Here is a 54,992-nt window from a genome sequence, read left to right on the forward strand (position 1 = left end):
CTGCGGAGACTGCGAGGACTGCGAGGGCTGCGGGGACTGCGGGGACTGCGGGGTGTGCGAGGCTGCCATGGGCGGACGCTAGCTCGACTCGGCCCCGCTGAACAGGGGTGTCCCGGCGGCCGAGCCTCCGGCGGGGACCCCCGTACCCCGCCCTCGGCCCGGCCGCCGCGCTCCCCCGGCCGGTCGGCCACCCGGGTCACCTGGGTGTGATCAGCCTCGCCTCGTACGCGAACACCGCCGCCTGTGTGCGGTCCCGCAGGCCCAGCTTCACCAGGATCCGGCTCACATGGGTCTTGATCGTGGACTCGGCGACGAACAGGTGCGAGGCGATCTCCGCGTTCGACAGACCCTGGGCGATCAGGACCAGCACCTCCGTCTCCCGCTCGGTCAGCTCGCCGTAGGCCGCCTGGGCCGTGGCCGAGAGCCTCGGAGCGTCCGAGAGCTTGGAGAACTCGGTGATCAGCCGCTTGGTCACGGACGGGGCGAGCAACGCCTCCCCGGCCGCCACCACCCGCACCCCGTCGGCGAGTTGTCGCGCCGAGGCGTCCTTGAGCAGAAAGCCCGAGGCTCCCGCGCGCAGCGCCTGGTACACGTACTCGTCGAGGTCGAAGGTGGTCAGCACCAGCACCTTCGCGGCGCTGTCCGCGGCGACGATCTCCCGGGTCGCCTCGATGCCGTTCATCTCCGGCATGCGGATGTCCATCAGGACGACGTCCGGCCCGAGCTCTCGGACCCGCTCGACCGCGTCCCGGCCGTTGACCGCCTCGCCGACCACCTCGATGTCCGGCATCGCGCCGAGCAGCACCGAGAAGCCCTCGCGGACCATCACCTGGTCGTCGGCTATCAGGACGCGGATGGTGCCGTTCGTCATCCGGACTCCTCCGCCGCCCGCAGCGGCACCGGCAGGAAGACCGTCACCTCGTAGCCCCCGTCGTCCGTCTCGCCCGTCGTCATCTCACCGTCCAGCATCGTGACCCGCTCGCGCATCCCGGTGATGCCGTGCCCCGCGCCGTGGGTCGACTTCACGAGGGTCGTGGTCTGCGCGGGGCCGTTGACTATGCGCAGGCCGAGCCCGCCGAGAACGTAGCCGATCTCGACGCGGGCCGTCGCGCCCGGCGCGTGCCGCAGGGTGTTGCTCAGCGCCTCCTGGACTATGCGGTACGCCGACAGCTCCACGCCCTGCGGGAGTTCGCGCACCGCGCCCGTGACCGTCTTCTCCACGCTCAGACCCGCCTCCCGCACATTGGCGAGGAGCCCGCCGAGGTCGGCGAGGGTGGGCTGCGGGGCGTCCGGGGCCTCGTAGTCCGCGGCCCGTACGACACCGAGGACACGGCGCAACTCGGTGAGCGCCGCCACCGCGTTCTCCCGGATCGTGACGAAGGCCTGCTCCAGCTCGGGCGGTGGGTTCTCCACCCGGTAGGGCGCGGCCTCCGCCTGGATGGCGACCACCGACATGTGGTGGGCCACCACGTCGTGCAGCTCGCGGGCGATCGTGGTGCGCTCCTCCAGGAGGGTGCGCCTGGAGCGCTCCTGCGCCGTCTCCGTCTGGTGGGCGGTGACCTCCTGCTCGGCCGCGCGGCGTACATGCAGGACGGTGACGACCAGGAGGGCGAGGGCGGAGAGGAACAGCAGCGGAGCCGCGTTGCTCCCCATGTGCCCGGCGCCGAAGAGGGACTCGGACATGAATCCGTACCACGCGGTCACCCCCCACATCCAGGCGGCGGTGCGCGGCCGCGTCCGCAGCGCCACGACCGTCAGCACCACCAGGTGGGTGATGAAGGCACCCGGCGGCCAGGGCCAGTCGCCCCAGCTGCCGCTGAACACGGCCGCGAACGGCGTCGCCGCCATGGAGAACCAGAAGGCTCCGACCGGCCGGACGAGCGTCAGCAGGACCGGGAGCAGCGCGAGGAGGCTGGGCACCAGGCTCTCGATGCCGGGGCCGCCCTGGTTCGTGGTGCTCGCGACGGCCATCGCGAGCAGTCCGCACGCCGTGACCACGGCGTGCGGAGTCCAGGCCGCGTACTCCCTGACGCGCTCGGGGAGGTGCCGGGCGAGCGGACCGTCCACCCGCATCCGCGGCAGCGGGCGGTAGGCGAAGGCGTCGTGGAACAGGTCCTGCCGCAGCCCGCGCAGGGCGTCCGCGGCCAGCCGGAACTCCGGGCTGCGGGGCTTGGCCCCGCCCGGCGGCTTCATCTGCGTCTGGGTCGTCTCGGTCACGTTCAAAACGGTAGGCCGCCTGCGGGGTCGCGGTCGTCACCAGTGAGAAGGGTCCTGCGGGATCCGTCTCAGGTACTACGGGTATCCCCCGGGCTCAGTAGCCGGACGGGCGCACCAGGCCCGACTCGTAGGCGAAGACCGCGGCCTGGGTGCGGTCGCGCAGGCCCAGCTTCACCAGGATGCGGCCCACATGGGTCTTCACGGTCTGCTCGGCGACGACCAGGCGCTCGGCGATCTCCGCGTTCGACAGGCCCTGCGCGATGAGGGCCAGCACCTCCGTCTCCCGCTCGGTCAGCTCGCCCACGCGCTGCTTGAGCGGGGCGCGGGGTGTGGAGTCCAGGCGGGAGAACTCGGCGATGAGACGGCGGGTGATCCCGGGGGCGAGCAGCGCGTCGCCCGCCGCGACCACCCGTACCGCCTCGGCCAGCTGGTCGGCGGACGCGTCCTTGAGCAGGAACCCGGAGGCGCCGGCCCGCAGCGCCTCATACACGTACTCGTCGAGGTCGAAGGTGGTGAGCACCAGCACCTTGATGTGCGGGGTCTCGCCGGTGATGCGTCTGGTCGCGTCGATGCCGCCGAGCTCGGGCATGCGGATGTCCATCAGCACGATGTCCGGGGCGAGTTCGGCGACCTTGGCGATCGCGTCCAGGCCGTCGACCGCCTGGCCGACCACCTCGATGTCGGGCTGGGTGTTGAGCAGCACGGTGAAACCCTGGCGGACCATCTGCTGGTCATCGGCGATCAGTACGCGGATGGTGCTGCTCGTCATGGGCTCTCGTCTCCTGTGCGGCCTGAACGATCGACGTCGGTGGAAGGGGGAGGGGAAAGATCGGTGGAAGGGGCGTCGCCCGTGACCGCGCCGTCGCGGGGCAGGAAGGCCGCCACCACGAATCCGCCGTGCGAGGTCTCGGAGGTCACGAGGGTGCCGCCCAGCATCGCGGCGCGCTCCCGCATGCCGAGCAGCCCGTGCCCCGCGCCCGGGGACGGCGGGGCGGGACGCTCGGGTCTGGAGTTGATCACCCGGACCTGAAGCCCGCGCGGGAAGTGCCACAGCTCGACGCGGACCGCCGAACCGGGCGCGTGCCGCAGGGCGTTGCTCAGCGCCTCCTGGATGATCCGGTACGCCGACAGCTCCACGCCGGGCGGCAGTGGGAGCTGCTCGCCGGTGATCTCCGTGGTGACCTGGAGACCGGCGGCGCGGGTGTTCTCGACGAGGGCGTCGAGGCGGTCGAGCGTGGGCTGCGGGGAGTTGGGGGCGGCACCGGTGCCCGCACCGAGGCCGTACGGGTCCTCGGGGTTCTCGGAGCGCAGCACGCCGAGGACGCGGCGCAGTTCGGTGAGCGCCTCCAGGGCGTTCTGCCGGATGCCCTCGAGGTTCTCCTTCAGTTCGTCGGAGGGGTTCTCGACCAGGTGCGGGGCGACCTGGGCCTGGATGGAGATCACCGACATGTGGTGAGCGACCACGTCGTGCAGCTCGCGCGCGATCCGGCTGCGCTCCTCGAGGAGGGTGCGGCGGGCGCGCTCCTCCTCGGTCTGCGAGGCCTGTGCGACGAGTTGGGTGCGGGCCTCGCGGCGGCCACGCAGGGCGATGCCCAGGAGGACCACCGCGGCGAAGACGACGACCGCCAGGAACCCCGTCGAGTGGTACAGCTGTCCGCCGACCAGGCCCTGCATGACGTACGTCAGCAGGGCGGTCACGGACAGCGCGCCGATGGCCACCCGTGCGGGCAGCCGCAGCGCCAGCAGGAAGAGCACCAAGGCCTGCGCGACCAGCGCGGGTGTACTCCACGGCCAGTCGGGGCGCGACGCCGGGATGTCCGCCATCATGTGCGACCTGGCTCCGGCGGCGGCCAGGAGCGTGGCGCCCAGCGACAGCCACCATGCCGGCACGGGCCGCCGCAGGGCGAGGGCGAGCGCCACGCCCTGTGCGGCCCCGGTCGCCTCACCCAGCGGGACCCCGAGTCGATAGGTTTCGTCGAGCTCGGCCACGCCCTCGAGTGCGAGCCCGAGCGCGATCAGGCACAGCACCACGTGCGGCAGCCAGCGCAGCCAACGGGGCCGGGACAGCGGGGGCAGCGGGGCCGGCGACGGTGACGCGAGGTCGGTGAGGACCTCGCGCAGGAGGACGCGGATCGGCTCGCTGTCCGGGGGTCTCGGCTCGGCGCTGGTCACGTGATCACCCTAGGCACGGCGGGCCGCTCGCGATCCCGCCGGACCACCACGACGGTGGACGCGGACGACCCGGGAGGGACGGCCGGACCGGCGGCGCGGACCCTGCTCGTAGGACCGAAAGGCGACCCAGCAGACGCCGAGCGCGAAGGCGAAGACCGGGAGCCAGGCGAGGCGGGCCACCACCCAGCCCAGACCGTCGGGAACCATGTGCAGACCGGGCAGCCTTCCCACCAGCAGGCCCACGGCGGTGACCGCCATCATGGACGTCTGGTGCCAGAGGAATATCGTCATCGCCGACAGATTGACCAGGGCCACCGCAGCCCATGCCAGGGGGCGCCGCAACCACCGGCGCAACGACTCGCGCAGCAGAAGAGCGAGGCCGCACTGGGCCATGCCGAAGGTGACCGCGGCCAGCGTCGGCGGGTTCAGGTTCGAGACCGCCGCACCCGGGACGCCGACCATCGACGCCGGGTAGCCGGCCCACGTCACCAGCACCGCGGTCGCCGCCGCGCCGCACAGGAGCAGCACCCAGCCCGCACGCCGCCGGTCCAGCTCGCCGCGCGTCCAGGCCGCGCCCAGCGTGTACGGGACCATCCAGCCCGCCGCCACGTTCACCCAGCCGAGCCAGGCCGGGCCGCCCAGTCCGAAGCGCATCAGGTCCACGTGGAGAACGACGGCCAGCGGCCACAGCGGGTTGAGCCGGGTGAGCAGGGGCGTCGCGGCGGTCAGTCCCGCGAAGACCAGGAGGAACCACAGGGGGGACAGGGCGAGTTTGACGAGGGTGTGGACCGTGCCGACTCCCGTGCCCGACGCGAGGAGGCCGACGGTGGCCACCGTCCAGAGGGTCAGTACCGCGGCCACGGGTTTGAAGAGCCGCGTGAGGCGGGCGCGCAGCCACTGTCCGTACGTCGTGCCGCGCGCCCGCGCCGACGCGTAGCTCTTCGTCGCCACATGGCCGCCGACCAGGAAGAACACCGCGAGCGTCTGGAAGGCCCAGGAGATGGGGGCCAGCCACGGCATGTGCTGCAACGGGCTGGCCGTGTGCAGCGCGCCGCCGTCCGCGACCAGGGCCGTCACCAGCCAGTGGCCCAGGACCACGCCGAGGATCGCGAAGGCGCGCAGGGCGTCGACCGCGCGGTCCCGCTCCGCGGGGGTGGCGGCGTCGATACGGCGGGCGCCGTCCCCGATGGCGTGGGTGGCGGTGCGCAGGGCGGCGGCCGTGGGGGTGGAGGGGGGTGTGCGTCGCTTCGGTGCGGTCTGTGGGGGCGCCTCTGGATGGGTCGTTCGGCGGGTGGCTGCCTCTTCATGAAGCGTCGACTTACGCACGGGTTACCTCCGAGGTGTCTCCGAGGACGATCCGGGCGAGGTTGTCCAAGGACACGGAGCCCGGTTTGAAGTAGTCGCTGTGGCCGCCGGTGCCCGCCGCGAAGACGCGGGCGCCGAAGGCCGGGGACACCGGGTCGGCGCCGAAGCCGACGGTGGTGCCGAAGAGATCGGCGTGGACGTGCGGCACGTTCACGATCCAGTCGTCGGCGCCTCGGGCCGCCCAGATCCGGGCGGAGGTGCGCAGTGCCGGCACGGAGTCCGCGCCCGTGCCCGGGCTGCCGATGAGGGCGATGTCGTCCACGTCCAGCCCGCGTGCCGCGCGGCCGCAGACGACCGTGCCGTACGAGTGGCACAGCAGGGAGACGTGCGCCTTCTCGCCGACGACGCCCCGCAGTTCGCGCATGAACCGCTTCAGCGGCGGGGCCGCGTCCTCGGCGCGGCCGGTCGTCAGGACCGTGGTGCTGACCGTGCCCGGTGTCTCGTAGCCGAGCCAGGCGATGACCGCCGTATGCGGACGTGAGGTGGATCCGTGGGTTCCGAGGGCTCCGTGGCGACCGTCGAGGCTGTTGGGGCTGTTGAGGCGGTCTTGGAGGGCTGCCGCTCCTGCTCGGAAGCGGCCGTAGGTCTCCAAGGTCGTGTCGGAACCCGGGACCAGGACCGCGACGCGGTCGGCGTGGGCGAGGTCGCCGAGGACCTCGACGGCCAGTCCCTGGCCGCGGCCGTCGAAGGTGAGGAAGCGGCGGGAGGGGGCGGCCAGGGCGCGGTCCGCGGCGGCGCGGGTGCGGTCGCCGTGGGCGGCGGCCATGCGGGACGCCTCCGCGGCGTTCGCCCGGTTCGCCGTGTACGCCTTGTCCAGCGTCGCTCTCGTCGGCGGGGCGAGGGTGGCGGGGGCCGGGGCGGGGATCCGGGGGCGGGCCGCGGCGGAGACGGGGACGACCACGGCGGCCGTGACCAGGGCGGCGAGCAGGGCGCGGCTCAGACGTCGGAGGAATCTGGTGCGGGAGGTGGGAGGCGGGGGTGCCTTGGATGGCTGAGATGCCTTGGGTGGCTGAGGTGGGCCGGGCCGCTCAAGAGCCGGATCAGATGGTGTTGTTCGGGTGGCTTTCGCCCTTCCCGCCGCGGTCGGCTTCCCCCGGAGCTCCATGGCGTCCTTCCCATCCGGTCCGCCCGCTCATCGGGCGCCTCTGGATGGGAAGTTACGGATCGTGACGTGTCGTTCGCGTCCCGCCAGGGAGCTCATCTTGGAGGTAGCTCTCAGGTACTACGGGTATGACCGGGGCGCGCTACCAAGCCAGTTGGGCGATCTCCTCGGCCACCACCGCGCACGCGTCCGCCGCCGGGTCGATCAGCGGGAAGTGCCCCACGTCCTCCAGGAGCGTCAGGCCGACCACCTCGCCCGCCCTCGCCGCCGCCTCCGCGTACGACTCGGCGACCGCCTCCGGAACGACGACGTCGGTGCGACCCTGCACGAGGGTCGTGGCGATGCCGGTGGGGAGCAGGAACGCCGGGTCGGCGTACGGCAGCCGCTCCGCGAACCTGGCCTCGCCGCCGAGGAGTTGGCGGGAGGCGCCGGAGCAGACGTTCAGCTTCTCGGCGACCGTGAAGTCCGCGATCGGAGCGAGGGCCACGACACCGCGCAGCGGGGCGGGACGGTCGGTGCGCCAAGGAGCGTCGGCCGGCAGGACGTGACGCGCGGCGGCCCATAGGGCCAGGTGGCCGCCGGCCGAGTGGCCGGTGATCACCGTGCGGCGGAGGTCCGCCCCCGGCAGGTGCTCGCGGGCGAGCGCCGGCAGCGCGTCGAGTGCGGCCGCGATGTCGTCGAAGGTGTCCGGCCAGCGGCCCGCGACCGGGCCCTCGCCGCCCTGCGCGGGGATCGCGGCGCCCCGGCGGTACTCCACGTTGGCCACGGCGAAGCCCCGGCGGGCCAGGAAGTCCGCGAACGGGGTGATGTGGCGACGGTCGTACGGGGCGCGCCAGGCGCCGCCGTGCAGGACGATCACCAGCGGGGCGGGGACCTCGGGGTCGGGTTCGCGCGGGGTGTAGAAGTCGATCACCTGGTCGGGATGGTCGCCGTATGTGGCGGTGCCGTCGGGGTCGACCGGCGGGTGGGAGAAGGCCGAGGCCTCCTCGGCGGCGTCCCGTGCTGCGGCGTCGTCCGGCATGCTCCAACCTCTCAGCGGTGAAACGGATTTGGCGGACCAGGAGTGAATTCGGCCGTTGGCGGGGACGGTATCAGGCCCGTGACGTGCGTCTACACCCGGATGTCACGCTCGGTGAGGGGTAAACGGATCTGGTGTTTCGTTACGCTGGGTGGGTTACTTGAACGGCATCGCTAAGGAGTCCGTCATGTCCGCCGAGTCCGGCACCGTGGGTCGTGGCGAGCCTGGCACCGTGGGTTCTGGTGTACCTGGCACCGTAGGTCCTGGTGTACCCGGCACCGTACGTCCTGGTGGGCGTACCGCCCGGGTTCGTGCGGCCGTGTTGCGTGCCGCCGGGGATGTACTCGCCGAGGAGGGGTTCGCGCATCTCGATCTCGCCGATGTGGCACGGCGGGCGGAGGTCGGGAAGACGACGGTGTACCGGCGGTGGGGGTCGGTGACGGGGCTCGTCGCCGATCTGCTGAGTGACATGGCGGAGCAGTCGTCGCCGCGTACGGAGACCGGGTCCGTACTCGGTGATCTGCGGGCCAACGCCGCGTTGGTGCGGCGGACGCTGGCCGATCCTCGGCAGGGGGCGTTGTTTCGGGCCGTGATCGCGGCGGCGACGTGTGATGTGCGTACGGCGGAGGCGTTGCGGCGGTTCTATGACGTACGGGTGAGTGAGTGGGTGCCGTGTGTCGAGGAGGGGGTGGCTCGGGGGGAGTTGCCCGTGGGGACCGATGCGGCGATGGTCGTACGGGCGGTGTCGGCGCCGTTGTACTACTCGTTGCTGACTGTTGGGGTGGTGCCGGACGAGGGGGGTGCTGAGCGGGCGGCGGAGGGGGCGTTTGCTGCGGCGGTGGCGGGGGTGTATGTCGTTGGGGGTTGATCGCCCCCGCCGCCCCTACCCGTCCCATCCCCAGGGGCTCCGCCCCTTCAACCCCACCGGGGGCTACGCCCCCGAGCCCCCACGGGGCTGCCGCCCCTGCACCCCACCAGAGGCACGCCCCCACACCCCCAGCGGGGCTCCGCCCCCACACCCCACCAGAGGCACGCCCCCCAAACTCCCCCCGCGGGGCTCCGCCCCCGCACCCCCAGCGGGGCTCCGCCCTCGCACCCCACCGGGGGCTGCCGCCCCCTGGACCCCCGCAGAGTTCCACCCCGGACCCCCACGGGACTACGGCCCCCCAACCCCCTTGGGGCTCCACCCCGGACCCCCACGGGACTACAGCCCCCCAACCCCCTTGGGGCTCCACCCCGGACCCCCACGGGACTACAGCCCCCCAACCTCCGTGGGGCTCCGCCCCGGACCCCCACGGGGCTGCGGCCCCGAACCCCGCATCGGCCTGAACGGGCTCGTCCTCGGGCCCCCGGGCGGGCTGGAGGGGCGGGTGGGGTGCGGTCTCTGGCCTCGTCCCTCGAACACGGGCGACCGAGGATTTTAGGGGCGCGGGGAACTGCGCGATCGGCCCCCACCGGCCCGCACCCGGGCGACTACGGCCGCCCAGGGATACGGGGCGCAGCCCCGGACCCAGGGGCGCGGGGAACTGCGCGAACGGCCCCCACCGGCCCGCACCCGAACCGCGCGGCGAACCGGTCGGCCTCAGGTCACCGTTTCGCCCAGCACCCGTGCCGCCCGTTCCGCGTCCCCGAAGCCCACGTAGAGGGGGGTGAAGCCGAAGCGGAGGACGTCGGGGTGGCGGAAGTCGCCCACGACGCCCCGTTCGATCAGGCGCTTCATCACCTCGCCCGCGTCCGCGCAGCGCAGGGCGACCTGGCTGCCGCGTTCGGCGTGGTGGAACGGGGTCAGGGACTCGACGCGCCCCCGGGGGACGTACGCCTCGACGCATTCCAGGAAGAAGTCGGTCAGGGCGAGGGACTTGGTGCGGACGGAGTCGATCGAGACGCCCTCCCACACCTCCAGCGCGGCCTCCAGGGCCAGCATGGAGAGGATGTCCGGGGTGCCGACGCGGCCCCGCAGGGCGCCCGGGGCCGGCTCGTAGGCGGGGCTCATGCCGAAGGGGTCGGCGTGGGAGTTCCAGCCGGGGAGCGGAGAGTCGAAACGGGGCTGGAGGTCGGCGCGGACGTAGAGGTACGCCGGGGAGCCCGGGCCTCCGTTCAGGTACTTGTATGTGCAGCCGACGGCCAGGTCGACCCCGTGGGTGTCGAGGTCCACCGGCAGTGCCCCGGCACTGTGGCACAGGTCCCAGACCGCCAGGGCGCCCGCGTCGTGGATCGCGGACGTGAGAGCCGGGAGGTCGTACAGACGGCCGGTGCGGTAGTCGACGTGGTTCAGGAGGACCGCCGCCGTGCGGGGGCCCAGCGCGGAGGGGACGTCCGCCGGATCCAGGGGGCGCAGTTCACAGCCCGTCAGGCGGGCCGCGGACGCCGCGATGTAGCCGTCCGTCGGGAACGTCGTCGCGTCGACGATGATCTCGTCACGCCCGTCGGAGGTCAGGGCGGCCAGGCGGACCGCTCCCACCAGGGCCTTGAAGACGTTCACGCTCGTGGAGTCGCCCACCACGATCTGGCCGGGGGCCGCTCCGACCAGCGGCGCGATCCGGTCGCCGATCCGTTCCGGTGCCGTCCACCAGCCGCTCTCCTCCCAGGAGCGGATGCGCATCTCGCCCCACTGGCGGCGTACGACGTCGTCGACCCGGCCGGGGACCGACGCCGGGAGCGCGCCGAGCGAGTTCCCGTCGAGGTACACCACGTCGTCCAGGACGAACTGCGCGCGCAGTTTGGCGAGTTCGTCGGAGGCGTCCAGCTCGGCGGCCCTGACACCCAGGCCGGACCGCTCGGAGACACCCGGTTCAGACCGCAGTTCAGACCGCTCAGACATGAGACCTCGCCGTCCACAGCTCGGGGAACACGTTCTTCTGCGCCCGCTTCTCCAGCCACGCCACCCCGGCGGAGCCACCCGTGCCCGTCTTCGCGCCCATCGCGCGGCGCGTCGCGACGAGATGGTCGTTGCGCCATCGCCACACCAGTTCGGCGACGTCCGTCAACGCCTCGCCGAGGCGGGCGAGTTCGTCGTGCTCGTCGCCCGCGTACAGGGCCGTCCACACCGCCTCCACCTCCGCCGAGGACTCGTAACGCCGGGACACGTCCCGGCCGAGCACGGACTTGGGGACCGCGTGCCCGCGGCGCGCCAGCAGCCTCAGGACCTCGTCGTAGAGGCTCGGTTCGTGCAGTGCCTTCTCCAGTTCCGCGTGCACGCGCGGCGCGCCCCGGTGCGGGACCAGCATGGACGCGGACTTCTCGCCGAGCAGGAACTCCATCCGGCGGTACATCGCGGACTGGAAGCCGGACCCCTCGCCGAGGGCCGAGCGGTAGGAGTTGAACTGGGCGGGGGTGAGCTGGGCGAGGGGCCGCCAGGAGGCGTTCAGCGCCTCCAGCTCCCGTACGGACCGCTTCAGCGCGGCCACCGCGACCGGCACCCGGTCCTCGCGGAGCGCGTTCGCCGCGGTCTCCCACTCGTGGACGATGACCGTGAACCACAGCTCCATGACCTGGGTGGTGACCAGGAAGACCATCTCTCCGGGGTCGTCGGAGAGGGTGTGCTGGAGGTGGGTCAGAACGTCCGCCTGGACGTAGTCCTCGTACGGGGTCGTTCCTTGGAAGTCGAGATGCGGGGTCTCGGGCTCCTGAGCCTCGACGGGCCGAGCCTGCTGGGACGACATCGCTGTCTCCTGATGCGTACTCCGGGTAGCGGTCCGCCCCTGCCGTTTTCGACACGGGGGCCCCGGTCCCCACCGGGCATCCTCCACAATCGTCACCCGAAACCGCAAGGTCCGCCCGGTCACATCGACCAGGCGGACCCATATGACCTGCGAGTACATCCAGGGAGGACTCAGCCCAGCGTCTGCGCCGCCGTCGGCGAGGAGTCCTTCAGGAACTGGCTGCAGCGCTCGTACTCCTCCTGCTCGCCGATCGTCTGCGCGGCGCGGGCGAGGGCGTGCAGGGCGCGCAGGAAGCCGCGGTTCGGCTCGTGCTCCCAGGGCACCGGGCCATGGCCCTTCCAGCCGTTGCGGCGCAGGGAGTCCAAACCGCGGTGATAGCCCGTACGGGCGTAGGCGTACGACTCGACGACACTGCCTCGCTCGAACGCGTCGTCGGCCAGCTGGGCCCAGGCGAGCGAGGAGGTGGGGTACTTGGCGGCGACATCCGCGGGCGCCGTGCCGTTCGCGAGGAGCTCGCGCGGCTGCGGGTCGTCGGGGAGGTGAGTCGGGGGCGGGCCCCCGAGGAGGTTCTCGTGAATCGTCATACGTTCCAGTCTGCGGCACCCTCCGGGGGTTGTGCCGTACGGGGTACCCGGTGCACGAGCAGCCGCCCCGGAGCCACGGCGGGCGGCCCCGCCTCCCGGTCTCACCCGGGCTGGGGCGGGCGCGGGCGCGAAGGCTCCAAGGGCGGGGACGTCACACAGCCGTGCGTACGGCACTGGGGGCGCCGGCAGTCGGGGGCCGGACGGCGCACGGTCGCGAAGGCCACCACCGCCCCGACGACCAGCACCCCGGCGCACAGGGGCATCGCACGCCGGAAGGCGGCGTTGAAGGCGTCCGCCGAGCGGTACGCCTCCGGGCCCATCCCGGCCAGCAGGGGCAGCGCGGCCACCGCGATCAGTCCGGCCGCGCGGGCCGCCGCGTTGTTGATCCCGCTGGCCAGGCCCGCCCGCCCGGCGTCCACGGAGGCGAGCACGGTCGCGGTCAGGGGCGCGACCAGGGTCACCATGCCCGCGCCCATCACCACCAGCGCGGGAAGCACATCGCCGAGGTACGAGGCGTGCGGGCCCACCCGCAGCATGAGCAGCATGCCCGTCGCACACAGCAGCGGGCCGACGGTGAGCGGGATGCGCGGGCCGATGCGCTGGGCGAGCTCGCCGGAGCGGGCGGAGAAGAGCAGCATCAGGACGGTCGTCGGCAGCATGGCCGTACCGGCGCCCAGGGCCGAGTAGCCCGCCACGACCTGGAGCTGGAGCGCGGTCAGGAAGAAGAAGCCGCCGAAGGCCGCGTACACGCACAGCGTGACGAGGTTGACGGCCGTGAACTGCCGCGACGAGAAGATGTCCGGCGGCATCATCGGGTCGGGGCGGCGCCGCTCGACGTACACGAAGGCCACGCCGGCCGCCACGCCCCCGACCGCCGACACCCAGACCAGTACGGAACCGCTCGTGGCCTCGATCAGGGCGTACGTCACCAGGGCGAGCGCCAGGGCGCCGAGGACGGCGCCGAGGACGTCGAAGCCCCGGCCGTGCGCACGGCCGTCGGACGACTCGGGGACGTGGCGCACGGCGATGGGGGCGCAGATCAGCGCCACCGGAACGTTGAGCAGGAAGACCCAGCGCCAGCCGGGACCGTCCACCAGCCAGCCGCCCAGGAACGGGCCGACCGCCGCGCCGACGCCACCGAAGCCCGACCACAGGCCGACGGCCCTGGCGCGGTCGTCCGGGTGGAAGGAGGCCTGGATGATCGCGAGCGAACCGGGGGTGAGCAGGGCTCCGCCGATGCCCTGCAGGGCGCGGGCCGCGATCAGTACGCCGCCGGTGGGCGCAAGGCCACACAGCAGCGAGGCGGCGGCGAACCACACCACGCCGAGGACGAAGATCTTGCGCCGTCCGAAGCGGTCGCCGAGTGACCCGCCGAGCAGGATCAGGCCCGCGAGGGTCAGCATGTACGCGTTCACGGTCCACTGGAGTGCCGCGAGGCCCGTGCCCAGGTCACGGCCGATCGTGGGCAGCGCGACGTTGACGACCGTCGAGTCCAGCAGTGCCATGCTGGAGCCGAGGACGGTGGTCAGCAGGATCCACTTGCCGGTGGGACTGGAGATCCGCACACCGGGCCCCGGTCCCGCTCCCTCGCCCGATGTCTTCCGCAGAGGCACAGCCATACCTCGGAGCATACGGAAGGGCCCGGCACCGCGGGGGTGCCGAGCCCTTACTCGTACGGTCCTGACCGGGGGAACCCGGCGGTCCTGACCGGGGAAACCCGGGTGACTACTTGAGCTTGTTGCCCGCGGAGCGCAGCATCTCGCACGCCTCGGTGACACGCGCCGCCATGCCCGCCTCGGCGAGCTTGCCCCAGGTGCGCGGGTCGTAGGTCTTCTTGGAGCCGACCTCGCCGTCGACCTTCAGGACACCGTCGTAGTTCTTGAACATGTGGTCCGCGACGGGGCGCGTGAACGCGTACTGGGTGTCGGTGTCGAGGTTCATCTTCACGACGCCGTTCTCCAGGGCGGTGGCGATCTCCTCGGCCGTGGAGCCGGAGCCGCCGTGGAAGACGAAGTCGAACGGGGACGGCTTGCCGTACTTGGCGGCGACGCCGTCGTTCAGCTCCTTCAGGAGGTCGGGGCGCAGGACGACGTTGCCCGGCTTGTAGACGCCGTGCACGTTGCCGAAGGACGCGGCCAGCAGGTAGCGGCCCTTCTCACCCAGGCCGAGCGCCTCGGCGGTGCGCAGCGCGTCGTCGACGGTGGTGTAGAGGGAGTCGTTGATCTCGTGGCTGACGCCGTCCTCCTCACCGCCGGTCGGGGTGATCTCGACCTCGAGGATGATCTTCGCGGCGGCGGCCTTGGCGAGCAGCTCCTGGGCGATGGCCAGGTTGTCGGCGAGGGTCTCGGCGGAGCCGTCCCACATGTGCGACTGGAACAGCGGGTTCTCGCCCTTGGCGACGCGCTCGGCGGAGATGTCGAGCAGCGGACGTACGTACGTGTCCAGCTTGTCCTTGGGGCAGTGGTCCGTGTGCAGCGCGACGGTGATGTCGTACTTGGCGGCGACGATGTGCGCGAACTCGGCGAGCGCGACGGCGCCGGTCACCATGTCCTTCTTGTGCTGGCCGCCGAGGAACTCCGCACCACCGGTGGACATCTGGATGATGCCGTCGCTCTCCGCCTCCGCGAAGCCGCGCAGCGCAGCGTGCAGGGTCTGGGAGGAGGTCACGTTGATGGCCGGGTAGGCGAACTTGCCTGCCTTCGCCCGGTCGAGCATCTCGTTGTAGACCTCGGGGGTTGCGATGGGCATCTGTCCGCTCCTTGTATGTGCGGGTCTGCGTACCGCTGCTGCGGCACGACGGGACTGGTGCTTACGGCCCTGACCTAGGGGGGCGACGTCATCGTCGGCCCCATCTTTCCAGACTTGGCCGGATGCTCCAGACACCCTGTCCGGGATACGGGACCCCGATTTCCGCGGGGTCCCGTGCCGGGTGTCCTAGTCCAGGCCCAACTCGTCCTTGGAGTAGGCGAAGAGGTACGGCACTCCGGCCTTCTCGGCGACGGCCTCGGCGGCACCGGTGTCCCGGTCCACGATCGTGGCCACGGCGACGACCTCGGCACCGGCCTCGCGCAGCGCCTCCACCGCGGTCAGCACCGAGCCGCCGGTGGTGGAGGTGTCCTCGACCGCCAGAACACGGCGTCCCCTGACCTCGGCACCCTCGATGCGACGCTGGAGGCCGTGGGCCTTGCCGGCCTTGCGCACGACAAAGGCGTCCAGCGTCTTCCCGCGCGCTGCGGAGGCATGCAGCATCGAGGTCGCGACCGGGTCCGCTCCGAGGGTCAGACCGCCGACGGCCTCGTAGTCGAGTTCGGCGGCCAGGTCGAGCATGACCTGACCGACCAGCGGAGCGGCCACACCGTCGAGCGTGATCCGCCGAAGGTCGACGTAGTAGTCGGCTTCCTTGCCCGACGAAAGGGTCACCTTGCCGTGCACCACGGCCTTGTCCTTGATCTGCTGCAGCAGCGCGCCGCGTACGTCACTCATGTCCGCCAGCTTAGAGGCGCCGCCAGCTCCAGGTCATGGTCGCCTCGAGCGGGTCGATGGGGGTGACCAGGCGCGGGTGGGTGTTCAGCCCGTTGGGCGGGCCGGTCTGCGGTTCGACGCAGACGGCGGCCTCCTGCTCGTCGTACACCACCACCCACTCCTCCCTGCCGGCGACCTTCAGCTCCAGCTGCCCCGGCCAGGTGAGCGTGACGTCGACGCCGCCGGGCATGCCGAAGCAGTCGTCCCAGGGGCTGGGCTTCGGCTCGATGCGGTGGCCGGTGGGCAGGTGGTCCTCGCCGCGTTCCTCCTGCCAGGCCGGGGCGAAGTCGACCTGGACGTCTTCTCGCCCGAGGTTCCTGTTGAACCACGGGTGCCAGCCGACCTGGGCGGGGAACGAGTCCTCGTACGTCTCCACGGACATGGTGACCGTGAAGGCGTCCTCGGTCAGGGTGAAGAGCTGGGTGACGCGGCCGGGGTGGGGCCAGGGGGCCACGAGGTCGTACGTGATCACGGCCTCGGACCTGCCGGTGCGGGCGGTGCGCCAGGCGCCGTCCCGGGCGGTGCCGTGGATGGCGTGCGGTGGGGCGTTGAGCGGCATCTGCTGGATGGTGGCGCCGTCCAGGAAGCGGCCGTCGCGGATTCTTCCGCACCACGGGACCATCGGGAAGCAGCCGAACTTCTGGCCCTGCCGCAGTAGTTCGGCGTCGCCGATTCGTAGACTGCCGATCCGTCCGCCGTTGCCGGGTGTGACGGTCACTTCCGCGTCGCCCGCGGTCAGCGTGATGTCTTCGTTACTCACGGAGTTGACCCTACTGGGCCGGATTCTTCGTTCGCCCCCGCCGCCCCTGCCCGTCCCCTTCCGAACCCCGGGCTCCGCACCCGGGTCGCCCCCGGGAGTGGAACTTCAGCGGCGTTTGCGCAGGGCTCGGGAGATGGCGATGGCCGAGGCCAGGGCGACGGCCGCGGCGGGGGCCGCCCAGCGGAGCGTGGCGCGGGCGTCGGCGGTCTCCGGCGCCGGGACGGGGGCGTAGCGGCCACGCGGCGGGGCGTGGTCCACCTCCTCCGCGCTGCGGCCGATCATCGTCCGCCGTGCATGCGCCGCCTCGGCCACGGCATCCTCCCTGTTCACACGGCTCGGGGCGGGCGGGGCCGGTTCCTCCTCCTCGAAGAGGGCGGAGGGCTCGGCCTCCGGGACGGGTTCGGCCTCTGCCTCCGGCTCGGCCTCCGGCTCCCGTTCCGGCTGGGGTTCCGCCGCGCCCTGTGGCGTCTCCGTCACTTCCGCCAGGTTTTCGACGAACCGGTTCAGCAGGCGGCCCGTGGCCGCGGAGACCGCGTCCGGGGGGAGATCCGCCACGCGGCCGTCCGCGGTGGTGGTCCCGGTGATGGTGACGGTCGTACCGCCGTCGGAGGGGGTGAGGGTGAGAGTGAGGGCGAGTTTCACGGTGCCGGGGCCGCGCGCCTCGGTGGCGTCGCCCTCGACGGCGTACGAACCGTCGTCCCTGGCGGTGACCCGGACGGCCCCCCGGTAGGTGATGGTGTGGCCGCCGACGCGGACTTTCAGGCGCCCGGAGACGGGCGGCGTCCCGGCGTCCTGCTGGAGTCCGGGGACCGCCCGGGCCACCCGTACGGGATCGGCCAGCGCCTCCCTCAGCCGCTCGGCCTGAACCGGAACGAACACCTCATGCTCCATGTCGGCCGAGCCTACCCAGGACGGCCCGCGCCGCACCCTCGTATCCGGGGATTCGTCCGTCCGCCGTCTCAGTCGGCGTAGCGCGGATGGACCAGTGTGGAGGGCGCCAGGCCGGGTACGCGGGTACGCCACGCGGCGTAAGCGTCGGCGGTGAGGGACGGCTGCGCGAGCGTACGCAGGCGTGGGCCGTGCGGGTCGAGGCGCAGGGGCGTGCCCGTGACGGAGGCCAGGATGAAGCCCCAGTCGCGGGGGGCGCGCGACGCGCCCGCCGTGCGGTCGGGGCCGGCCGCGAAACTGGAGTCCCGGCCGCCGACGCGGTAGGGGTCGGTGCGCAGGCCGGCCGCCCGGAGTGTGGACTCGACCGTCCAGAAGACGCGGGGGCGGGAGGAGACGGGGCCCGCGTGCACGGCCAGGCGGCCACCGGGGGCGAGGACGCGGCGCGCCAGGCCGTAGAACTCCTGCGAGTACAGCTTGGTGCTCGCCGTGATCCCGGGGTCGGGCAGATCCGAGATGACCACGTCGTACGTCGACACGGCCCCGCGCAGCCAGCCGAAGGCGTCGGCGGTGAACACGTGCACGCGCCGGTCGCCGAACGCGTGCGCGTTGAGCGCCGACAGGGCGGGGTCGGTGCGCGCCAGCCTCACCACTCCCGGGTCGAGTTCGACCACGTCGACGCGGCGCACGCCCGGGTCGCGCAGTACCTCGCGGGTGGCGAGTCCGTCGCCGCCGCCGAGGACGAGCACGCGCGCGTGGGGGCCGTTCATCGCGGGGTGGACCAGCGCCTCGTGGTAGCGGTGCTCGTCGCGGCCGCTGACCCGCAGGCGTCCGTCGAGGAAGAGGTCGAGGGGGCGGCCGTGCGTGCCGCCGGTGAGCACGACCTCCTGGACGCCGGTCTGGAGGGCGACCCGTACGTCCTTGCCGTAGACGGCGCGCCGGGCCGCGCGTTCGAAGTCGCCGACATGGGCGGCGGCCGCGGCGAGCAGCGCGAGGACCAGGACGTTGGCGATGAACAGGAACCAGCGTCCGCGCCGGCTCAAGTCCCCGCGGAACAGGCCCAGTACGAGGGCTCCGCCGGCCAGCGCGTTCACGGTTCCGGTGAGCAGCGCGCCCTCCAGTTGCCCGAGGAGGGGGAGCAGGAGGAAGGGGAAGGCGAGGCCGCCGACGAGGGCGCCGACGTAGTCCGCCGCGAAGAGGTCCGCCACCGCACCGCCCGGGTCCTGGCGGCGGATGCGCTGTATCAGCTCCATGAGGAGGGGGACTTCGGCGCCGATGAGGAGGCCGATGGCGAGGGAGAAGGCCGCCAGGAGATAGCGCGAACCGTTCGTCCACACGCCGCCCCAGTCGCCGGTCCACGCGAACGCCGCGTACAGGGCCATCGCGCTGCAGCCGCCGACCAGGGCGAGCGCCGCCTCGACGGCGCCGAAGCCGGCCGCCGCGCGGGGGCGCAGGCGTTTCGCGGCGAGCGAGCCGATGCCCATGGCGAAGACCATCACGGAGAGGACCACGGAGGCCTGGGTGACCGAGTCGCCGATCAGGTACGAGGCGAGGGCGACGAGTTCGAGTTCGTACACGAGTCCACAGGCCGCGCAGACGAACACGCCCGCGAGGACCAGGAACCGTCCGACGCCCGGGCGGACGGGCAGCCGCGCCTCGCCCTGGACGCGCCAGGGCGGCGGCGCGCCGGGGGGAGCAGGCGCGTGCGGTTCGATCACGCGTGGAACGCTACGTCACGCCACCACGACGCTTCGTCACCCACACGTGTGGAAGTGTCGTCCCGATGTGTGGCGTCCGGCGCCGATGACGAGTTCGTCGGCAGCCGGAGCGGCGGGCGAAACAGCAGGCAGAACAGCGGGCGAAACAGCAGGCGAAACGGCGGGCGAAGCATCACCCCCCTCACAGCGCCGCCGCCGTCACCCGTACCCCCACCCTGGTGCGTGTCGCCACCAGTTGGCCGTCCTGCGGGTAGGCGTGCCATGTACGCCAGTGGACCTGCCCCTCGTGGCGCTGGGCGAGCAGCGCGGTGAAGGCGTGCGGACTGCCGGGGAAGACGCCGGCGAGTCCGTTGGGGTGGTCGGAGACGAGGGCCAGTAACTCCTGCGCCCGCCCCGCGAAGGACCCGCAGGAGAGTGTCTCGACGCGCGCCGCGAACTCGTACTCCCAGTCGCCGACGCGCTTGGCCACCCCGAGCGGAAGCGGCGTGCTGCTGCCGGCGATGCACGCGACGGTTTCCGAACAGCTGCCCCGCTCCTCCTCCAGGAGGACCTGGTGGGACGCGCCAAGAAGCCGCAACTGCAGTCTCGCCCCGTCGAGTTCGAGGTCGAGGGTGGCGAGCGCGGGGAGCGGTTCGCGCCCCAGGGCCCACGCCAGGTCGGCCGCGCGCGTGTCGGTGTACGAGGTGTTCAGGGTCGTGAGCATGGGTCGGCTCCGCTAGCACGCAAAAAGGGAGGTGGGGATCCGGCGCACCCGGTCGGTACCTCAGTACCGGGGGATCGGCCCGGTCAGCCCGGTCTGCCCTGTGGGGAAGGGACGATCCGAGGGCTGCTTTGGTGGTTTAGAGGGAATCATGAACTGTGGCGCCGTCACAGCGTTTTTACCCAACTTCGTAGGGTTTCCATCCCCCCGAGGGCTCCACAGTTCAACTGTTCAACCACAACGTGCGCCCGGCGCGCGCCGTAAGGGCGCGGGACGGTGACATCCGCGGCTCCGCCGCGCGGGCGCGACCAGCCCCACCGGCTCACAGCAGAAGCCCCTCCGCGCCCCCCGCGCCCCACACCCCGGCGAGGCTCAGCTGCCCCCGCCGCACCCCCCGCCGCACGACGACCCGCCTCCGCAGGACGAGCCGCCGCCGCACGACGAGTGCCCGCCGCACGAATGACCCCCGTGGTGCCCGCCGGACGAACCGCTGCCGCAGGACGACACGGCTCCCCCGGCCCCGCCGGCCCACCAGCTGCCGGAGCTGTCCGAGGACCCGCCCCGCGAGCGGCGGCCCCGCGCCGAACCCGACGAGCTCTTCGAGAGCCCGACCTTCTTCCGGCCGCGGGCGGCGGCACGCAACGACACGACGAACAGGATGAAGACGACCGCCAGGATGAAGCCGATGAGCATGGCGTCACCCTCCTTTCGTTCCCCCGAAGCGACCCCCCGTGGGCGCCTCGCTTCTTGCGTGCCTGGGGGATGCCCTCGCGTCTCACCGGCCAAAGCAGAGTTGAGGAACTCCAGAGCTTCGGCGCAGGATGACCGGCATGACCTCCAACGGCCGCCGCCCCCTCCTCAACCGCCGACTCGCCGAGTTCGGCACGACGATCTTCGCCGAGATGTCGGCCCTGGCCCTGAGCACCGGTTCGATCAACCTGGGCCAGGGCTTCCCCGACACGGACGGGCCCGAGGAGATCAGGGAGGCGGCCGTACGGGCGCTGCGCGACGGGCGCGGCAACCAGTACCCGCCGGGCCCCGGCGTGCCCGAGCTGCGTACGGCGATCGCCGCGCACCAGAAGCACCGGTACGGACTGGCGTACGACCCGGACCGCGAGGTGCTCGTCACGGCCGGCGCCACGGAGGCCATCGCGGCGTCGCTGCTCGCGCTGGTCGAGCCCGGTGACGAGGTCATCGCCCTGGAGCCGTACTACGACTCGTACGCGGCCAGCATCGCGATGGCGGGCGGGACCAGGATCCCGGTCACGCTGCGCCCGCACGAGGAGACCCGCGACGGAGTCACCCACCGGCGCTTCCGGCTCGACCTCGACGAGCTGCGCGACGCGGTCACCGACAACACCCGGCTGCTGCTCGTCAACACCCCGCACAACCCGACCGGCACCGTCCTGACCCGCGAGGAGCTCGGGGAGATCGCGAAGCTCGCCGTCGAGCGGGATCTTCTCGTCATCACGGACGAGGTGTACGAGCACCTGGTGTTCGACGAGGCCGAGCACCTGCCGCTGGCGTCCTTCCCGGGGATGCGGGAGCGGACGGTCACCATCGGCAGCGCGGGAAAGACCTTTTCCTTCACGGGGTGGAAGGTGGGCTGGGTGACGGGCACGCCGGACCTCGTCGCCGCCGTACGGTCGGCCAAGCAGTTCCTGACGTACGTGGCGTCGGGGCCGTTCCAGTACGCCGTGGCCGAGGCGCTGGCGCTGCCGGACACGTACTTCGCGGCGTTCCGCGCGGACATGCGGGCCAAGCGGGACGTGCTGGCGGCCGGGCTCACGGAGGCGGGGTTCAAGGTCTTCCAGCCGGCGGGCACGTACTTCATCACCACCGACATCCGGCCGCTCGGCGAGTCCGACGGCTTCGCCTTCTGCCGCGCGCTCCCGGAGCGCGCCGGGGTCGTCGCCATCCCGAACGCGGTCTTCTACGATCACCGGGAGGCGGGCGCGCCCTTCGTGCGGTTCGCGTTCTGCAAGCGGACCGAGGTGCTGGTGGACGCGGCGGAACGGCTCCGCAAGGCATTCGCGCACTGACCGCCGCCCTACGGGGAGCTATCGCGCCGGAGGCCGCCCGGTCACGGCCGTCATTCCGGCGCTCGCCGCGCTACACGGACAGACGTACAACTTCTTGCACGTGTCGGCGTTCCGCCCCGGACAGCCGACCACGAGCAGCAGGGGAAGCCGTCGCGGAGGCCCCTTTCGCGCAGGCTCAGAAGCTTGTCAGCGTCCCCGGCAGGCTGAACGTCCGGGACGTCCCCTCGTCCAGGTTCACCACGGTCGCGGTGTTGTCCGAGACCATCACCCAGCCATCCCGCGTGTGCCGCAGCAGATACGAGTTGTCCATGCCCTTGACCGCCACGCGCCGCAGTTCACGCCCGCTCGTCCGGTCCAGCTCGATGAGGTCGCTGTCCTCCCCGCGGTTCACCGCGACCACGACGGCGTTCTTCGACGCCTGCACGGCGTCGACCCGTCCGCCGTACACACTCACCACCGTTGCCTCGCCCGCGCGCTTGAGGGTCACTTTCACCGTGGTTCCCCGGTTGTTCCCGGCGGGGGTACCGGCCAGGACCGGGATGCCTGCCCGACATGCCAGTTGCTGTACCTGCACACCGCCGGCCCCGCCGGCCTGCCTGGTCCTGCCGGTGGTGAGGTCGAGCACACTCACCTTCGTGTCGGATCCCTGTCCGGTAGCCAGGCACACCGTGTCGCTGGACGGATCGGACGCCGCCAGCGTGACCGATCCCGGCACCCGCACGTCCCGGACCTTCTTCCACGTCTTCGCGTCGCGTACCAGCACACTGGTGGATTCGCTGTCCGCCGTGGCAGCGCCCTGATCGCTTGCGGCGCTTTCGGAGGAGCCGTGAACGGCCGCGACCAGGCTCTTGCCCGGCACGAGTTCACGCAGCCGCTCCGTGGTGTCATCGTCCTTCTCAGCCAGGGCGTGCCCGGCGGTGTCCAACGTGAAGAGCCGGTCCGGACGCTTTCCCTTGCGGGGCGTCGACAGCCGCCATGTCCCGTCGGCCAACTGCACGAGCTGAGGAGCCTGCACGTCGTCGTCGCCGTCCTTCTGCGGCACAACAGCCAGCGCCTGCGCGTGGTGGGCCTCGGGATCGATGCCGACCAGCACTGTGTGTCCGGCGACGCTCGCCGTCACAAAGGTCTGCGATCCCTTCCAGTCCGTTCCCAACTCCACATCGTCGGAACCGGAACAGGAGGCCAACAGGGCAGCGGACACCGCGAGCGCGGCGTACGGCATCTTGCGCCGCATCACAGGGATCACCAATCCTTCATGGCTTCGGTGGGGGACATGCGCGCGGCACGACGTGCCGGGAGCACGGCGCCGGCGGCCACGACGACAACTGTGGCGACCGACAGGGAGATCAGCGTCGACGTCCCCGGCAGCGGCACCGCGTCGCGCACATACGGGGCGATGTCCCCGATACGCCGAAGACCGGCGGCCGCCGCGCTGGAGGCGCCCACCGCCAGCACCACACCGGCCGCGGCCGCCACCGCCCCGGCGATCGCCATCTCCGCCACGAGCATGCCCATCACCGAGCGGCCACGGAAACCGACTGCCTTGAGAATGCCCACTTCCTGGGCCCGCTGCCGCCCCAGTGCACCCGTCACCGTGACCGCGCCGGCGAAGGCGAGCACGCCCAGGACGCCGAGCAGTACATTCCCGGTCAGCCTGACCAACCGCAGCACTCCGGGAAGCGCCTGAAGCTGCTGCTGCAAGGTGACGGCCGGGTAGTTCATCCCCTGCACGGCCTTGAGCACGCCCGGTACCCGAGAGGCACTGTCAGCCACCACCGTCAGCTGATCCCAGCCCGACGTGCGCAGATAGTCGTCGGTCGTCTTGCCGGCCGCGGCCGCCGCCCACTTCACCACGGTGGCGTCGTCCGCATACGCGACGTCCAGGCCGTCGAACTGCCAGCTCGGGTCGTACAGGCCCACCACCTTCACCCGGTCACTCACCGTGTCCCCCACGCCGGGCCGCACATATCGGTGCGCGTCCACCGTCACCGTCCTGCCCACCATCGAAGACAGGTCCACCCCGTGTGTGGAGGCGGGGAAGACCACCTCTCCACGGTGCAGCGGGAACAACTGCTCGCGTACCGACGTGACCACGGGGGGCGTCAGCGCCTCGCGGTAGGTCGTCGCGTACAGCAGATCGGCCCCCTCGGGGTTGTCCCGTACCGGCATGGACACCTGAAGCCTGTGCTGGACCGACTCCACGTGAGCGATCCCCGCCAGACGCTTCTCCGTCGCCTCCGTCAGCCGAGCCGTATCAGGACCCCCGTCCGGCGAGTCGACCGTGACCGACCGGTTCGCCGTCGACTCCCCGACCTTGCTGGTCGTCGTCCCCTGCGCGTTCGAGGCGATCCCGATCGCGCTCAGGCACACCGCGCCGACAACCGCGACCATCGCCACCAGCCCCAACAGCCGCCTGCGCAGCGCCTGTACGTTCCACCACGCCACCTGGAACAGGTTCACAGCTCACCCTCCCGCGAACCCCGGGAGTGCGCCCAGGAGCGGCCGTCGGTCTCGTCCTGTGCCGAAAGAGCCGCGTCCCGGCCCAGTCGGTGAACGATGTCGGCCGCATCCGCGACCGCCTGGTTGTGCGTGACGACCAGCACTCCCCGCCCGCCTTCCGCCAACTCCCGGAACAAGCCCAGCAACAGGGCCTCGCTCTCGGTGTCCAGGTTTCCGGTGGGTTCGTCGGCCAGCAGCAGCGGTGGATCGTTCACCAGCGCCCGGGCCAGCGCCACGCGCTGCTGTTCGCCCCCGGACAGCTCGCCGGGCCGGTGCTCGCACCGGTCTCCCAGCCCCACGCGCTCCAGCAGACCGCGCGCCCGGGCCTCTGCCTCCCGGCGCCTGCCGGTGTACGGAAGCAGGACATTGCGCAGGGCGCTGTGCTGCGGCAGCAGGTTGTAGGACTGGAAGACGAACCCCAGACGTCGGCGCCGCAGGTCCGCGAGCGCGCCGTCCGGCAGGCCGCGGGTATCGCGGCCCTCCAGATCCACCCGGCCGGTGTCGGGTTTCGTCAGCAGCCCGAGAATGTGCATGAGGGTGGATTTACCCGATCCGGAATGTCCGACGAGCGCGGTGACACAGCCCGGCGCGACAGCAAGATCGATGTCTTGGAGGACGTCGACCCGCTGGCCGCGCAGCGTATAGGACTTGCCCACCCCACTCGCCGTCAGCAGCGTGCTCAAGGAGGTTCCACTCACTTTCTGTATCGAGGAGTCGTACGAGTTCTGTCTCAAGGAGTCCTGAGGAGCCCTACGAGGGCAGAGCCCCGAGCCTTCCGTCCAGTGCCTTGTCCAGGTCCCACACCGCCAACGTCGTCTTGAGGTCACAGCCCGGCTCGTCATCGGGTCGGTACAGGCCGGGCAGCCCCGGACAGCCCCTGTGCGCCCTGAACTGACCGGTGAGGTGTGCGACGAGGGACTCGTCGGCATGGCCGCCGAGCAGCAGGTAGGCGCGGACGATCACCGCACGGTCATAGACGCTTGCGCGAGGCCCCGGGTCGTCCGCCCACCGCCTGAGCGCGTCCGCGGTCAGCCAGCCGGGTATCCGGTCCCCCCGGCCGTCCTGGTGCAGGCCGACCACCAGCGTGGCGGCCGCCTGCGCACCTTCCAGACCGTCGACACTCCAGCGCGTGACGGAGGGAACCGGTACCGGTACGCCGGACTCCGCGCAGTTCCACACCGCACGCTGCCAGTCCGCCACGTTGTCCGCGGTGACCGTGGCCGGCACCGTCGACGGATCCTGGCACAGCGCGGCCTCCTGACGGGAAAGCGGCTCACCGCCGGCGCTGTGATCGAGCGCGGCCATGGTCAGCCGTGCGGCGCCGTCGCGGGGTGCGTCCTGGGAGCCGGCCTGTTTCTCGGCCGCGGCCAGCAGCCGTTTGTCCCGCACGGTCCATCCGGCCACGCTCCGCAGCCGCTGCACGAACAGCGACGCGTCGGGCGTGCCGAGGTAGGAGAACGGGTCACGCACCGTTCCGTCCGGCATGCGCTCCCGCTCCAGGCGGCGGGTGACCGCCGGGAACGCCCTCTGGGGGCTGCCGGTGGCGCGCAGGATGTGCACCAGGCTGTAGAGCTGCTCGTAGTCGAGGCTTTCGACGTTGTGGGACAGGGCCTGCTGCCATGTCTTCCGGTTCACCTGCGGCTTCTCGCCGGCCGACTCCTGGAGCAGTACGTAGTTGTACGTGTCCTCCAGCAGGCCGGCGCGTTCCTGGTCCGGCCGCTCGGTGAACCCGCTCGCGTCCGGAGCCCGCATGGACGTCAGGGAGGCGGGGACGGGCTTGCCGAGCAGACGAAGGCAGCGTGCCAGGACCGCGGCATCGGCCAACGCAGGCTTGCTGCCTGCCAGTTGGGCAAGCCAGCGGGCCGTGGCCACCTTGTCGGCAGCAGGAAGCTCCCCGAGGGATCCAGTGGCCGCCTCCACCTCCAGCGCGGCCCAGGTGGCACCGAGGCGCCCTTCGTCGCTCTTCTCCTCGAGCGCGGGATCCTCGTACCACCCCGTGCCGGTCCGCAGTTTCTCCACGCTCTGCGCGTCGCCCGGCCCCAGTACCCCCGACACCCCGGCGTCGCGCAGAGGGACAAGCCAGTACCTCCCCCACAGCGCAGAGGTCGTGACCGCGTCGGAGCGCAGCGCCGCGGCCGTCTTGGCGTCCACGGTGACCTTCGGCTTCGCGCCGGTCTCCGCCAGGATGCGCAGCGCGTAGGACTGGGCTTCGGGGCTGCCGCGCTCTTCCCTCAGGAAGGGGTGGTAGTACAGACCGTTGGCCTGGCTGACGAGGGTCTGGAAGTAGGCCGGTTCCGTGCTTTCACGGTGGCTGCCCTGCGAGGTGCAGGACGCGGCCAGCATCATGACGCAGGCCGAGGCAGCCGCCCACGTCGCCCTCCTCGCACCTTTCCTGGCGTGAGACATGCTTGTTCTCCCCCGTAAGCGAACTCTGCCCCCGCCAGGAGGCGGGGGCAGAGACGGTCAGCTGGTGTGCGGCGTCAAGCGCGGATCAGGAGGCGCCGGCGTAGACGCACTTCTCCGTGAACTTGATGCGGCTGGTGATCTGGGCCGAGCCGCAGGACTTCGTCGACACGTACACGGTCAGCCTGCTGGGCTTCATCTGGCCGTAGGTGTCCGAGATCCACTTGTGCCCGCCGTAGTTCTTCCAGCGGACCGTGCCCTGCGACCTGCTGTTCATCGTCAGCGTCGCCTCAGGGTTCTTCGAGATCGTGAGGGAGACGCTGATCCCGTGAGCGGCCAGGATGGCCCGGTTCTGCACCCACTGGGCACTGTCGTGGGACCTGCCCTTGTACAGCTTGGTCGACGCCTTCCAGTCGCAGGCGGTCACGTACGCGCCACAGTGCCAGGCGTTCACCTGCATCTTGTGGCCGCCCGGGATGCTCCAGCTGCTGGAGGCCGACGTGGCGTGCGCGGGCGCGGCCGAGAACAGCAGCGCGCCGGCGGCCACCGCGGCGGCGCCGCCAGAGGCCAGACGCGAGAGGTTACGCATGATTTCTCCCCGTAGAAGTGGAAATACTTCCTTGACCATGCGCCCGGCACCGCAGTCGGCACCCGCACGCATGTTCAACAGATTTCTACGGCCTCGCCACGCCCGTCACCATCGCACCTTCGGGCACCCTGCCCTCCAGGGCTACCAGCCCAACTCAGCTCCGCTTCGCGCACGCCTTCTGCTTCGTCAGACCCGACACGATCCCGGACACCTTCCCGATGACGGCGTCCTGGTCCTTGATCTGCTGCGACACCGTGACCTCGGCCGCAGGACTACGCCCGTACGACAGAACCGTCTTCACCCCGTCGTGGGTCTTCCTCGCGTTCACGACCCAGTCGACGCCCTTCACGGACGTGCACGAAGCCGACTCCGGAACGTCCGAGATGTTCCCGCACCGGAGAACCACATCACCGTCTCCCCACACCGCCGTCCCCTTCTGGTCGGAATCACTGCGCTTGTAACCCCCCAGCTTCTGTGGCGCCTTGCCCACCAGACCGGAGCACGCGGCACTGTCACCCCCCGGAGCCCCCGACACGTTGTAAGAACGTGACGAGGTCCCGCAGGCCGCAAGAGCGGCGGCACACACGGCGATCACACCGGCCTGTGCCAGGCGCCGGGCAGAGGTCATCTCCATGAGTCATCCCTTGTCCAGGTAACGCGGCTATGGGTTCTCTTCGGCGAAGGCCGCCCGGGGTCAGTCCTCGCGGACGCTGAGCAGGTCGCCGGGTTGGCAGTTCAGTTCGCGGCAGATGGCGGTGAGGGTGGAGAAGCGGATCGCCTTCGCCCGGTCGTTCTTCAGGACGGAGAGGTTGACCACGGTCACCCCGACCCTGGCCGCCAGTTCGGAAAGGGTCATGCCGCGCTCGGCGAGCAGCCGGTCCAGGTGGACCTGAACCCGGTGTTCGTCCTCTGGCGGCATCAGACCAACCCCTCGGTGTCGGCGCGTAGCTTCGTGCCGCGCCGGAAGACCTCACCCAGGGCCAGGATGAGGAAGGCGAGCAGGACGTACTCGCCGGTGAAGGTGACCGAGAAGGGGATCTGTTCGGCCATGGGGGTGCCGCTCACCAGCGCCTGCGTGGTGAGCGCCGGCAGCACCGGGGAGAGGACGGCCTGCACCAGCACCGTGAGCCCTATGACGCTCAGACGGCGGGCGTTCTTCGGCACGAAGACGTCGCCGTCGCGCAGGGTCCTGGCCATCTGGACGAGGAGGGCCAGGACGAGGAGCAGCAGCAGGCTGCCGATGACGTCCGGCAGCGCGAGCAACAGGCGCCGGCCCAGGTCGGGATGGGCGAAGACGAGGTCGGCCCGGTGGGTGCCGGTGAGGGTCATGCCGTGGCCCGCCACCGCGTCGGTCACGGTGCCCGGTACCTGGGTCGTGGTCGCGGTCTTGACCTCGCGGCTGTCCACCGGGTCGATGAGGCCGACCACCCCGAGGACCGGGACCAGCACCCCGAAGACGCCGACGAACAGAGTGGCCAGGCCCAGAGCCACCTCGAGCAGTCGGTTGTCGGTCCGGCTCCACCAGGACTTCGTACCCATGGTTCCCCCTGTCGTCCGCAGCGCGCATATCGCTTATCGATAGTATCGATAAGCGATATGCGCACTGTCAAGCTCAGGGTGTGACGGCGGGCCGGACGGGCCTCACGGGAGGAAGGCGAACGAGATCCTCAGGGCCCGTCGGTGAGGCTGCCGTGATGGGCGTAGGCATAGAGGGCCGCTTCAGTGCGGCTGGATACTTTGATCTTGGTCATGAGGTTGGTCAGGTGTGCTTTGACGGTGCGTTCGGCGATGCCGAGCCGACGGCCGATCTCGCGATTGTCGGCGGCGTGGCCGAGCAGGGTGAGGACTTGGCGTTCCCGGGGGGTGAGGGAGGGGATGGCGTGGAGGTCCCCGGGAGTGGGAGGAGCGGCTGGGATCGAGCTGAAGTCCTCTTGTGGTCCCGTTCTCTGGTTGTCCGTCGTGCGGTAAGTCACAGCGGTGGTCTCCCCGTTCGTTTCTGTCTGACCGCTCTAGCCGGTTGTCCCCTTGCTTTTGTCGGGCTGCTTGCCTGCCGGGGTTTCGGCGCCGGGCGGCCGTTGTGGCGGCACCGCGGCCTGGTCGATCGGGCCGCGGTGCCGCACGATAGCGCCCCCTGCACGGCGCGCCTCCATGCCGATACGGCTGGCAAATACCTTGTAGGCAGCGGCCGTTGGGGGCGCTCCCCGCGCCCGGAGACGCCCCATCATGGGGCAGGGTGGTTAGTAAACGATCGATAAGGGCCCAAGTAAAGGGAGTTGAGGCAGTGTTGAGGTTGCCTCACGGGCAGATGCCCTTCAGTGCGATGCCCGATCGTCCAGTACCGCACGACGGAGCCACCGCCCCCGAACTGCGGATTCCGGTGCCTTGATTCCCTGCACCACCTGGCGGGACGCCGTCCCGGTTCGCCTCACCGTGGGGCGGCCCCAGCTGGGGCGCTTGCGCCTGTGCACGAGAGAGGCGTCACCTGGGTGACGGGCACGCCGGACCTCGTCACCGCCGTCCGGTCGGCCAGGCAGTTCCTGACCTACGTCAGCGCGGGCCCTTCCAGTACGCGACCGCCGAGGCGCCGCGCCTGCCGGACTCCTGCTTCGCCGGATTCCGCGCCGCCCTCCGCCGCAAGCGCGACCTGCCCGGCGACGGCCTGGGCGCGGCCGGGTTCCAGGGTGACCCCGGCCGGACCGCTGCCGCTTGCGGTGGGGCCTGGTAGCACGGGGGCCCGGGACGGTGGGGAAGGCGCGCCGAAGTGGGGGAAACCGTACCCGCCCAGGCGTGTAAAGCTCGCAAATACCCCGTAAGGCACGCACAGTTCGGGTGTGACCCACGCCAGTACCCTTCCGGCCCCCGCCACCCCGAAGCCCGGTGACGGGGGGCACGGCCGTCCGGCGCGCCCCGCGCACGGCCTGCCCCCTCTCGCGCAGGCGCTGGCGCTGTTCGCGACGGCGCGACTCGTCGGCGTTCTCGTGCTCGCCGGAACCGCCTGGGCGGGCGGCAAGCGCCCCCTCGCCCTGCTCGGGCGGTCCTGGGACTCGCTCTGGTATCTGGGGATCGCGGCGCACGGCTACGGACGCACCCAGTACTTCAGGCCCACCGTCGTCCACAGCGACCTGGCCTTCTTCCCGCTGTATCCGGGGCTGATCCGCGCCGTCACCACGCTGACCGCGCTGAGCGGCGGCGCGGCGGGGCTGCTGGTCGCCTGGACCGCCGCCGCGGTCGCCGCCTGCGGGATCTACGCGATCGGGGCCCGGCTGCACGGCCGCGCCGTCGCCACCGTGCTGGTCCTGCTGTGGGGCCTGCTCCCGCACTCGATCGTGCTGTCCCTGGCGTACACCGAGCCGGTCCTCACCGCCTTCGCCGCCTGGTCGCTGTATGCGGTGCTGACCGGGCGCTGGCTGTGGGCGGGCACGCTGGCCGCGCTCGCGGGCATGTCACGGCCGAACGGGCTCGCGGTGGCCGCGGCGGTGCTGGCCTCGGCGGCGTGCGAGGTCTGGCGGCGGCGCGGCCGGGTTTCCCACAGGCTGTGGACGGGCGCCGCGCTCGCGCCGGTCGGCTGGGGCGGCTATGTGCTGTGGGTGGGCCGGCGCGAGGGAGATCCGCTCGGCGGCTATTTCGAGGTGCAGCGGCTGTGGGGCTCGCGCTTCGACTTCGGCGCCGGTTCGCTGCGCTTCGTCCAGCATCTGCTGACGCACGGCGACCGTTTCGTGTTTCCGATGACGATGGTGGTCGTCGCGGCGGCCGTGCTGCTGTACGGACTGCTGATCGCTGACCGTGCCCCGCTGCCCCTGCTCGTGCACAGCGGGGTACTGCTGCTGATCGCGCTCGGCGGCTCCGGGTTCTTCGAGTGCAAGCCGCGCTTCCTGCTGCCCGCGTTCCCGCTGCTGCTGCCGCTCGCCCGGGCGCTGGTCCGCACGGCAAGAGCCCGGCCCTGGCACGCCGTCCTGGTGGTCGGCGCCCTGGCCGGGCTCTCGTTCGCCTACGGCGCGTATCTGGTCGTCATCGCTCACACGCCGCTGTAAAACCTGGTGGGAGGACTACTCCTCGTCGTCGCCGTCGTCCTCGGGCTTCTCCGCCTCGTTGACTTCCTGCTCGAGGCCGAGCTGCTCGACGAGCCACTTGTCGAACTCGATGGCGGCCCGCACCCAGCTGACCGTCGACGACACGAAGTGCTCGAGGGCGACGCCGGTGCCGATCAGCATCTGTGCCTCGCCGATCAGGCGGACAGTGCCGTCGTCATGCGTGTGGCTGTAGACCTTCGGCCACAGCGTGCGGCGGTTCCAGTCGTCGATGGACTCCAGCAGAGTCGGCTTCTCGTCGATCTGGTGCGGCCGGTCGTAGAACGTCCGCACCGAGAAGACCTGCTGGTCCCCCTCGCCGCGGAACATGAAGTACGTACGGAACTCCTCCCACGGCGCCGCGAGGTCACCCTCGTCGTCGACGACGTACTTCAGCTCCATCTGGTCGAGGAGCTGCTTCACGAGGTCCTGATCCGGGACGACGGGGCCCGCCGGTCCGCCGGGCTGCGGCTCGGGCTGGCCCCCGAAATTCGGAATCGAGGACGGGTCGATGCTCACCGTGTATTTCCCTTCGTACGGATGCTGCCATCCTCCCCCATCACGGGCGGTCAGTGGCAACCCCCACAGGCAAAGGCACGGACACCACCACCACGAGTGTGTATCCGCTGCGGCCAGTGACGACGGCGCCGCCGGGACCGGCGCCGTCGACCGCTGAGAATCAGCCCGTCCGGGCTACTGCGCGGCGCCCACGATCAGGCCGTCCCCGAAGGCGTCCACCCGGACCGTGTCGCCGTCCTTGACCTCGCCCGCCAGGATCTCCTTGGCGAGCCGGTCGCCGATCGCGGTCTGGACGAGGCGGCGCAACGGCCGGGCCCCGTAGGCCGGATCGTTGCCCTCGTCCGCGAGCCAGGCCAGCGCCGCGTCGGTGACCTCCAGGGAGATCCGGCGCTCGGCCAGCCGCTTGGCGAGGCGGCCGATCTGGAGCCCGGCGATGCGCTCCAGCTCCTCCTTGTTCAGCGCCGAGAAGACCACGAGGTCGTCGAGCCGGTTGAGGAACTCCGGCTTGAAAGAGGCCCTCACGACCTCCAGGACCTGCTGCTTCTTCTCCTCCTCGGAGGTCAGCGGCTCGACGAGGAACTGGCTGCCCAGGTTCGAGGTCAGGACGAGGATGGTGTTGCGGAAGTCGACCGTGCGGCCCTGTCCGTCGGTGAGCCGTCCGTCGTCCAGCACCTGGAGGAGGATGTCGAAGACCTCCGGGTGCGCCTTCTCGACCTCGTCCAGCAGGACGACGCTGTACGGGCGCCGGCGCACGGCCTCCGTGAGCTGCCCGCCCTCCTCGTAGCCGATGTACCCGGGAGGGGCGCCGACCAGCCGGGCGACGCTGTGCTTCTCGCCGTACTCACTCATGTCGATGCGGATCATGGCCCGCTCGTCGTCGAAGAGGAAGTCCGCGAGGGCCTTGGCCAGTTCGGTCTTGCCGACGCCGGTCGGGCCGAGGAAGAGGAAGGATCCGGTGGGCCGGTCCGGGTCGGCGATGCCGGCGCGGGTACGGCGTACGGCGTCGGACACGGCCCGGACGGCCTCGCTCTGGCCGATGAGACGGCGGCCCAGCTCCTCCTCCATGCGCAGGAGCTTCTGGGTCTCGCCCTCCAGGAGGCGCCCGGCCGGGATGCCCGTCCAGGAGCCGACCACGTCCGCGATGTCGTCGGGGCCGACCTCCTCCTTGACCATGGTGTCCCTGGCGGCTTCCTCCTCCGCCTCGGATGCCTCCTCCAGGTCCCGCTCCAGGGTGGGGATCTCGCCGTAGAGCAGCTTGGAGGCGGTGTCGAAGTCGCCGTCGCGCTGGGCGCGCTCGGCCTGGCCGCGCAGCTCGTCGAGCTTCTCCTTCAGCTCACCGACGCGGTTGAGGGACTGCTTCTCCTTCTCCCAGCGGGCGGTCAGGCCCCGCAGCTCCTCCTCCTTGTCGGCGAGGTCGCGGCGCAGCTTCTCCAGACGCTGCCGGGAGGCGGGGTCGGTCTCCTTGTCGAGGGCCAGCTCCTCCATGCGCAGCCGGTCCACCGCGCGCTGGAGTTCGTCGATCTCGACGGGGGACGAGTCGATCTCCATGCGCAGCCGGGAGGCGGCCTCGTCGACGAGGTCGATGGCCTTGTCGGGCAGGAAGCGGGAGGTGATGTACCGGTCGGAGAGGGTGGCCGCGGCGACCAGCGCGCTGTCCGCGATCACGACCTTGTGGTGGGCCTCGTAGCGGCCCTTGAGTCCGCGCAGGATCGCGATGGTGTCCTCGACGGACGGCTCGGCGACCAGGACCTGCTGGAAGCGGCGCTCCAGGGCGGGGTCCTTCTCGATCCGCTCGCGGTACTCGTCGAGGGTGGTGGCACCGACCATCCGCAGCTCACCGCGGGCGAGCATCGGCTTGAGCATGTTGCCGGCGTCCATGGCGGAGTCGCCGCCCGCGCCCGCGCCGACGACCGTGTGCAGCTCGTCGATGAAGGTGATGATCTGCCCGTCGGAGTCCTTGATCTCGGCGAGGACGGTCTTCAGGCGCTCCTCGAACTCACCCCGGTACTTCGCCCCGGCCACCATGGCGCCGAGGTCGAGCGAGACGAGCCGCTTGTTCTTGAGGGACTCGGGTACGTCGCCCTTCACGATCCGCTGGGCGAGCCCCTCCACGACGGCGGTCTTGCCGACGCCGGGCTCACCGATGAGGACGGGGTTGTTCTTGGTGCGCCGGGACAGCACCTGCACGACCCGGCGGATCTCCTGGTCCCGGCCGATGACCGGGTCGAGCTTCCCCTCGCGCGCGGCGGCGGTGAAGTCCGTACCGAACTTTTCGAGCGCCTTGTACTGGCCCTCGGGATCCGGGGTCGTCACCCGGCGGCCTCCCCTGCTCTTCTGGAACGCCTCAAGCAGCTTCTTCGCACTGGCGCCCTGCTGGGAGAGTACGTCGCCGCTCGGGCCGCCCTTCGCGGCGATCCCGATGAGGAGGTGCTCGGTGGAGAGGTACTCGTCCCCGAGCTCCTTGGCCTTGTCGGCCGCCTCGGCGATGACGGCGAGCAGTTCGCGGTTGGGCTGCGGGGGCGCGACGGTGGATCCGGTCACGCTGGGCAGGCCGGCGAGGACGCGCTCGGCCGCGGCGCGTACGGCGGCCTGGTCGGCGTCGACCGCGGCCAGCAGGTCGGTGATGTTCTCGTTCTCCTGACCACCGAGCAGCGCGAGCAGCAGGTGGGCAGGGGTGAGGTCGGGGTGCCCCTCGGACACGGCCCGGCTGGTGGCCGCGTTGATCGCGTCCCGGCTCCTGTTGGTCAGCTCGGCGTCCACGTTCGCGTTCTCCTCCTCAATACGACCCTGATGTACGGACTGACTCGCCCAACGTACACAAAGTTGAGTCTATTCCACTCAAGGACGGCCGGGGAAGCCATGGCGCTCACGGGTGGGGATACATTTCCGACCATGAGCGCATACCCGGTGGACCCCCAGGATCCCGACCCCGCGTACCTCACCTTCTGGCGGGAACGCCATCTGTGCACCCTCACCACCCTCCGGGCGGACGGCAGCCCGCACGTCGTGCCCGTCGGGGTTACATACGACCCCGAGGCGGGCCTGGCTCGAGTGATCACCAACAAGTCCAGCGCGAAGGTGGGGCACGTACTGGCCGCGGGGGCGCAGGGGGCGCGCGTCTCGGTCTGCCAGGTGGACGGGCGCCGGTGGGCGACGCTGGAGGGGCGCGCGAGGATCGCCGCGGATCCCGCGCGTGTCGCGGAGGCGGAGCGGCGGTACGCGGAGCGGTACGGGAGGGTGCCCTCACCGAACCCCGACCGGGTGTCGATCGAGATCACACTGACCTCAGCGATGGGGCGCGGCTGACGGACCGGGCACGGCCGGTCGACCCCGGCACGGGACACGACTCACGGTCCCCGGCACCGGAACGCGGCCGACCGGCCCCGGCGCAGCGCACGACACACCGGTCCCGGCACGGGACACGGCCGACCGGCCCCACACGGCCCACGCACCCGGACACGGAGCACGGCCGACCGGCCCCGGCGCGGGACACAGCCGACCGGCCCCGGCGCCTGAAAACGGCCGACCGAGCCTGGCGCCTAACGCGGCCGACCAACCCCGGCGCGGGACACGACTCTCCGGTCCCCGCGCGGGACACAGCCGACGGACGCGGGCACGGGGCACGACCGATCGGCCCCGGCGCCGGAAACGCGGCCGACCGGCCCTCGCGTGGGACGCGACCGGCCGACCCCGGGCACGGAACGCGACCGGTCGGCCGACCCCGGCCACAGGACGCGACCAGCCGACCCCGGCCACGGAACGCGGCGACCGGCCTCGATGACGGGACGCGGCCGACCGGCCCTCGCGTGGGACGCGACCGGCCGACCCCGGGCACGGAGCGCGGCCGATCGACCCGGCGATGGCTCGCGGCGGACCGACCCCGGGCACGGAACGCGACCGGTCGGCCGACCCCGGCCACAGGACGCGACCAGCCGACCCCGGGGACGGAACGCGGCGACACCGGCCTCGGTGACGGGACGCGGCCGATCAGACCCCCGTCGCGTCACCCGACCGGGCCTGCGGCGCGGTTGGCCGGCCCCGGGCGCGGGATGCGAGCGGTCGGCCGATCCTGGCCGCGGAGCGCGGCGAGCGGCCCCGCCCACGGGACGTGGGCGGTCGGTCTCGGGCATGTGGAACGGCTGATTTCAGCCGTTGTGGAGATGGCATGGAGATGGGCGGATACCGGGATCTTTCACCCAAAACTGCAGCGGCGTCACCGTGTTCAGGTCACGGTGACGCCGCTGCGGGGGGAAGTACCTGCGCGATCTACTACGACGGGGGAATCGCGTCAGGCACTGCGGGGGGTGGCTGAGATGGTCCTTACGTCAGGAACTTCCGGCTCGGCCAACTGGTGGTCACGCTGGTCGAGGTTCACAAAGATCATTCCGTATCGAATGGCACATCGCACGGGCTGCGGCGCGCCGCGCGGGCGCCGCAGACACCGGTACGCCCGGACGTCCTCGTCGTCATCCCGGGTGACGACGACCGGCTCTCCGAACACCGTCACCATCAGCGAGTCGCCACTGTGGGGAATGGCGGTGGCCAGATCGATGAAGTGCCAGCCGGAGCGGTACGCGGTGGCCATTTCTCGTCGGAAGGATCGGTCGTCGGGGGGTGTTGTCACGTCAGCTCCCGGAGCCGTCGTCCGCCGTACTCACCGTCTGGGTGGTCTGGATGTCCGCTGCTGCCGCCGGCCAATGACTGTCCGCCCGGACATCACCCTTCGCGCCGGAGAGGCCGCCCAGAGCTCCGAATGCCACCACGGCGGAGAAGGCGGCGACAAGCACCGAGCGAAGCATTTTGTTACGCATAGTCGGCTTCGTCCTCACTTGAAAGTCCCGTCTTCCCCCGTCGAGTAAGACGATGGCTCATTCGGGCACGTCGTGGCCACATAATCGATGCATCATGTTCCTGCACGTTCAGGACCCTGGGGGGTGGAGTTTTGGCAACAAATCAGACTAACGCGACACATCCCCACGGGGTGACCGATCTGTGCGAGGCGGGTGGACGCCTCTACGCGAACGCCCTGCGCACCGGACGAATCGCACGCGCGGACGTGACGCCCGCCCCCTGCTTGATGGAACTCGCGCTCCTTCACCCCGATCCCGACGACGCGAGCTGGCTCCGTCCGGTGCCCCCGTTCGTCGCCCTGGCGCAGCGACTCAACCCCATCGAGCGCGAGATCTCCGAGCGCAGACGGCTGTCGATCGAACTGAGCGATGCTTTTGAGCCGTTCATGGCTCTCAGCGCACAAGAGGCCACGTCCACGCACTCCATCACGGTGCTGGAGGGCGGGGACCGGATCAACGCGGCGCTCAACCTGGCCACGGCCCAGTGCCAGACCGAGATGCTCACCATCCAGCCGAGCGACCGCGGCTCCGAGCGCAGCCTTCTCCTCGGTCTGGAGCGCGACCGGCCCCTTATCGAACGTGGCGTGCGCATCCGGACGCTGTATCAACACACGGCCCGCCACAGTCCCGAGAAGCTGGCGTACGTGGCCCAGCTCTCGGACGGCAAGGTCGAATACCGCACCGTCGACGAGCTGGTGGAGCGCCTCATCGTCTGCGACGAGAGCGTCGCCTTCATCCCCACCCGCGACGACCAGCAGGTCGCCCTGGAGCTTCGCCACCCGGGCCTGGTCCGCTATCTGATCAAAGTCTTCGAGTTCATGTGGGACCGCGCCGTCCCGCTCAGCGCCGGCGCCCCCTACGAACCCGCCCTGGGCGGCATCACCACCATCCAGCACTCCATCGCCAAGCTCCTCGTGGAGGGCCACGTCGACGAGGCCATCGCCCGCCGCCTGGGCATGAACGTGCGAACCTGCCGCGCCCACATAGCCAAGCTGGCCACCGCCCTGGGCAGCGGCAGCCGCGCCCAACTCGGCTATCTCATCGCGGAATCGGGAATCCTCAAGCAGGAGGGAACGGCGGGGTGACCGACCTGCCGCACCTGGCCCACGGCGTGGAAGAACTGTGCGCGGCGGAATCGAAGCCGTACGAACGGGCCCTGCACGAAGGGCGCGTACGCAGCGCATGAACGTCCGCACCGCCCGCGTCCACATCGCCGAACTCGCCGCGACCCCGGGCAGCGAGAGCCGGGCCCGGCTCGGCTACCTCATCGGGCGGTCGGGGATTCTCGACCAGGATCACTGAGCGGCAGCAGTTCCGCGGCGCGCGGAGGTCCGTCCAGGCCCGCCTGGGCGATCCGCACGCCCAACTGCGTACGGCTCGCGGCGCCCAAGGTCTCCGAGAGGCGCGCGATGTGCGCCCGGCAGGTACGGACGCTGATCCCCAGCCGCTCCGCGACCACCGCGTCCTGGTGTCCCTCCGCGAGCAGCGCGGCGATGGACCGCTCGCGATGGGTGATGCCGTCGATGCCGGTGTCCGGGAGCGGCGCGGCGAGCGGGATCGCGAGGCGCCACAGCCGCTCGAAGACCGTGACGAGGTAGTCGACCAGTGCCGGGTGCCGCAGCTCCAGCGCGATCGTGCGGTCGGAGTTGGCCGGGATGAACGCCACCTTGCGGTCGAAGAGGATGAGCCTCTCCACGACCTCGTCGAGGGTACGGGCCTCCGCGGTTCCCCCCATCAGCTCCATGTAGTTGTGCAGGCCCTGGCCGTGCCGGGCCACGTGCGTGTACAGGTCGCGCATCCGCACGCCCCGCCGGCGCATCTCCAGCGCCCGGTGCAGCCCCTCGGAGAGTTCGTCCTCGCGCCGGATCCCGCCGGGCTGCACGGTCAGCACCTCGGTCGTACAGGCCTCGGTCGCCTCGTCCATCGCGGCCCGGATCCGGGGCAGCCCGTCCAGGACGCGGATCGCCACGCCCTCGCCCGGTGCCTGGACGCGTCCGCCGAGCCCGGCATACCACTCGAACGCCGCCACGGCGTCGCCCACCCGCGTCTGACTGGCGCTGACTTCCTCGTACACGCCCCGCAGCAGCCGTGTCATGACCTCCTGCGGCGAGGTCGGCACCAGCCACCCCATGTCGTCGGGGTCCGGGTGCAGCAGCGCCAACTCCACCAGGCAGGGCACCGCTTCGGCGTCCCCGCGCGACACGCGTCCACGCCGTACGGCCCGGGAGTACACCCGGTCCCCGGCCTCGCACAGTCGGTCAGCGCCGTGCGGATGCCTGTCCGTCCCGTGCCCGGCCATCTCCCACCCCTGGCTCCAGCATTCTCGCGATGCGACGTCTCCGCGCCGTCCGCAGCGCAACTATGCGCGGCCCCGACCGCCATCGCAACACGGCTGCCCTCGTCACGCGCCCCCTCTCATCCGCATACGTCCCGGAATATGCCCGCCTCCGTAGGGCACTCTGCAACAACATGATGGTGGTGGTAGCGGGCCGTCCGGTACATCGTGGGGGCGTGGGACAGGGCGCTCACGGCGCCCCGACCGGCCCTGGCCGGACGCTCCCCGTTCGGTCAGGGCCAAGACGTCCGAGCGGCCGGGTGAACCGCGCGACACCTCAGGCCGCGGTCCAGCTCGTGAGCAGGGCCTCCCGGGCCGCCCGCCAGGGCGTCACGCCGTCGCCCTCGACGCTTCCCCACTCCAGCAGCCGCGCCACGTCCGCCGTACCGTCCACGAAACGGTTCAGCAGCGCCACCGACAGCTCGTACTCGGACTGGACGTAACCCCCGACGGCCGCGGTGTACACCGTCAGCTCGGCCTTCTCCTCGCCCGTCCGTACGTGGAGTTCGAACGCGGGCGGTGCCTCACCGCCGCCCGTCGCCACGTCGAGGACCGTGTCCATCACGTTGTTCACCAGCCACCGCGTACTGGAGCGCACCCGCACGTCGTGGACGGTGACCGCACGGACGTCCGCCCAGGGCCAGAACCCCTCCTGGCCCGTGCCCACGGCCTGAAGCCCCTCGGGGGTGAGCCGCACCCCGCGCCCGTATCCCTCGGGCTCGGCGCCCACGTACACGCTCTCCTTGGTGATCCAGAACAGGCCGATCATGGCCACGGGCGCCTCCAGCACAACGAGCACATCAAGTACGACGAACACGGTCCCCCTCTGAGACACCGGCGGGCCCGGAATGGTTCAGCCGGGACCCGAGAGTCAGGACTGCCGAACGCACGTACAGATGCCTTATGTTGCTCCTCGCGACGGAACTGTGTTGCGCGCCCGCCGTACCACGGTCGTCTTCGACCAGGACGCCGTGCTGTTGGACCGGGGAGGGAATCGGCTGCGTATCCCCCTCGCCGCGATCGAGACCGTCCGTACAGGCGGCGGATCGAGGCGGCGCGTCGTCGAGATCGTCCTGACCTCCGCCGGCGCCACCCCCGTCGTCCACACGCTGAGCCCGCCGAACACCACCGCCGCGACCGCGTTCGCCGACGCGGTCAACGCCGCGCTGCCCGTCCGGGACGCCGTTGAACCGCGCAACGGACGGGGCGACGTTGGTGACCACCGTGCCCGTGCCACCGCGGACGGAACGGAAGGGCCGCCGGACGACATCCCGCGAGCGGAGGGTGCAATGGGCGTTCGGCGCGCTGTTCGCGCTGGGGACGGCCCTTTCCGCGGCCACCGGGGAGTGGCCGTTCGTCGTCCTCTGGGTCACCTCCTACGCTCCGTTCCTCGTCGGGTGCGCGCTCACACACATCGTGTACCGGGTCACGGTGGACTGGTGGCTGCTGCGCCGCCGCGGCATCACCGTCCTCGTCGTCCACAAGGACCGCGACTACGTCGGCGATGTGCTCGTCACGACGTACTCGTCCACCGACACGGCAGGCGCGGAGCGGACGTTCAGCGGAAGCGGCCGGCTCGTGGCGAGTGACCCGGAGCGGATCGAGGTGACCTACGACCCTTGCGCCCCGAAGCGGATGACCACGCGCGACGGACCCGCCGTACGCACGCTCTCCGTCCTGGCGTATGTGCTCCTGGGCCTGCCCGTCGCGGCGATGACCGCCGCGTACCCACCCGTCTCGCTCATCGGCCTGCTGTCCGCGCTCTAGGTCCTGTCCGACAACGGATCCCCGTTGTCCCTGTTGCCCCTGTTGTCCTCGTCATCGCCCTCCCGTAAGCGCCTCAAGCGCGGCCGGTGCGGCATCAGATCGCGTATGCGGGACTCGCCCGCGCCCACCACGGGCAGCCGTAACTCGTCGGTCTGCCGCTCGGGGAAGCGGAGCAGTCGTGCCGGCGGCACGGGGAAGTCCTCGCTGTCCGGGTGCTGGCCGGGGCCGTTGGAGGGCTCGGGGCCGCTGGAGGGCCCGGGGCCGTCGGGCCGGTCGGGGGACGTCGCCCGGGCATGTTCGGTCCAGCCCGCGCGGAACCAGGCCAACTGGTCACGCTGCACCTCGTCATCGGTGAGGATGCGCACGCCCTCCGTACCGGCCCGCCGGATCTTCTCCCCCAGCTCGATCAGCAGGCCACCCACGGTGTACGCCACGGCGTCCGGATCCGGTGCGGTGGCCGGTCCGTCCGCTCCCTCCTCCGGTGGGCGTGGATCACGCGCGTGCGAGTCGTGTGAGTCATGTGAGTCGTGCGGACCACGCGCACGCGGGTCGCGCGCATGCGGGTCTCCCCCCTCGTGCCCCACCTGCACACCCCTCTTCACCGCTGCTCCGAATCCCCCTGCCGAAGCGTCACTCTCGTCTGCGTTCCTCCGGCAGGAACTGGCCAACCACCTTCACGAAAAGTTCTTGCAGCTCCGACGGAACTCCGAGCAGCCGTGCCGCCTCCGCCGGGCTGAGTGACGCAGCCGGGCCTCCGGCGGTTTCGCCGGTCCTCGGGTCGAGCGGAAGATCGTCCTCCGACAGCCGACCGGACCGGATCAGCATGTCCCTCAGGGGAACGGCCAGAACCGTCGCCAGCCGGCGCATCGTCTCCAGATCCGGCATGCTTTGCCGCTGCAACAGCCGACTGACCGCGGCCCGGTGGACCCCGGCGTCGTCGGCGAGCTTGGACTTGCCACCGCCCCGCGGGCTGTCGATGTCGTAGCCCCGCCTGCGCATCAGTCCTTCTATCCAGACCGCGAACTCCTCCAGGCCGTCGGCCCTGGGCGTTCGGCCACTGTCGGCGCGATGACCCTGGTCGTTGTAGGCGTTGGCCCACGAGCTTGCACCCATGTGGTGGCTCTCCCCTCGTCGCGAGGGAAGAGTACCGAGCGCGCGCGCACCTCTGGGAGTGCGCGCTCGCACGCATTCGTAAAGTTCTGACATGCGCGAGCGCTCTCGTGGCGGCATATGCGGCTGATACGGGCGCTGTCGACACCTCCCGGGCGGACCCCGGCCCCGACGCCGACCCTGATTCCGGTCGAGCGCGACTCCGGAGCGTAGTCACTTGCGCACGCGCTCGCACCATGCAACTCTGATCGCGCGTTCGCAACTGTCGAACATATGTTCCCACACCTGGGGAGGGGTTGCACGTGCCCAACCAGCCGACCGCATCCGCCACTGCCACGACCTGGCGCTTTCCCTCTGCACGCGAAGAACTGGACTGGCGCCGCGCCGCAGCCTGCGCCGATCTTCCCGAACACTCCGTGTTCACCCGCATCCCCTCCGAGGCCGAACCGGTATTGCGCGCCTGCAATCAGTGCCCGATCCGTCACGAATGCGAGACGGTCGTCGATCCCGCCCACACCTGGTTCGACGGGGTCAGCGGGGGACGGCTGTGGCGCAACGGGCGCGAGGTGTCGCGCGGGATGGGGATGTCGCAGTCGCAGGGCACACCGGGGGGAGCCGCACGATGAACCGCGAACTGCCCGGTGCCGTCTGGATCGCCTCGCTCGTCCGCCGCTTCCCCGACCTCGTCGACGAGTTGACCCCCGCTGCCCACGGGGGGCTGCGGGAGCGCCGCGGGGGCGGGCCGGTCGCGGGGACGACCCTGCCCGTACGGCTGCACATCTCGGACGCCGTACGGGACATCACCGACGGAGTGGTCGAACTGGAGGAGGCCGTACGGGAACGGCTCGGGCTGCGGGCCGTGCCGCCCGCCCCCGTCCCGGTGCGGCTGCGCCGGATCGCCGGCCTGCTGGAGCGCGTCGCCGCGGACTCCGTCATCGCCGCACATGTGGAGGACGAGACGCGGCGCATGGCCGCCCGTTGCGCGCGGGCGCTCGGCGACCCCGAACAACTCGTACGGCTGCCGGGCCGCTGCCCCACCTGCGACTCGGTCTCCCTGCGGGCCTTCCCGGAACGCGCCGAGGTGCGCTGCGTCAATCCCGTGTGCGGACGGGTACTCGAACCGGAGGCCTCATGAACTCCCCCCTGATCACGACAGAGTTGGCGGCGGACGAGGCCGGGGTCTCCACGGCCACGATCCGCAAATGGGTCCAACGAGGCCACCTGCGCCCGGCCGGCACCCGGGGCCGGCGCCGGCTCTACCGCCTGGAGGACGTGTTCGCGGCGGAACGCGCGACGCACCGGGCGGGCGCCGACCGCTGACCCTCCTCACGCCCAGGGGCCCCGCCGCGCGATGCGGCGGGGCCCTCGTGGTCCTCGTGGTCCACGCCTGTCCTCCGAGCCGGCGGCGCGCGGTGGGCCGTGCGCGGTGGGCCGTGCGCGGTGGTCCGTGCGCGGTGGTCCGTGCGCGGTGGTCCGTGCGCGGTGGTCCGTGCGCGGCGGGCCGTGCGCGGTGGGACCGAACATGCCGGATGAATACCCGTACCGAATAGACCAGTTGCACGATCCGGGCGGTCGCGTCACACTCGATGCAGCGGCAGAGCTGCGCCCACCCTCAGCGGGGGCGACGGACCTGCCGCTTCGTGTTGCCCGGAAACGGGCCCCCGCCCGGCACGAAGCCGGGCCCCGAAGGGAGTGTCCATGTGGCCATCCTGACCTTTCCCGACGCCGAGCAACTCGTCGTCGACTTCCTCAAGAACCGGGCCGAGCTGACCGGTGTCGTCGTCGACAGCCGGCCGCCCGCCGGGTTCGACGGCACCCAGAAGGTCGTCCTCGTCTCGCACATGGGCGGCGCCTGGGTCGACGACCAGCATCTCGACCAGCCGCTGCTCGACCTGGAGGTGTACGGCCCGGACAAGCCCACGGCACACACCGTGGCGCTGTCCGCCCGTGCCTGCGTGCTGGAGCTGGCCGACACCGTGTACGGCTCCGCGGCCGTCGTCGACGTCTCCGAGGCCGACGGGCCGCGCTGGCTGCCCGACTACACCCGCTCGGCCGCCAACCGCTACCGCTCCACGATCCGGCTCCTGCTGCGCCTCGGCTGAGCCCGCCCCACCTCGCACCAAGGCCTCACGTCCCTTACGTACACAAGGAGTTCGCATGGCTACGAACAACGGCAAGGAAATCCGTGTCGCCGGTACCGGCCGGGTCCTCGTCGCCCCCGCCGGCACCACCGCGCCGGTCAAATCAGACGACGCCTGGCCGGCCGGCTGGGTGGAGCTGGGGTACACCTCCACCGACGGCATCAAGCTCAACAAGAAGGACAAGATCGACCCGGTCGACACCTGGCAGTCGGCGAGCCCGGCTCGCTTCATCTACTCCGACCGCGATCTGACCGTGAAGTTCCAGCTGCTCCAGATGAACAAGAGCACGCTCTCCTTCTTCATGGGCATCCCGGCCACCAACATCGCGCAGACCTCGGTCGGCGGCACCGCGGTCGTGGACACCTACGAGTTCCTGGTCCCGAGCACCCCGGCCAAGGACGAGCGGGCGCTCGGCATCGAGTTCACGGACGGAACGGACGCCGTGTACCGCTTCATCCTGCCGCGCGGCCAGGTCACCGAGACCGAGGAGATGGGCTTCACGCGGACCGGGTCGGTGAAGCTCGGCGTCACCTTCACCGCGCTGGAGGCGGAGACCGCCAACCGCGAACTGGCCAAGTGGATCATGAAGGACAAGGCGTACGCCGCCCTGTGACGGTCCTTCCGATCCACCTTCCGTGACGGGCGCCCCGTAGGGCTCGTCACCCGGGGCGGCGGGCTCCCCCACCCGTCGCCCCGGCCCCTCTCCACGTACCTCTGACAAGGGAGATCCCCGATGGCCGGATTCAACGTCAACGCGGCTCGCGCCCAGCGCCTGGAGGCGCTCGGGCGCAGCTGGACCTTCGAACTCGACGACGACAGCTTCGAGCTGCCGACCGAGCTGACTCGGACGACCGCGCGCGAGCTGCGCGGCCTCGACGACAACGACGTGGACGGGCTGCTGTATCTGCTGCTCGGGGAGCGGCAGTTCGCACGCTTCGAGAAGCACGACGTCACGATGCAGGACATCGCGGCCGTCCTGGAGGCCTACGGCAAGGAGACGGGGCTGGGCCTGGGGGAAGGCTGAGCCTCGGCGAGCTCGTCGAAGAGCACGCCGAGGCCCTGGAGGCGGATCTGCTCCGCCACTACGGGGTCGACCTGCTGGACTGGCACCGCGGCCACCTGTCCTCGCGCCGGCTGGCGGTCCTGGTCCAGCATCTCCCGAGGGACAGCGCACTGGCCCGCGCGCTGCACGGCGAGGCCGCCGACTGGTCCCTCACGGACCATCTGCTCGCCTCCGTCGTCGACCAACTCGCCGAGGCCAACTGGATGTTCGCGACGGTCAACCGGGACGAGGACAGCGAACCACTGGAATACCCGGAGCCGGTACCGCGTCCAGGGCAGTCCGCGCATCCGATGTCCGGCGGGGAAAGCGAACGGGGCGACGGGAAGGATCACCGAATGCCCACGGAGGCCGAACTGGCGGCGTTCTTCCTCTGACCCTGCCGTCGTCGGCCTTCACCTGAGAAGTCATCCGGTGGCGACGAGCCCGAGAATCGCACCGACCACCAGAACTCCCATGGCGGACGTGATGAGCGTGTCATATCCGATACGACGCTCGGCCTCGAAAGAAATCATGGCCCGTCCCGGCTTTCGCCTGTCGTAATAGACCTCGACTTCGTCATCCACCTCCAATGGGGCCGTCGCGTATTTGGACGACCTCACCAGAAATTCAGCGTCCCCGGTCGGCGAATACCGCACGACGACACCGACATATCCACCGGCGGGCCAGAAGTGTTCGACGCACACGCCCACGGTCCGGCCGCCCGCCGACTCCAGCGCACGCCCTCTGAGCAGCGCGAACAGATTAACGCAAACAACCATAAGCGGAACAAACAAGGCAATTAAGAGAAACATTCTGATGGCGAGCATCGCACCCCTCGAATCAATCGGGCACACATTCCCCGAAACGGACGAATTGTGGCATCACTTGAATCTCGCGTCAAGGCACTGGAAGACAGTGCCACAAGCCAAAAGGTAGCCGCTCACGACTATCAGGATCTCAAAAAAGAGATCACCGCGGTAGCCAGCGATCATACGGCTCTCAAGGGTGAACTCATCGGCCTCGCAGCCTCCTTCACCCTGATCAATCTTTCCCTCCCCTCGCTGTTCAACCTGGAAAAACTGATGGAGTCGAAACTCCGTATCGGGCACAACGATTGGGGCCTCATCAGCCGCATCCCGGAGTCCCCCGCCGGCACAGGGGCGCGCGGACCCACCGGACCACAAGGGCGGCAGGGGGCGGACGGACGACGAGGGCCCCGCGGTGAGCGGGGAGCGGCGGGGCCACGCGGCCCACGAGGTGCCCGAGGGCCGGACGGCCGCGCCGGCGCCCGGGGTGTCCAGGGCCCCGACGGGCGTCTCCCCTCCACCGCGGAGCTGGAGCGCGTGACGCGTGCGGCCGAGACGGCGACGAGCTCCTTGGAAGGCGCGATCCGCCGGGCCAACAGCCTGGGCTCCACCCTGGGCGGCTAGGGCCCGTCGTTCGGATCAGGTCGTTTCAGGCGACGGGGCTTGATCAGACCCCGCGGCCCAGGCCTGATCCAAACGACAGGCCCCAAGTCGACCCACGCATGGAAGAGGTGACAGACATGACTCTCAGACAATCCGTGCTCAACGTGGCGGACAGTCTCCAAAGGCTCCGCGGTGGGCTGGACAGCACGGCCAGGGCGATGAGCGGACTGCAGCGAGGAGCCTCCGCCGCGGCAGCGCCGCTGGCGCGGGTGGACTCGGGATTCACCCGGGCCAACACCGCCGTGGGCAAGCTGCGTGGCTCACTGACCGGCGCCGACACCGCCCTCGGCAAATCCAGGAGCGCCACCGACAAGTTCAAGACCTCCCTCGACAAGCTCAAGTCCTCCGCCGACAAGACCAAGGCCGCCCTCAAGGACGTGAAGAACCAGGCCGACGCGGTCGAGAAGTCCGTGGGGAAGGCCGGGAAGAACGCCGACAAGGGCGGGAAGTCCATGGGCGGCCTGGGGAAGGGACTCAAGGGGGCGTCCACCGCGCAGAAGGGGCTCAACCTCGCGATGAGTGCCAACCCGTTCGGGCTGGTCATGACGCTGCTCACCCCGCTCATCACGCAGTTCGTCAACATGGACAAGGTCACCGCCCTCGTCCGCAAGGGCCTCACCGCCGCCTGGAGCCACATCAAGTCCTCCTCGCAGTCGGCCGCGAAGATCCTCGGGCCGCTGTTCAAGGGCGTGGTGAACGGGTTCCTGACTCCGACCCGGATGCTGGTGCGCGGGCTCAACGTCCTCATCGGCGGCCTGAACCACGTGAAGTTCAAGGTCCCCGACTGGGTGCCCGTCATCGGCGGCAAGGGCTTCGCCTTCGATCTGTCCCCCATCCCGGTGCCGCAGCTCGCCCAGGGCGGCATCGTGCGCGCCCGCACCGGCGGCACCCTGGCTCTCGTCGGCGAGGGCGGCGAGCCCGAGGCGGTCATCCCGCTGTCCCGGCTGGAGCGGATGCTCGGCTCCGGCGGCGGCCTGCGCCGGCTCGCCGCCGCCGTCGAGGCGCTCGCCGACCGGCCCGTCCAGATCGACGTGGACTCCCAGACCATCGCGCGCGCCGTCCAGCTCGGACAGCGCAAGCTCGCCCGGAGGTGAGGCAGGGACATGGCAAGGAATCTCTGGATCGGCAAGCCCGGACTTCTCCGGGAGATCGACCAGGCGGCCAAGAGCTGGGACCGGTCGGCGGAACTCAACGTCACGGAGTTCAAGTCCCTGGAGGGGCGGATCACCACCGTGGCCCCGGCCCGTACCGTCCGCCGGCTCAAGTTCTCCTGGGACTCCCTCGCGCCCGACGACGCCCAGCACCTCTCCCGGCTCGCCCGCCGGATCAACGGGCCCGGTCTGCTGGGCAGCGCGCAGACGTCGTACGGTCCGCTCGCGGTGCTCGACCCGGCCTCGGTGAACCTGCTCGACCCCTACCAGGCCGCCGCACAGAGCGAGAGCAACGGCACCGACCACTGGTTCGCCATCACCGGCACCCTGGTCGTCAGCCCCCTGACCGGGGACACCGTCGTCGCCGGCTTCCAGGAGACCACCCGGATCGGCTGGCGGCACGGCATATGGACCGGCTGGCCGGTGATGCCCGGCATGCAGGTGTCCTGGCTGGTCCCGGCCGACTGGAACCCGGCACTCGCCACCGCCCAGCTCGACTGGAAGACCGCCGACGGGACATATCTCAGCACCTCGTCCGCGAACGGACCGACCGTCTCCGGCGTCGCCCCGGCCGGGGCCGCCTTCGTCACCCCGGTCGGCGGACCCGGCGCGGCCGGCCCAGCAGGGCTGGCCGGAGCCTGCCTGACCATCGGCGAGGCCCCGGCCGCCCACGCACTCGGTGACGGCTGCCCGGCGATGTCCGTGACCGCGTACAGCGATGTCCCGTCCGCCCGGCTGCCGTACCGCAACGTCAGCGTCGACCTCGTGGAGGTGCGCGGTGCAGAACTCTGACGAGACGCTCGCCGCCGCGCTCGCCGCCACCGAGCGGATCCCGGCCCACTCCACCCGGCTCGGCGGCCGGGAGATGGGCGGCCAGGTGCAGTCCTGGAAGGTGGAGCGGGCCTACAGCACCGATCTGCCCGAGGCGCTGCGCGCCTTCTCCGGGAGTGCCTCGGCCCAGCTGGAGCTGTCGCTCGGCGGCAGCGGTGCGCCCGCGCCCCGGCTGTACTCGGCCTGGTCGCCCCGCGGCAGCGGCGACGTCGTACGGCCCGGGCAGTCCGTGGTCCACGCGGCGGGCGCGAACGACCGCACCGTCCCCGCCTTCCGCGGCGCCGTCCGGTCCCGCACGGCCGCGTCCGGCAGCGACACCGTCACCGTCCAGGCGCTCGACGGCGCGGAACGGCTGCGCGGCCCCGCGCAACTGCCACGGCCCTACCACGGGCTGCGCTACGGGCAGCCCGTGGCGACCGCGACCTGGTGCGTGGACGAGATCCTGCGCCAGGGCGGCATCCACAGCTGCCCGCCGCCCCGCGCCCCCGGCGTGGCCGACGACACCACCCGGCCGTTCACCGCGCTCTATGCCGCACTGCACGGCGGCTTCAACGCCGCCTACGGCCAGCCCGAGACCTTCCCGGCCCCCTCCGCCTACTCCTGGGTGCGGGACGGGGCGCCGTACGAGATGGCGCTGATGCCGAAGGCGGCGGGGCTCACGGCGTCCTGGATGCCGCGCTCCCGCTTCGTCGTCGCGGGGAAGGTGTTCCAGGCCGAGCTGCATGTGAACACCGCCCTCGCGGTGGGCAATGAACTCGAACTCAAGCTGATCTTCGACCGCAGCGCCGGCACGTACGGGAACTACGCCCTGAACGTCTACTTCGCCACCGGCGTCGTGAAGATCACCTCGGGCACGGTCGGCGGCGGCGGTCTGGTCGCCAGCTGGACCATTCCCAAGCTCGCCTCGCTCAAGGGCGTGTGGCACCTCGGGTTCACCGTGGACACCCGGGCCGGTGCCGTCGGCGGGAACACCCCGGCGACCGTGTACCCGCGGCTCACCGCACCCGACGGGGAGTACGTCACCCCGCCGACGGCCCCCTTCACCTTCTCCGACGCCTCCTCGGTGCAGCCCCCTTCCGAGCTGTACCAGATCAGCCTGAAGACCGACGTGGCCGTCGAATGCCTCCAGGTCACCGACCGCTCCTGGCCGGACCTCGACTCGTACACCGCCGAGGAGTGGGAGCAGAAGGGCCGCTGGGCCAAGGGCGCGGTGCTCGACGACGCGACGGTGCCGCTCTACGACGTGCCGAAGATCTCCGGCTCCCAGTGGGACGCCCTCACCGAGATCGCCCGCGCCACCATGTCCACCGCCGAGTTCGACGAGCAGGGCGTCTTCCGCTGGCGCGGGCCCGGCCGGTTCCGGACGGTGCCCGCCGGGCCGGATCTCACGGTGACCACCCGGCGCGACATCGCCGCCCTCACCGTCTCCGAGGAGATCGACGCCTGCCGCAATCACTGCGAACAGCCCTACCAGGACTGGACCGGCATCAGCCACACCTACAGCGACACCGTCACCGACACCGTCGTGCGGGAGGTCAGGCCGGGCGGCTGGGTGGAGGTCGCGTACGCCATCGCCGAGGAAGAACTCGATGTCGGCCCGCTCCAGATCGAGGACGACGTGGCACCCGTCGGCGGCCATCGGGTCCGTTTCGGCAGCGCGGCGGCCGGTGGCACCTCCGTGAAGGGCGCGGTGACGGTCAGCTCGCGGCGCGACGGCCCGAACTACCTCGTGCGGTTCGCCAACCACGGCACGGCGAGCGTCTGGACGGTCACGAAGGACGGCAAGCCCTCCGTGCAGATCGTCCCGCAGAAGCGCACGGGCGATCCCCGCCGGCGGTCGTTCGCCTGGTACAACACCACCAGCCAGGCCGCCTACGGCAAGCAGGTCTACCAGGCGCCCGCGACCGACTGGGTGCAACAGCATCAGGTCGCCTCGGACCTCTCGCACGCCATGCTCGACGCCGGCCGTTACCCGGTCCCGGTGCTCGGCGAGGTCGAGGTGCTGCACGATCCACGCATCCAACTCGGTGACGTGGTGCGGGTGGTGGACACCAGCGGGGCCGCGCTCGACACCCTCGCCTGGGTCGTGGGCATCCGCACCACCTGCCAGGCGGGGGCCGCCCCCCAGCAGACGCTGACCCTGCGCGGTACCTCCTACAACGGCGTTCCGACCGACTCCGGGCTCACCCCGGACCCGCCGGTCGATCCGGAGTACGGCAACCAGCGGACGTACGCCCTGATCGACGCCCAGAACGCCACACTCGACGCTCTGACCACCAGCAGGATCACCTACCGCGAACTGCTCAAGGCGCCGGGAGGTGCGGCATGAGCGAACTGCCCCCGGAAGAACCGCGCGTGGAAGAACCACCGCCGGAGACCGCCGACGACGACGCGAACGTGGCGCATCCGGTCCCGGTCGACAGCGCCGCGGCACGCGACGGCGACGGCGGCACACCGGCCGGCTCGCTCCCGCCGTCCCTGGGCGACTGACCGCCCCCTCGTCCCGTACGCGCGCCCCGTACGCGATCAGTCGTCCCGTACGCACTCCAGGATCCAGGAGGAAGCCGTCATGGCCCTGCTCACCCCGCTCGGCAGCCTGCCCTACCCGCAGCCGGCCGACGCCGCGAACATCCCCGTGCACATCCAGTCGCTCGCGGAGGCCGTCGACGGCCGCACCGTGCTGCGCTTCGCGGACGCCGCGACCCGCGACGCCAAGGTGACCGCCCCGGTGGCGGGCATGCTCTGCTGGCTCGGCACGCCCAAGCAGTACTGGTACCACACCGGCAGCGCCTGGACGCAGCTGGCGCCCGGCCCGGTCCACAAGGCCAACACCACGGCCGGTACGACGACGTCGACGGCGTACGTGGAGACCCTCACCGGCTCCACCGGCGACCCGACCACCGTCACCTTCACCGCTCCGGCCTCCGGCGCCGTGCTCGTCTCGGTGGGCGCGCGCGTCAGCAGCAGCGCGGCCACGGCCTGCCACATGTCGGCGAACATCCGCCTGAACACGACGGTCGCGCTCGCCGCCGCCGACACCCGCGCGGCGCTCGGTGCCGGCACCAACCAGTGCTCCGTCACGACCCAGTTCCAGGTCACCGGGCTCACCGTGAACGGCGTCTACACCGCGACCGCCGCCTACAAGTCGGCCGCGACCACCAGCACCGCGACCTTCGCCAACCGATTCATCACCGTAACTCCCGTGATGTGAGGCACACATGGCCACACCACTGACCGCCGACGCCCTCGCCCGCGCCCTGCGCGACGAGGGCGTCGTCCTTTCCGAGAGCGGCAACTGGCGCACCCACAACCGCAACAGCAAAGGCGCCTGGGGCCCGGTCCACGGCGTCATGCTCCACCACACGGCAGGCATCGACAGCCTCCGCCTGTGCCGCGAGGGCACCGCGGACCTGCCGGGCCCGCTCTGCATCGGCCTGATCACCAAGGACGGCACCGTCCACCTGGTCGGCTACGGCCGCACCAACCACGCCGGTTCGGGCTCGACCGCGGTCCTGGAGGCCGTACGGGCCGAACGGGCCGCACTGCCCGCCCCCGGACCCGACGCCGTGGACGGCAACGCCCGCTTCTACGGCTTCGAGATCGAGAACCTGGGCAACGGGCGGGACCCCTACCCGGCCGCCCAACTCGCCGCCGTGGAACGGCTTTCCGCCGCGATCTGCCGCGCCCATGGCTGGTCCGCGGCCAGCGTGATCGCGCACAAGGAGTGGACGCGCCGCAAGATCGACCCGTCGTTCTCGATGTCCGGGATGCGGCAACGGGTGGCGACCCGGCTCGGCTCCCGACCGGTCCCGTACGAACCCTTCCCCGGCGCCGCGTTCTTCGCGCTCGGCCGCCGCAGTCCGCTGATCACAGCCGTCGGCGAGCGGCTGGTCGCGGAGGGGTGCGGGCGCTACTCGACCGGCCCCGGCCCGGTGTGGACGCAGGCCGACGTCCTGTCGTACGCGACCTGGCAGCGCGCGCTCGGCTACGTCGGCAAGGACGCCGACGGCACCCCGGGCCGCACCAGCTGGGACAAGCTGCGCGTCCCGCGCGCCTAGGGGGCCGGACGTACCCGAGAAGCACTGGAGCACCCGAAAGGAGCCCGGAGATGAGCGACGCCGGCCGCAGAACCCTGCGTACGACACTCCAGACCCTGTTCGCCCTGATCACCGTCCTGCCGCTGGTCGCCGAGGACCCGCTGGTCCGGGACGTACCCGCGCTCACGGCCGTCGTGGGCGGCGCCGCGCTGCTCAGCCGGGTGATGTCGATGCCCGCGGTGGACCGGCTGCTGCCGGGGTGGCTGCGCGGGCCCTCCCGCGGAGAAACCGCCGATGCCGACGACTGAGGCCGAGAGCGTCGCCCTGGAACTGGAGCGGCTGCGCCGCTCGGTCGACGTCGGGTTCGCCACCACCCGCGGCGACCTCGCCCTCCTCCTGCAGCGCGCGGACCAGACCGACAAGACCCTCGACGAACACGAGTCCCGCCTCGACGCCCTGGAACGCACCCGCTGGCCCCTGCCCTCGCTGGCGGCCGCCACCTCGTGCACGGCGCTGGCGCTGACGATCTGGCAGTCGATGGGACGCTGAACCCCGGTCCGCCGAACGCGCGGGAGCCCCTCGCCCAGGGCTCCCGCGCGTTCGTCTACTTGAGGCCGATCGCCGTGCAGTCCACCTTGGTCGAGGCCGCGCAGATCTGCTTGACGGTGTAGATGTTGTCCTGGATCACCGTCTCCTTGATGTTCGCCTTGGTCAGGGCGACCACGGGCATCAGCTGGGAGGGGATCTTCTTGTTCGTGGGGCTGTCGACCTTGTCGCGGGTGAGCGCGTCGAACTCGATGCCACGCCCCTGGACCTTCGCCACCGCCATCTCGGCCGCCGCGGAGGCCTCGTCGGGGTAGGACTTGTAGACGCTCATGTACTGCTCGCCCCGGACGATCCGCTGCACCGCGTCCAGCTCGGCGTCCTGGCCGGTGACCGGCGGCACCTTGCTGACGCCCATGGTCTTCAGGGCGTCGATGACGGCGCCCGCGAGACCGTCGTTGGCGGAGTAGACACCGGCGATGTTGCTGAGGCCGATGGCCGAGATGGCCTTCTCCATGTTGGCCTTGCCGACGACCGGGTCCCAGTCCTTGGTGTCGTACGACTTGGAGATGACGACCTTGCCGTTGAGCTCACCGAGGGCGCCCGCCTTGAACTGCGCCGCGTTCGGGTCGGTGGGCGAGCCGTTCATCATGACGATCTTCTTCGTGGAGGCGTTGGTGCCCAGCGCCTCCAGGAGCGCCTTGCCCTGCACCTGGCCGACGAGCTCGTTGTCGAAGGAGATGTACGCGTCGATCGGGCCCTGCGCCAGACGGTCGTAGGCGATGACGGGAATGCCCGCGTCCTTGGCCTTCTGCACATCGCTCGCGATGGCCTTGGAGTCCACCGCGTCGACGAGGATCACGTCGACCTTGTCGGCCACCATCTGCTGGAACTGCTGGCTCTGCTTGGAGGCGTCCTGCCCCGCGTTGACGTAGTCGACCTTGCCCTTGTTGTTGGTGAGCTTGGCGACCTGCTGCTTGATGATCGGGTAGTCGAACTTCTCGTAACGAGTGTTGGCCTTCTCCGGGAGGAGCAGGCCAACCGTGATGTCGTCACCCTTGGTCGGGCTCGCCTTGGTGTTGCTGCCGCCGATCCCGTCCACGACACCGCAGGCGGCGAGGGAAACGGTCATCGCGGAGCAGGCCAGGGCTATGGCGGTACGACGAAGCCGGGTGTTACGAGTGTTCACATCAGGTGCCTTCCGGGCGAGGTAGCTGCTTTGCGACCCAGGTGGCTGAAAGCCAACGCGGCGATCACCTCAGCGTCAAGGAGTAACCACTTAACGAGATGGCAACAGCATTCTGTGTTCCCCAAGTGAACACGATGGGAAGGGGGTGCGCCGTCACTTCCACAGAACCCCTCTGATTGACTTGCGTCACGCGCTCCCCGGCGACATACAACCCTCCCCCACATCCGGGAGTCTCGAAGGTGGCCGCACACCTCGCAGCATGAAACAGGGGAAACATGAGACCAGTTGGGCGGAGCGGACCGGCGCTCGCCGTGACGCTGACGATCGCCACCACCGGGGGCCTGCTCGCCGTCTCGGGGGCGCCCGCCTCCGCCGCGAGCAGCTGCGCATCACCGGTGTACAAGCGGCAGTTCTACGCGAACACCACCTTCTCCGGCACACCGAAGAAAACGGACTGCGATGCCGCGGTCAGCGAGAACTGGGGCACGAAAGCACCCGCCTCCGGCCTCCCGAAGGACAACTTCGGCGTCCGCTGGACCGAGACGAGGGACTTCGGTTCGGGAGGCCCCTTCGCCCTTCCCGTCGCCGCCCAGGACGGCCTGCGCGTCTACCTCGACGGCACCCGCAAGGTCGACCTCTGGAAGAACGTCTCCTCGACGGTCAAAAAGACCGTCAACGTCACGATTCCCTCCGGCAAGCACAC

The 54,992-nt window shown here is 71.0% G+C and carries 62 protein-coding genes and 2 pseudogenes (2 of these 64 only partly in view); 25 read left to right on the forward strand and 39 right to left on the reverse strand.

What is annotated here, in order from left to right; translation table 11 throughout:
* The 8 genes from ACZ69M_RS14200 to ACZ69M_RS14235 form a co-directional block, all read right to left on the reverse strand.
* Window positions 1-69, reverse strand: the 5' portion of a protein-coding gene (locus ACZ69M_RS14200; protein WP_470049723.1) for a cytochrome P450. It extends 1,206 nt beyond the left edge of the window; only the first 69 of its 1,275 coding nucleotides appear in the window; its start codon is at window positions 67-69; its stop codon lies beyond the left edge, outside the window.
* A 127-nt stretch (window positions 70-196) separates the two neighbouring features.
* Complete coding sequence (locus tag ACZ69M_RS14205; RefSeq protein WP_470049725.1) at window positions 197-871, reverse strand: response regulator; 675 nt, start codon at window positions 869-871, stop codon at window positions 197-199.
* Window positions 868-2,217 carry a sensor histidine kinase gene (locus tag ACZ69M_RS14210; RefSeq protein WP_470049727.1) on the reverse strand — a complete coding sequence of 450 codons (1,350 nt, stop codon included), beginning with the start codon at window positions 2,215-2,217 and terminating at the stop codon, window positions 868-870. The genes ACZ69M_RS14205 and ACZ69M_RS14210 overlap by 4 nt, the downstream gene beginning before the upstream one ends.
* A gap of 94 nt (window positions 2,218-2,311) precedes the next feature.
* On the reverse strand, window positions 2,312-2,986 hold the full coding sequence (locus tag ACZ69M_RS14215) for a response regulator (RefSeq protein WP_470049729.1): 675 nt from the start codon (window positions 2,984-2,986) through the stop codon (window positions 2,312-2,314).
* On the reverse strand, window positions 2,983-4,389 hold the full coding sequence (locus tag ACZ69M_RS14220; protein WP_470049731.1) for a sensor histidine kinase: 1,407 nt from the start codon (window positions 4,387-4,389) through the stop codon (window positions 2,983-2,985). The genes ACZ69M_RS14215 and ACZ69M_RS14220 overlap by 4 nt, the downstream gene beginning before the upstream one ends.
* A gap of 9 nt (window positions 4,390-4,398) precedes the next feature.
* Window positions 4,399-5,577: an acyltransferase family protein gene (locus ACZ69M_RS14225; RefSeq protein WP_470050165.1), complete on the reverse strand. Its 1,179-nt coding sequence runs from the start codon at window positions 5,575-5,577 to the stop codon at window positions 4,399-4,401.
* 130 nt (window positions 5,578-5,707) lie between these two features.
* A complete protein-coding gene (locus tag ACZ69M_RS14230) occupies window positions 5,708-6,859 on the reverse strand; it encodes an alpha/beta hydrolase (RefSeq protein ID WP_470049733.1) in 1,152 nt (383 codons plus the stop codon).
* Window positions 6,860-6,998: 139 nt separating this feature from the next.
* Window positions 6,999-7,877: an alpha/beta hydrolase gene (locus ACZ69M_RS14235; protein ID WP_470049735.1), complete on the reverse strand. Its 879-nt coding sequence runs from the start codon at window positions 7,875-7,877 to the stop codon at window positions 6,999-7,001.
* Window positions 7,878-8,193: 316 nt separating this feature from the next.
* On the opposite strand from ACZ69M_RS14235, the gene ACZ69M_RS14240 reads away from it, so the two are divergent.
* Complete coding sequence (locus tag ACZ69M_RS14240; protein WP_470049737.1) at window positions 8,194-8,742, forward strand: TetR/AcrR family transcriptional regulator; 549 nt, start codon at window positions 8,194-8,196, stop codon at window positions 8,740-8,742.
* Window positions 8,743-9,456: 714 nt separating this feature from the next.
* Here ACZ69M_RS14240 and kynU read toward each other — a convergent pair.
* From kynU to ACZ69M_RS14295, 11 genes are all read right to left on the reverse strand, one after another.
* Window positions 9,457-10,695, reverse strand: coding sequence for a kynureninase (gene kynU / locus ACZ69M_RS14245; protein ID WP_470049739.1), 1,239 nt, complete (start codon window positions 10,693-10,695; stop codon window positions 9,457-9,459).
* Window positions 10,688-11,536, reverse strand: a complete 849-nt coding sequence (locus ACZ69M_RS14250; RefSeq protein ID WP_470049741.1) for a tryptophan 2,3-dioxygenase family protein — start codon at window positions 11,534-11,536, stop codon at window positions 10,688-10,690. The genes kynU and ACZ69M_RS14250 overlap by 8 nt, the downstream gene beginning before the upstream one ends.
* 170 nt (window positions 11,537-11,706) lie before the next feature.
* Complete coding sequence (locus ACZ69M_RS14255) at window positions 11,707-12,120, reverse strand: DUF3151 domain-containing protein (protein WP_470049743.1); 414 nt, start codon at window positions 12,118-12,120, stop codon at window positions 11,707-11,709.
* Between the two features lie 101 nt (window positions 12,121-12,221).
* Window positions 12,222-13,739: an MFS transporter gene (locus tag ACZ69M_RS14260; protein WP_470049745.1), complete on the reverse strand. Its 1,518-nt coding sequence runs from the start codon at window positions 13,737-13,739 to the stop codon at window positions 12,222-12,224.
* A gap of 106 nt (window positions 13,740-13,845) precedes the next feature.
* On the reverse strand, window positions 13,846-14,868 hold the full coding sequence (fbaA, locus tag ACZ69M_RS14265) for a class II fructose-bisphosphate aldolase (protein ID WP_067374118.1): 1,023 nt from the start codon (window positions 14,866-14,868) through the stop codon (window positions 13,846-13,848).
* Between the two features lie 186 nt (window positions 14,869-15,054).
* Window positions 15,055-15,603, reverse strand: coding sequence for an orotate phosphoribosyltransferase (pyrE, locus tag ACZ69M_RS14270; protein ID WP_470049747.1), 549 nt, complete (start codon window positions 15,601-15,603; stop codon window positions 15,055-15,057).
* 10 nt (window positions 15,604-15,613) lie between these two features.
* Complete coding sequence (locus ACZ69M_RS14275; protein WP_470049749.1) at window positions 15,614-16,402, reverse strand: aldose epimerase family protein; 789 nt, start codon at window positions 16,400-16,402, stop codon at window positions 15,614-15,616.
* A 105-nt stretch (window positions 16,403-16,507) separates the two neighbouring features.
* Window positions 16,508-17,293 (reverse strand): SRPBCC family protein, encoded by a 786-nt coding sequence (locus tag ACZ69M_RS14280; protein WP_470049751.1) that lies wholly within the window; start codon window positions 17,291-17,293, stop codon window positions 16,508-16,510.
* A gap of 68 nt (window positions 17,294-17,361) precedes the next feature.
* Window positions 17,362-19,005 carry a polyamine aminopropyltransferase gene (locus ACZ69M_RS14285; protein ID WP_470049753.1) on the reverse strand — a complete coding sequence of 548 codons (1,644 nt, stop codon included), beginning with the start codon at window positions 19,003-19,005 and terminating at the stop codon, window positions 17,362-17,364.
* A 181-nt stretch (window positions 19,006-19,186) separates the two neighbouring features.
* Window positions 19,187-19,708, reverse strand: coding sequence for a DUF2617 family protein (locus ACZ69M_RS14290; protein ID WP_470049755.1), 522 nt, complete (start codon window positions 19,706-19,708; stop codon window positions 19,187-19,189).
* Between the two features lie 369 nt (window positions 19,709-20,077).
* Window positions 20,078-20,398 carry a hypothetical protein gene (locus ACZ69M_RS14295; RefSeq protein ID WP_470049757.1) on the reverse strand — a complete coding sequence of 107 codons (321 nt, stop codon included), beginning with the start codon at window positions 20,396-20,398 and terminating at the stop codon, window positions 20,078-20,080.
* A gap of 128 nt (window positions 20,399-20,526) precedes the next feature.
* Between ACZ69M_RS14295 and ACZ69M_RS14300 the strand changes: the two genes are divergently transcribed.
* On the forward strand, window positions 20,527-21,747 hold the full coding sequence (locus ACZ69M_RS14300) for a pyridoxal phosphate-dependent aminotransferase (RefSeq protein ID WP_470049759.1): 1,221 nt from the start codon (window positions 20,527-20,529) through the stop codon (window positions 21,745-21,747).
* A gap of 175 nt (window positions 21,748-21,922) precedes the next feature.
* On the opposite strand, the gene ACZ69M_RS14305 is transcribed toward ACZ69M_RS14300, so the two are convergent.
* From ACZ69M_RS14305 to ACZ69M_RS14345, 9 genes are all read right to left on the reverse strand, one after another.
* Complete coding sequence (locus tag ACZ69M_RS14305; RefSeq protein WP_470049761.1) at window positions 21,923-22,993, reverse strand: hypothetical protein; 1,071 nt, start codon at window positions 22,991-22,993, stop codon at window positions 21,923-21,925.
* The gene (locus tag ACZ69M_RS14310) at window positions 22,990-24,207 is read right to left on the reverse strand and encodes an FtsX-like permease family protein (RefSeq protein ID WP_470049762.1); all 1,218 of its coding nucleotides are present in this window, start codon (window positions 24,205-24,207) and stop codon (window positions 22,990-22,992) included. Before ACZ69M_RS14310 ends, ACZ69M_RS14305 begins: the two co-directional genes overlap by 4 nt.
* Window positions 24,204-24,929: an ABC transporter ATP-binding protein gene (locus ACZ69M_RS14315; protein WP_470049764.1), complete on the reverse strand. Its 726-nt coding sequence runs from the start codon at window positions 24,927-24,929 to the stop codon at window positions 24,204-24,206. Before ACZ69M_RS14315 ends, ACZ69M_RS14310 begins: the two co-directional genes overlap by 4 nt.
* 67 nt (window positions 24,930-24,996) lie before the next feature.
* A complete protein-coding gene (locus tag ACZ69M_RS14320; RefSeq protein ID WP_470049766.1) occupies window positions 24,997-26,652 on the reverse strand; it encodes a hypothetical protein in 1,656 nt (551 codons plus the stop codon).
* Window positions 26,653-26,737: 85 nt separating this feature from the next.
* Window positions 26,738-27,238, reverse strand: coding sequence for a hypothetical protein (locus ACZ69M_RS14325; protein WP_389606204.1), 501 nt, complete (start codon window positions 27,236-27,238; stop codon window positions 26,738-26,740).
* 154 nt (window positions 27,239-27,392) lie between these two features.
* A complete protein-coding gene (locus tag ACZ69M_RS14330; protein ID WP_470049768.1) occupies window positions 27,393-27,872 on the reverse strand; it encodes a DUF3515 family protein in 480 nt (159 codons plus the stop codon).
* Between the two features lie 60 nt (window positions 27,873-27,932).
* Window positions 27,933-28,157, reverse strand: coding sequence for a helix-turn-helix domain-containing protein (locus ACZ69M_RS14335; protein ID WP_067374159.1), 225 nt, complete (start codon window positions 28,155-28,157; stop codon window positions 27,933-27,935).
* Complete coding sequence (locus ACZ69M_RS14340; RefSeq protein ID WP_388395510.1) at window positions 28,157-28,777, reverse strand: DUF2975 domain-containing protein; 621 nt, start codon at window positions 28,775-28,777, stop codon at window positions 28,157-28,159. Before ACZ69M_RS14340 ends, ACZ69M_RS14335 begins: the two co-directional genes overlap by 1 nt.
* A 128-nt stretch (window positions 28,778-28,905) precedes the next feature.
* Entirely contained in the window at window positions 28,906-29,211 is a 306-nt protein-coding gene (locus ACZ69M_RS14345) for a helix-turn-helix domain-containing protein (RefSeq protein WP_470049770.1), read from the reverse strand.
* A 504-nt stretch (window positions 29,212-29,715) separates the two neighbouring features.
* Here ACZ69M_RS14345 and ACZ69M_RS14350 point away from each other — a divergent pair.
* A pseudogene (locus ACZ69M_RS14350) lies at window positions 29,716-29,918 on the forward strand (aminotransferase); the annotation flags it as partial.
* 151 nt (window positions 29,919-30,069) lie between these two features.
* Window positions 30,070-31,269 carry a hypothetical protein gene (locus ACZ69M_RS14355; RefSeq protein ID WP_470049772.1) on the forward strand — a complete coding sequence of 400 codons (1,200 nt, stop codon included), beginning with the start codon at window positions 30,070-30,072 and terminating at the stop codon, window positions 31,267-31,269.
* 15 nt (window positions 31,270-31,284) lie between these two features.
* Here the strand turns inward: ACZ69M_RS14355 and ACZ69M_RS14360 are convergent, their stop codons facing one another.
* Both ACZ69M_RS14360 and clpB read right to left on the reverse strand, forming a co-directional pair.
* Entirely contained in the window at window positions 31,285-31,824 is a 540-nt protein-coding gene (locus tag ACZ69M_RS14360; protein WP_470049774.1) for a YbjN domain-containing protein, read from the reverse strand.
* A gap of 174 nt (window positions 31,825-31,998) precedes the next feature.
* Window positions 31,999-34,584 carry an ATP-dependent chaperone ClpB gene (clpB, locus tag ACZ69M_RS14365; protein WP_470049776.1) on the reverse strand — a complete coding sequence of 862 codons (2,586 nt, stop codon included), beginning with the start codon at window positions 34,582-34,584 and terminating at the stop codon, window positions 31,999-32,001.
* 132 nt (window positions 34,585-34,716) lie between these two features.
* Here clpB and ACZ69M_RS14370 point away from each other — a divergent pair, with 132 nt between their 5' ends.
* Entirely contained in the window at window positions 34,717-35,130 is a 414-nt protein-coding gene (locus tag ACZ69M_RS14370) for a pyridoxamine 5'-phosphate oxidase family protein (protein ID WP_470049778.1), read from the forward strand.
* A gap of 982 nt (window positions 35,131-36,112) precedes the next feature.
* On the opposite strand, the gene ACZ69M_RS14375 is transcribed toward ACZ69M_RS14370, so the two are convergent.
* Together ACZ69M_RS14375 and ACZ69M_RS14380 are read right to left on the reverse strand one after the other, a co-directional pair.
* Window positions 36,113-36,409 (reverse strand): Rieske (2Fe-2S) protein, encoded by a 297-nt coding sequence (locus tag ACZ69M_RS14375; RefSeq protein WP_075033054.1) that lies wholly within the window; start codon window positions 36,407-36,409, stop codon window positions 36,113-36,115.
* A 40-nt stretch (window positions 36,410-36,449) separates the two neighbouring features.
* Complete coding sequence (locus ACZ69M_RS14380; protein ID WP_470050187.1) at window positions 36,450-36,635, reverse strand: hypothetical protein; 186 nt, start codon at window positions 36,633-36,635, stop codon at window positions 36,450-36,452.
* A 131-nt stretch (window positions 36,636-36,766) separates the two neighbouring features.
* Between ACZ69M_RS14380 and ACZ69M_RS14385 the strand changes: the two genes are divergently transcribed.
* Window positions 36,767-37,759, forward strand: a complete 993-nt coding sequence (locus tag ACZ69M_RS14385; protein ID WP_470049780.1) for a helix-turn-helix transcriptional regulator — start codon at window positions 36,767-36,769, stop codon at window positions 37,757-37,759.
* 97 nt (window positions 37,760-37,856) lie between these two features.
* A pseudogene (locus tag ACZ69M_RS14390) lies at window positions 37,857-37,976 on the forward strand (helix-turn-helix transcriptional regulator); the annotation flags it as partial.
* Here the strand turns inward: ACZ69M_RS14390 and ACZ69M_RS14395 are convergent.
* A complete protein-coding gene (locus ACZ69M_RS14395) occupies window positions 37,939-38,973 on the reverse strand; it encodes a helix-turn-helix transcriptional regulator (RefSeq protein ID WP_470049782.1) in 1,035 nt (344 codons plus the stop codon). The pseudogene ACZ69M_RS14390 and the gene ACZ69M_RS14395 sit on opposite strands and share 38 nt — an antisense overlap.
* A gap of 313 nt (window positions 38,974-39,286) precedes the next feature.
* The gene (locus tag ACZ69M_RS14400) at window positions 39,287-39,826 is read right to left on the reverse strand and encodes a hypothetical protein (RefSeq protein ID WP_470049784.1); all 540 of its coding nucleotides are present in this window, start codon (window positions 39,824-39,826) and stop codon (window positions 39,287-39,289) included.
* A 398-nt stretch (window positions 39,827-40,224) separates the two neighbouring features.
* Here ACZ69M_RS14400 and ACZ69M_RS14405 point away from each other — a divergent pair, with 398 nt between their 5' ends.
* Window positions 40,225-40,776, forward strand: a complete 552-nt coding sequence (locus tag ACZ69M_RS14405; RefSeq protein WP_470049786.1) for a hypothetical protein — start codon at window positions 40,225-40,227, stop codon at window positions 40,774-40,776.
* On the opposite strand, the gene ACZ69M_RS14410 is transcribed toward ACZ69M_RS14405, so the two are convergent.
* Entirely contained in the window at window positions 40,773-41,210 is a 438-nt protein-coding gene (locus ACZ69M_RS14410; protein WP_470049788.1) for a hypothetical protein, read from the reverse strand. The two genes, ACZ69M_RS14405 and ACZ69M_RS14410, sit on opposite strands and share 4 nt — an antisense overlap.
* A 196-nt stretch (window positions 41,211-41,406) precedes the next feature.
* Complete coding sequence (locus tag ACZ69M_RS14415; protein WP_470050167.1) at window positions 41,407-41,775, reverse strand: helix-turn-helix domain-containing protein; 369 nt, start codon at window positions 41,773-41,775, stop codon at window positions 41,407-41,409.
* 413 nt (window positions 41,776-42,188) lie between these two features.
* On the opposite strand from ACZ69M_RS14415, the gene ACZ69M_RS14420 reads away from it, so the two are divergent.
* The 6 genes from ACZ69M_RS14420 to ACZ69M_RS14445 all read left to right on the forward strand — a co-directional run bounded on the left by ACZ69M_RS14420 (window position 42,189) and on the right by ACZ69M_RS14445 (window position 45,051).
* Complete coding sequence (locus ACZ69M_RS14420) at window positions 42,189-42,512, forward strand: hypothetical protein (RefSeq protein ID WP_470049789.1); 324 nt, start codon at window positions 42,189-42,191, stop codon at window positions 42,510-42,512.
* Window positions 42,509-43,021, forward strand: coding sequence for a hypothetical protein (locus tag ACZ69M_RS14425; protein ID WP_470049790.1), 513 nt, complete (start codon window positions 42,509-42,511; stop codon window positions 43,019-43,021). The genes ACZ69M_RS14420 and ACZ69M_RS14425 overlap by 4 nt, the downstream gene beginning before the upstream one ends.
* Window positions 43,018-43,206 carry a helix-turn-helix domain-containing protein gene (locus ACZ69M_RS14430; protein ID WP_470049792.1) on the forward strand — a complete coding sequence of 63 codons (189 nt, stop codon included), beginning with the start codon at window positions 43,018-43,020 and terminating at the stop codon, window positions 43,204-43,206. Before ACZ69M_RS14425 ends, ACZ69M_RS14430 begins: the two co-directional genes overlap by 4 nt.
* Before the next feature lie 380 nt (window positions 43,207-43,586).
* Window positions 43,587-43,988, forward strand: a complete 402-nt coding sequence (locus ACZ69M_RS14435; RefSeq protein ID WP_121415501.1) for a hypothetical protein — start codon at window positions 43,587-43,589, stop codon at window positions 43,986-43,988.
* 55 nt (window positions 43,989-44,043) lie between these two features.
* Window positions 44,044-44,640 carry a phage tail tube protein gene (locus ACZ69M_RS14440; protein WP_352051450.1) on the forward strand — a complete coding sequence of 199 codons (597 nt, stop codon included), beginning with the start codon at window positions 44,044-44,046 and terminating at the stop codon, window positions 44,638-44,640.
* Between the two features lie 120 nt (window positions 44,641-44,760).
* Window positions 44,761-45,051: a hypothetical protein gene (locus ACZ69M_RS14445; protein ID WP_470049794.1), complete on the forward strand. Its 291-nt coding sequence runs from the start codon at window positions 44,761-44,763 to the stop codon at window positions 45,049-45,051.
* On the opposite strand, the gene ACZ69M_RS14450 is transcribed toward ACZ69M_RS14445, so the two are convergent.
* Window positions 45,012-45,275 (reverse strand): hypothetical protein, encoded by a 264-nt coding sequence (locus tag ACZ69M_RS14450; protein WP_470049796.1) that lies wholly within the window; start codon window positions 45,273-45,275, stop codon window positions 45,012-45,014. The two genes, ACZ69M_RS14445 and ACZ69M_RS14450, sit on opposite strands and share 40 nt — an antisense overlap.
* Here ACZ69M_RS14450 and ACZ69M_RS14455 point away from each other — a divergent pair.
* Window positions 45,162-45,464 (forward strand): hypothetical protein, encoded by a 303-nt coding sequence (locus ACZ69M_RS14455; RefSeq protein ID WP_470050168.1) that lies wholly within the window; start codon window positions 45,162-45,164, stop codon window positions 45,462-45,464. The two genes, ACZ69M_RS14450 and ACZ69M_RS14455, sit on opposite strands and share 114 nt — an antisense overlap.
* A gap of 30 nt (window positions 45,465-45,494) precedes the next feature.
* Here ACZ69M_RS14455 and ACZ69M_RS14460 read toward each other — a convergent pair whose 3' ends face one another.
* Window positions 45,495-45,896, reverse strand: coding sequence for a DUF3592 domain-containing protein (locus ACZ69M_RS14460; protein ID WP_470049798.1), 402 nt, complete (start codon window positions 45,894-45,896; stop codon window positions 45,495-45,497).
* 48 nt (window positions 45,897-45,944) lie between these two features.
* Here ACZ69M_RS14460 and ACZ69M_RS14465 point away from each other — a divergent pair, with 48 nt between their 5' ends.
* From ACZ69M_RS14465 to ACZ69M_RS14505, 9 genes are all read left to right on the forward strand, one after another.
* A complete protein-coding gene (locus ACZ69M_RS14465; RefSeq protein ID WP_470049799.1) occupies window positions 45,945-46,499 on the forward strand; it encodes a hypothetical protein in 555 nt (184 codons plus the stop codon).
* Window positions 46,500-46,615: 116 nt separating this feature from the next.
* Window positions 46,616-47,632 carry a hypothetical protein gene (locus ACZ69M_RS14470; protein ID WP_470049801.1) on the forward strand — a complete coding sequence of 339 codons (1,017 nt, stop codon included), beginning with the start codon at window positions 46,616-46,618 and terminating at the stop codon, window positions 47,630-47,632.
* A gap of 9 nt (window positions 47,633-47,641) precedes the next feature.
* Window positions 47,642-48,481, forward strand: coding sequence for a hypothetical protein (locus tag ACZ69M_RS14475; RefSeq protein WP_470049803.1), 840 nt, complete (start codon window positions 47,642-47,644; stop codon window positions 48,479-48,481).
* Window positions 48,468-50,849, forward strand: coding sequence for a hypothetical protein (locus tag ACZ69M_RS14480; RefSeq protein ID WP_470049805.1), 2,382 nt, complete (start codon window positions 48,468-48,470; stop codon window positions 50,847-50,849). Before ACZ69M_RS14475 ends, ACZ69M_RS14480 begins: the two co-directional genes overlap by 14 nt.
* The gene (locus ACZ69M_RS14485; RefSeq protein ID WP_352051457.1) at window positions 50,846-51,010 is read left to right on the forward strand and encodes a hypothetical protein; all 165 of its coding nucleotides are present in this window, start codon (window positions 50,846-50,848) and stop codon (window positions 51,008-51,010) included. The genes ACZ69M_RS14480 and ACZ69M_RS14485 overlap by 4 nt, the downstream gene beginning before the upstream one ends.
* 79 nt (window positions 51,011-51,089) lie before the next feature.
* Complete coding sequence (locus ACZ69M_RS14490) at window positions 51,090-51,731, forward strand: hypothetical protein (protein WP_470049807.1); 642 nt, start codon at window positions 51,090-51,092, stop codon at window positions 51,729-51,731.
* A gap of 7 nt (window positions 51,732-51,738) precedes the next feature.
* Window positions 51,739-52,578 carry a peptidoglycan-binding protein gene (locus tag ACZ69M_RS14495; protein ID WP_470049809.1) on the forward strand — a complete coding sequence of 280 codons (840 nt, stop codon included), beginning with the start codon at window positions 51,739-51,741 and terminating at the stop codon, window positions 52,576-52,578.
* 50 nt (window positions 52,579-52,628) lie between these two features.
* Entirely contained in the window at window positions 52,629-52,865 is a 237-nt protein-coding gene (locus ACZ69M_RS14500; protein ID WP_099921498.1) for a putative antibiotic biosynthesis monooxygenase, read from the forward strand.
* Window positions 52,852-53,106: a hypothetical protein gene (locus ACZ69M_RS14505; protein ID WP_095853492.1), complete on the forward strand. Its 255-nt coding sequence runs from the start codon at window positions 52,852-52,854 to the stop codon at window positions 53,104-53,106. The genes ACZ69M_RS14500 and ACZ69M_RS14505 overlap by 14 nt, the downstream gene beginning before the upstream one ends.
* A gap of 55 nt (window positions 53,107-53,161) precedes the next feature.
* Here ACZ69M_RS14505 and ACZ69M_RS14510 read toward each other — a convergent pair whose 3' ends face one another.
* On the reverse strand, window positions 53,162-54,289 hold the full coding sequence (locus ACZ69M_RS14510; RefSeq protein ID WP_470049811.1) for a sugar ABC transporter substrate-binding protein: 1,128 nt from the start codon (window positions 54,287-54,289) through the stop codon (window positions 53,162-53,164).
* Between the two features lie 275 nt (window positions 54,290-54,564).
* Here ACZ69M_RS14510 and ACZ69M_RS14515 point away from each other — a divergent pair, with 275 nt between their 5' ends.
* Window positions 54,565-54,992: the start of a PA14 domain-containing protein gene (locus ACZ69M_RS14515; protein ID WP_470049813.1), read on the forward strand. It continues 1,525 nt past the right edge of the window; the window shows 428 of its 1,953 coding nt (coding positions 1-428); it begins with the start codon at window positions 54,565-54,567; the stop codon falls past the right edge of the window.

The sequence above is a fragment of the Streptomyces sp. NPDC107454 genome (genome assembly GCF_055582885.1).

Coding starts and splice junctions, on each gene's coding strand:
- ACZ69M_RS14205 (WP_470049725.1), bottom strand. CDS start 871: ATGACGAACGGCACCATCCGCGTCCTGATAGCCGACGACCAGGTGATG.
- ACZ69M_RS14215 (WP_470049729.1), bottom strand. CDS start 2,986: ATGACGAGCAGCACCATCCGCGTACTGATCGCCGATGACCAGCAGATG.
- ACZ69M_RS14230 (WP_470049733.1), bottom strand. CDS start 6,859: ATGGAGCTCCGGGGGAAGCCGACCGCGGCGGGAAGGGCGAAAGCCACC.
- ACZ69M_RS14235 (WP_470049735.1), bottom strand. CDS start 7,877: ATGCCGGACGACGCCGCAGCACGGGACGCCGCCGAGGAGGCCTCGGCC.
- kynU (WP_470049739.1), bottom strand. CDS start 10,695: ATGTCTGAGCGGTCTGAACTGCGGTCTGAACCGGGTGTCTCCGAGCGG.
- ACZ69M_RS14250 (WP_470049741.1), bottom strand. CDS start 11,536: ATGTCGTCCCAGCAGGCTCGGCCCGTCGAGGCTCAGGAGCCCGAGACC.
- ACZ69M_RS14255 (WP_470049743.1), bottom strand. CDS start 12,120: ATGACGATTCACGAGAACCTCCTCGGGGGCCCGCCCCCGACTCACCTC.
- ACZ69M_RS14260 (WP_470049745.1), bottom strand. CDS start 13,739: ATGGCTGTGCCTCTGCGGAAGACATCGGGCGAGGGAGCGGGACCGGGG.
- fbaA (WP_067374118.1), bottom strand. CDS start 14,868: ATGCCCATCGCAACCCCCGAGGTCTACAACGAGATGCTCGACCGGGCG.
- pyrE (WP_470049747.1), bottom strand. CDS start 15,603: ATGAGTGACGTACGCGGCGCGCTGCTGCAGCAGATCAAGGACAAGGCC.
- ACZ69M_RS14280 (WP_470049751.1), bottom strand. CDS start 17,293: ATGGAGCATGAGGTGTTCGTTCCGGTTCAGGCCGAGCGGCTGAGGGAG.
- ACZ69M_RS14290 (WP_470049755.1), bottom strand. CDS start 19,708: ATGCTCACGACCCTGAACACCTCGTACACCGACACGCGCGCGGCCGAC.
- ACZ69M_RS14295 (WP_470049757.1), bottom strand. CDS start 20,398: ATGCTCATCGGCTTCATCCTGGCGGTCGTCTTCATCCTGTTCGTCGTG.
- ACZ69M_RS14300 (WP_470049759.1), top strand. CDS start 20,527: ATGACCGGCATGACCTCCAACGGCCGCCGCCCCCTCCTCAACCGCCGA.
- ACZ69M_RS14320 (WP_470049766.1), bottom strand. CDS start 26,652: ATGTCTCACGCCAGGAAAGGTGCGAGGAGGGCGACGTGGGCGGCTGCC.
- ACZ69M_RS14325 (WP_389606204.1), bottom strand. CDS start 27,238: ATGCGTAACCTCTCGCGTCTGGCCTCTGGCGGCGCCGCCGCGGTGGCC.
- ACZ69M_RS14330 (WP_470049768.1), bottom strand. CDS start 27,872: ATGGAGATGACCTCTGCCCGGCGCCTGGCACAGGCCGGTGTGATCGCC.
- ACZ69M_RS14335 (WP_067374159.1), bottom strand. CDS start 28,157: ATGCCGCCAGAGGACGAACACCGGGTTCAGGTCCACCTGGACCGGCTG.
- ACZ69M_RS14340 (WP_388395510.1), bottom strand. CDS start 28,777: ATGGGTACGAAGTCCTGGTGGAGCCGGACCGACAACCGACTGCTCGAG.
- ACZ69M_RS14370 (WP_470049778.1), top strand. CDS start 34,717: ATGAGCGCATACCCGGTGGACCCCCAGGATCCCGACCCCGCGTACCTC.
- ACZ69M_RS14375 (WP_075033054.1), bottom strand. CDS start 36,409: ATGGCCACCGCGTACCGCTCCGGCTGGCACTTCATCGATCTGGCCACC.
- ACZ69M_RS14380 (WP_470050187.1), bottom strand. CDS start 36,635: ATGCGTAACAAAATGCTTCGCTCGGTGCTTGTCGCCGCCTTCTCCGCC.
- ACZ69M_RS14395 (WP_470049782.1), bottom strand. CDS start 38,973: ATGGCCGGGCACGGGACGGACAGGCATCCGCACGGCGCTGACCGACTG.
- ACZ69M_RS14415 (WP_470050167.1), bottom strand. CDS start 41,775: ATGCGCAGGCGGGGCTACGACATCGACAGCCCGCGGGGCGGTGGCAAG.
- ACZ69M_RS14425 (WP_470049790.1), top strand. CDS start 42,509: ATGAACCGCGAACTGCCCGGTGCCGTCTGGATCGCCTCGCTCGTCCGC.
- ACZ69M_RS14430 (WP_470049792.1), top strand. CDS start 43,018: ATGAACTCCCCCCTGATCACGACAGAGTTGGCGGCGGACGAGGCCGGG.
- ACZ69M_RS14440 (WP_352051450.1), top strand. CDS start 44,044: ATGGCTACGAACAACGGCAAGGAAATCCGTGTCGCCGGTACCGGCCGG.
- ACZ69M_RS14445 (WP_470049794.1), top strand. CDS start 44,761: ATGGCCGGATTCAACGTCAACGCGGCTCGCGCCCAGCGCCTGGAGGCG.
- ACZ69M_RS14460 (WP_470049798.1), bottom strand. CDS start 45,896: ATGCTCGCCATCAGAATGTTTCTCTTAATTGCCTTGTTTGTTCCGCTT.
- ACZ69M_RS14470 (WP_470049801.1), top strand. CDS start 46,616: ATGACTCTCAGACAATCCGTGCTCAACGTGGCGGACAGTCTCCAAAGG.
- ACZ69M_RS14475 (WP_470049803.1), top strand. CDS start 47,642: ATGGCAAGGAATCTCTGGATCGGCAAGCCCGGACTTCTCCGGGAGATC.
- ACZ69M_RS14485 (WP_352051457.1), top strand. CDS start 50,846: ATGAGCGAACTGCCCCCGGAAGAACCGCGCGTGGAAGAACCACCGCCG.
- ACZ69M_RS14490 (WP_470049807.1), top strand. CDS start 51,090: ATGGCCCTGCTCACCCCGCTCGGCAGCCTGCCCTACCCGCAGCCGGCC.
- ACZ69M_RS14495 (WP_470049809.1), top strand. CDS start 51,739: ATGGCCACACCACTGACCGCCGACGCCCTCGCCCGCGCCCTGCGCGAC.
- ACZ69M_RS14500 (WP_099921498.1), top strand. CDS start 52,629: ATGAGCGACGCCGGCCGCAGAACCCTGCGTACGACACTCCAGACCCTG.
- ACZ69M_RS14505 (WP_095853492.1), top strand. CDS start 52,852: ATGCCGACGACTGAGGCCGAGAGCGTCGCCCTGGAACTGGAGCGGCTG.